The sequence below is a fragment of the Promicromonospora sp. NPDC019610 genome, assembly GCF_044389365.1.
Taxonomy (GTDB): Bacteria; Actinomycetota; Actinomycetes; order Actinomycetales; family Cellulomonadaceae; genus Promicromonospora.
This window is the reverse complement of the sequence record NZ_JBIRXX010000002.1, coordinates 1,645,416-1,702,497: the sequence shown is the minus strand read 5'-3', so window position 1 is coordinate 1,702,497 and position 57,082 is coordinate 1,645,416. Positions and strand designations below refer to the sequence as shown.

47 protein-coding genes (2 of these 47 only partly in view) are annotated in these 57,082 nt (G+C 73.6%); 25 read left to right on the top strand and 22 right to left on the bottom strand.

Features of this window, described 5'->3' with window-relative positions:
• Positions 1-623, bottom strand: partial view of a septation protein SepH gene (gene sepH, locus ACH45N_RS19280; protein WP_397396747.1) — the 5' portion only. 547 nt of this gene lie to the left of the window's left edge; only the first 623 of its 1,170 coding nucleotides appear in the window; the start codon lies at positions 621-623; its stop codon lies beyond the left edge, outside the window.
• A 120-nt stretch (positions 624-743) separates the two neighbouring features.
• Between sepH and ACH45N_RS19275 the strand changes: the two genes are divergently transcribed.
• Together ACH45N_RS19275 and ACH45N_RS19270 are read left to right on the top strand one after the other, a co-directional pair.
• Positions 744-1,607: an inositol monophosphatase family protein gene (locus tag ACH45N_RS19275; RefSeq protein ID WP_397396745.1), complete on the top strand. Its 864-nt coding sequence runs from the start codon at positions 744-746 to the stop codon at positions 1,605-1,607.
• Positions 1,608-1,917: 310 nt separating this feature from the next.
• Positions 1,918-2,217 carry a DUF4193 domain-containing protein gene (locus tag ACH45N_RS19270; protein WP_020014531.1) on the top strand — a complete coding sequence of 100 codons (300 nt, stop codon included), beginning with the start codon at positions 1,918-1,920 and terminating at the stop codon, positions 2,215-2,217.
• 130 nt (positions 2,218-2,347) lie between these two features.
• Here ACH45N_RS19270 and ACH45N_RS19265 read toward each other — a convergent pair whose 3' ends face one another.
• Positions 2,348-2,791 carry a DUF3093 domain-containing protein gene (locus ACH45N_RS19265; protein ID WP_397396743.1) on the bottom strand — a complete coding sequence of 148 codons (444 nt, stop codon included), beginning with the start codon at positions 2,789-2,791 and terminating at the stop codon, positions 2,348-2,350.
• Positions 2,792-2,868: 77 nt separating this feature from the next.
• Here ACH45N_RS19265 and dut point away from each other — a divergent pair, with 77 nt between their 5' ends.
• The 4 genes from dut (at position 2,869) to ACH45N_RS19245 (ending at position 5,383) form a co-directional block, all read left to right on the top strand.
• Positions 2,869-3,345 carry a dUTP diphosphatase gene (gene dut / locus ACH45N_RS19260; protein ID WP_397396741.1) on the top strand — a complete coding sequence of 159 codons (477 nt, stop codon included), beginning with the start codon at positions 2,869-2,871 and terminating at the stop codon, positions 3,343-3,345.
• Positions 3,346-3,470: 125 nt separating this feature from the next.
• Positions 3,471-4,196: a DUF3710 domain-containing protein gene (locus ACH45N_RS19255; RefSeq protein ID WP_397396739.1), complete on the top strand. Its 726-nt coding sequence runs from the start codon at positions 3,471-3,473 to the stop codon at positions 4,194-4,196.
• 15 nt (positions 4,197-4,211) lie between these two features.
• A complete protein-coding gene (locus ACH45N_RS19250) occupies positions 4,212-4,598 on the top strand; it encodes an OB-fold nucleic acid binding domain-containing protein (protein WP_397396737.1) in 387 nt (128 codons plus the stop codon).
• Between the two features lie 5 nt (positions 4,599-4,603).
• Positions 4,604-5,383 carry a DUF3159 domain-containing protein gene (locus ACH45N_RS19245; protein ID WP_397396735.1) on the top strand — a complete coding sequence of 260 codons (780 nt, stop codon included), beginning with the start codon at positions 4,604-4,606 and terminating at the stop codon, positions 5,381-5,383.
• Positions 5,384-5,405: 22 nt separating this feature from the next.
• Here the strand turns inward: ACH45N_RS19245 and ACH45N_RS19240 are convergent, their stop codons facing one another.
• On the bottom strand, positions 5,406-6,071 hold the full coding sequence (locus tag ACH45N_RS19240) for a potassium channel family protein (RefSeq protein WP_397396733.1): 666 nt from the start codon (positions 6,069-6,071) through the stop codon (positions 5,406-5,408).
• Positions 6,071-6,724 (bottom strand): potassium channel family protein, encoded by a 654-nt coding sequence (locus ACH45N_RS19235; protein WP_397397522.1) that lies wholly within the window; start codon positions 6,722-6,724, stop codon positions 6,071-6,073. The genes ACH45N_RS19240 and ACH45N_RS19235 overlap by 1 nt, the downstream gene beginning before the upstream one ends.
• A gap of 96 nt (positions 6,725-6,820) precedes the next feature.
• Here ACH45N_RS19235 and ACH45N_RS19230 point away from each other — a divergent pair, with 96 nt between their 5' ends.
• The 4 genes from ACH45N_RS19230 (at position 6,821) to acnA (ending at position 14,108) form a co-directional block, all read left to right on the top strand.
• Positions 6,821-8,818, top strand: a complete 1,998-nt coding sequence (locus ACH45N_RS19230; RefSeq protein ID WP_397396731.1) for an APC family permease — start codon at positions 6,821-6,823, stop codon at positions 8,816-8,818.
• 102 nt (positions 8,819-8,920) lie between these two features.
• The gene (locus ACH45N_RS19225; protein ID WP_397396729.1) at positions 8,921-10,321 is read left to right on the top strand and encodes a class I SAM-dependent RNA methyltransferase; all 1,401 of its coding nucleotides are present in this window, start codon (positions 8,921-8,923) and stop codon (positions 10,319-10,321) included.
• Between the two features lie 47 nt (positions 10,322-10,368).
• A complete protein-coding gene (locus tag ACH45N_RS19220; RefSeq protein WP_397396727.1) occupies positions 10,369-11,199 on the top strand; it encodes an SGNH/GDSL hydrolase family protein in 831 nt (276 codons plus the stop codon).
• A 131-nt stretch (positions 11,200-11,330) separates the two neighbouring features.
• Positions 11,331-14,108 carry an aconitate hydratase AcnA gene (gene acnA, locus ACH45N_RS19215; RefSeq protein WP_397396725.1) on the top strand — a complete coding sequence of 926 codons (2,778 nt, stop codon included), beginning with the start codon at positions 11,331-11,333 and terminating at the stop codon, positions 14,106-14,108.
• Positions 14,109-14,186: 78 nt separating this feature from the next.
• Here the strand turns inward: acnA and ACH45N_RS19210 are convergent, their stop codons facing one another.
• From ACH45N_RS19210 to ACH45N_RS19185, 6 genes are all read right to left on the bottom strand, one after another.
• Positions 14,187-15,074 carry an arginase family protein gene (locus ACH45N_RS19210; protein WP_397396723.1) on the bottom strand — a complete coding sequence of 296 codons (888 nt, stop codon included), beginning with the start codon at positions 15,072-15,074 and terminating at the stop codon, positions 14,187-14,189.
• Between the two features lie 95 nt (positions 15,075-15,169).
• On the bottom strand, positions 15,170-17,092 hold the full coding sequence (locus tag ACH45N_RS19205; RefSeq protein WP_397396721.1) for an OmpL47-type beta-barrel domain-containing protein: 1,923 nt from the start codon (positions 17,090-17,092) through the stop codon (positions 15,170-15,172).
• Between the two features lie 29 nt (positions 17,093-17,121).
• On the bottom strand, positions 17,122-21,102 hold the full coding sequence (locus tag ACH45N_RS19200) for a ThuA domain-containing protein (protein ID WP_397396719.1): 3,981 nt from the start codon (positions 21,100-21,102) through the stop codon (positions 17,122-17,124).
• A 34-nt stretch (positions 21,103-21,136) separates the two neighbouring features.
• Complete coding sequence (locus ACH45N_RS19195; RefSeq protein ID WP_397396717.1) at positions 21,137-22,216, bottom strand: multicopper oxidase domain-containing protein; 1,080 nt, start codon at positions 22,214-22,216, stop codon at positions 21,137-21,139.
• Between the two features lie 330 nt (positions 22,217-22,546).
• Positions 22,547-23,164: a hypothetical protein gene (locus ACH45N_RS19190; RefSeq protein ID WP_397396715.1), complete on the bottom strand. Its 618-nt coding sequence runs from the start codon at positions 23,162-23,164 to the stop codon at positions 22,547-22,549.
• Positions 23,165-23,280: 116 nt separating this feature from the next.
• The gene (locus tag ACH45N_RS19185) at positions 23,281-24,222 is read right to left on the bottom strand and encodes an alpha/beta fold hydrolase (protein WP_397396713.1); all 942 of its coding nucleotides are present in this window, start codon (positions 24,220-24,222) and stop codon (positions 23,281-23,283) included.
• Positions 24,223-24,303: 81 nt separating this feature from the next.
• Between ACH45N_RS19185 and ACH45N_RS19180 the strand changes: the two genes are divergently transcribed.
• The 4 genes from ACH45N_RS19180 (at position 24,304) to ACH45N_RS19165 (ending at position 27,479) form a co-directional block, all read left to right on the top strand.
• Entirely contained in the window at positions 24,304-24,936 is a 633-nt protein-coding gene (locus ACH45N_RS19180; protein WP_397396711.1) for a TetR/AcrR family transcriptional regulator, read from the top strand.
• Between the two features lie 51 nt (positions 24,937-24,987).
• On the top strand, positions 24,988-25,770 hold the full coding sequence (locus ACH45N_RS19175; RefSeq protein WP_397396709.1) for an alpha/beta fold hydrolase: 783 nt from the start codon (positions 24,988-24,990) through the stop codon (positions 25,768-25,770).
• A 70-nt stretch (positions 25,771-25,840) separates the two neighbouring features.
• A complete protein-coding gene (locus ACH45N_RS19170; RefSeq protein ID WP_397396707.1) occupies positions 25,841-26,527 on the top strand; it encodes an NUDIX hydrolase in 687 nt (228 codons plus the stop codon).
• A gap of 19 nt (positions 26,528-26,546) precedes the next feature.
• Entirely contained in the window at positions 26,547-27,479 is a 933-nt protein-coding gene (locus ACH45N_RS19165) for a threonine/serine dehydratase (protein ID WP_397396705.1), read from the top strand.
• Positions 27,480-27,489: 10 nt separating this feature from the next.
• Here ACH45N_RS19165 and ACH45N_RS19160 read toward each other — a convergent pair whose 3' ends face one another.
• Positions 27,490-28,380, bottom strand: a complete 891-nt coding sequence (locus tag ACH45N_RS19160) for an aminoglycoside phosphotransferase family protein (RefSeq protein WP_397396703.1) — start codon at positions 28,378-28,380, stop codon at positions 27,490-27,492.
• Positions 28,381-28,547: 167 nt separating this feature from the next.
• On the opposite strand from ACH45N_RS19160, the gene ACH45N_RS19155 reads away from it, so the two are divergent.
• Together ACH45N_RS19155 and ACH45N_RS19150 are read left to right on the top strand one after the other, a co-directional pair.
• Positions 28,548-28,979: a DUF1801 domain-containing protein gene (locus tag ACH45N_RS19155; protein WP_397396701.1), complete on the top strand. Its 432-nt coding sequence runs from the start codon at positions 28,548-28,550 to the stop codon at positions 28,977-28,979.
• Positions 28,980-29,069: 90 nt separating this feature from the next.
• Positions 29,070-31,190: a HelD family protein gene (locus tag ACH45N_RS19150; protein WP_397396699.1), complete on the top strand. Its 2,121-nt coding sequence runs from the start codon at positions 29,070-29,072 to the stop codon at positions 31,188-31,190.
• A 1-nt stretch (position 31,191) separates the two neighbouring features.
• Here the strand turns inward: ACH45N_RS19150 and ACH45N_RS19145 are convergent, their stop codons facing one another.
• Positions 31,192-32,643, bottom strand: coding sequence for a GuaB1 family IMP dehydrogenase-related protein (locus tag ACH45N_RS19145; protein WP_397396697.1), 1,452 nt, complete (start codon positions 32,641-32,643; stop codon positions 31,192-31,194).
• Between the two features lie 173 nt (positions 32,644-32,816).
• On the opposite strand from ACH45N_RS19145, the gene dxs reads away from it, so the two are divergent.
• Complete coding sequence (dxs, locus tag ACH45N_RS19140) at positions 32,817-34,712, top strand: 1-deoxy-D-xylulose-5-phosphate synthase (protein WP_397396695.1); 1,896 nt, start codon at positions 32,817-32,819, stop codon at positions 34,710-34,712.
• Positions 34,713-34,744: 32 nt separating this feature from the next.
• Entirely contained in the window at positions 34,745-35,836 is a 1,092-nt protein-coding gene (locus tag ACH45N_RS19135) for a glutamate--cysteine ligase (protein ID WP_397396693.1), read from the top strand.
• A 56-nt stretch (positions 35,837-35,892) separates the two neighbouring features.
• On the opposite strand, the gene ACH45N_RS19130 is transcribed toward ACH45N_RS19135, so the two are convergent.
• Positions 35,893-36,264: a helix-turn-helix domain-containing protein gene (locus tag ACH45N_RS19130; RefSeq protein WP_397396691.1), complete on the bottom strand. Its 372-nt coding sequence runs from the start codon at positions 36,262-36,264 to the stop codon at positions 35,893-35,895.
• A 492-nt stretch (positions 36,265-36,756) separates the two neighbouring features.
• On the opposite strand from ACH45N_RS19130, the gene ACH45N_RS19125 reads away from it, so the two are divergent.
• Positions 36,757-37,416 (top strand): GNAT family N-acetyltransferase, encoded by a 660-nt coding sequence (locus tag ACH45N_RS19125; protein WP_397396689.1) that lies wholly within the window; start codon positions 36,757-36,759, stop codon positions 37,414-37,416.
• Positions 37,417-37,420: 4 nt separating this feature from the next.
• On the opposite strand, the gene ACH45N_RS19120 is transcribed toward ACH45N_RS19125, so the two are convergent.
• Together ACH45N_RS19120 and ACH45N_RS19115 are read right to left on the bottom strand one after the other, a co-directional pair.
• Positions 37,421-38,098: a hypothetical protein gene (locus ACH45N_RS19120; RefSeq protein ID WP_397396687.1), complete on the bottom strand. Its 678-nt coding sequence runs from the start codon at positions 38,096-38,098 to the stop codon at positions 37,421-37,423.
• Between the two features lie 80 nt (positions 38,099-38,178).
• Positions 38,179-38,823, bottom strand: a complete 645-nt coding sequence (locus ACH45N_RS19115; protein WP_397396685.1) for an MSMEG_1061 family FMN-dependent PPOX-type flavoprotein — start codon at positions 38,821-38,823, stop codon at positions 38,179-38,181.
• Between the two features lie 63 nt (positions 38,824-38,886).
• Here ACH45N_RS19115 and ACH45N_RS19110 point away from each other — a divergent pair, with 63 nt between their 5' ends.
• The 4 genes from ACH45N_RS19110 (at position 38,887) to ACH45N_RS19095 (ending at position 45,477) form a co-directional block, all read left to right on the top strand.
• On the top strand, positions 38,887-41,106 hold the full coding sequence (locus ACH45N_RS19110; protein WP_397396683.1) for a DEAD/DEAH box helicase: 2,220 nt from the start codon (positions 38,887-38,889) through the stop codon (positions 41,104-41,106).
• Between the two features lie 78 nt (positions 41,107-41,184).
• Positions 41,185-43,722, top strand: a complete 2,538-nt coding sequence (locus tag ACH45N_RS19105; protein WP_397396681.1) for a tetratricopeptide repeat protein — start codon at positions 41,185-41,187, stop codon at positions 43,720-43,722.
• A 284-nt stretch (positions 43,723-44,006) separates the two neighbouring features.
• Positions 44,007-44,663, top strand: a complete 657-nt coding sequence (locus ACH45N_RS19100; protein ID WP_397396679.1) for a hypothetical protein — start codon at positions 44,007-44,009, stop codon at positions 44,661-44,663.
• A 61-nt stretch (positions 44,664-44,724) separates the two neighbouring features.
• On the top strand, positions 44,725-45,477 hold the full coding sequence (locus tag ACH45N_RS19095) for a metallophosphoesterase family protein (protein WP_397396677.1): 753 nt from the start codon (positions 44,725-44,727) through the stop codon (positions 45,475-45,477).
• A gap of 47 nt (positions 45,478-45,524) precedes the next feature.
• Here ACH45N_RS19095 and ACH45N_RS19090 read toward each other — a convergent pair whose 3' ends face one another.
• The gene (locus tag ACH45N_RS19090) at positions 45,525-46,253 is read right to left on the bottom strand and encodes a class I SAM-dependent methyltransferase (protein WP_397396675.1); all 729 of its coding nucleotides are present in this window, start codon (positions 46,251-46,253) and stop codon (positions 45,525-45,527) included.
• Positions 46,254-46,822: 569 nt separating this feature from the next.
• Here ACH45N_RS19090 and ACH45N_RS19085 point away from each other — a divergent pair.
• Positions 46,823-47,053, top strand: coding sequence for a helix-turn-helix domain-containing protein (locus ACH45N_RS19085; protein ID WP_397396673.1), 231 nt, complete (start codon positions 46,823-46,825; stop codon positions 47,051-47,053).
• Positions 47,054-47,173: 120 nt separating this feature from the next.
• On the opposite strand, the gene ACH45N_RS19080 is transcribed toward ACH45N_RS19085, so the two are convergent.
• Both ACH45N_RS19080 and ACH45N_RS19075 read right to left on the bottom strand, forming a co-directional pair.
• Positions 47,174-47,806 (bottom strand): metallophosphoesterase, encoded by a 633-nt coding sequence (locus ACH45N_RS19080; protein WP_397396671.1) that lies wholly within the window; start codon positions 47,804-47,806, stop codon positions 47,174-47,176.
• A 90-nt stretch (positions 47,807-47,896) separates the two neighbouring features.
• Positions 47,897-49,627, bottom strand: a complete 1,731-nt coding sequence (locus tag ACH45N_RS19075; protein ID WP_397396669.1) for a hypothetical protein — start codon at positions 49,625-49,627, stop codon at positions 47,897-47,899.
• Between the two features lie 104 nt (positions 49,628-49,731).
• Here ACH45N_RS19075 and ACH45N_RS19070 point away from each other — a divergent pair, with 104 nt between their 5' ends.
• A complete protein-coding gene (locus ACH45N_RS19070) occupies positions 49,732-51,162 on the top strand; it encodes a PLP-dependent aminotransferase family protein (protein WP_397396667.1) in 1,431 nt (476 codons plus the stop codon).
• On the opposite strand, the gene ACH45N_RS19065 is transcribed toward ACH45N_RS19070, so the two are convergent.
• From ACH45N_RS19065 to ACH45N_RS19050, 4 genes are all read right to left on the bottom strand, one after another.
• Positions 51,107-52,441: an APC family permease gene (locus ACH45N_RS19065; protein ID WP_397396665.1), complete on the bottom strand. Its 1,335-nt coding sequence runs from the start codon at positions 52,439-52,441 to the stop codon at positions 51,107-51,109. The two genes, ACH45N_RS19070 and ACH45N_RS19065, sit on opposite strands and share 56 nt — an antisense overlap.
• 49 nt (positions 52,442-52,490) lie before the next feature.
• Positions 52,491-54,260: a potassium channel family protein gene (locus tag ACH45N_RS19060; protein WP_397396663.1), complete on the bottom strand. Its 1,770-nt coding sequence runs from the start codon at positions 54,258-54,260 to the stop codon at positions 52,491-52,493.
• Between the two features lie 79 nt (positions 54,261-54,339).
• Positions 54,340-56,502: a 3-hydroxyacyl-CoA dehydrogenase NAD-binding domain-containing protein gene (locus tag ACH45N_RS19055; protein ID WP_397396661.1), complete on the bottom strand. Its 2,163-nt coding sequence runs from the start codon at positions 56,500-56,502 to the stop codon at positions 54,340-54,342.
• Positions 56,503-56,505: 3 nt separating this feature from the next.
• A protein-coding gene (locus ACH45N_RS19050) for a thiolase family protein (protein WP_397396659.1) crosses the window boundary here: on the bottom strand, positions 56,506-57,082 show its 3' end. 674 nt of this gene lie beyond the right edge of the window; 577 of the gene's 1,251 nt are visible here — the last part of the coding sequence; its start codon lies beyond the right edge, outside the window; the stop codon is at positions 56,506-56,508.

Genomic DNA, 57,082 nt, shown 5'->3' with positions numbered 1-57,082 from the left:
GCGCCCAGCCGCTGCGGCGGCAGGGTGGCGACGCCGGCGAGCGCCGGGCCCTCGTCGTCCTCGGGGAGGCCCAGCCAGCGAGCCTCGTCGTCGAGTGCCGTGACGAAGCCGCCGCGCGGCTCCAGCGACCAGCGGCCCTCCCGCGGCCGCTCGCCCGCGGTGAACTCGACCTGGACGATCCAGGGGTGGGTGCCCTCCCGGGTGGCGGTCCACCGCGCGTCGTCGGGCCGCACGCCGCGCGAGCGCAGGCGCTCGTCGGCGACCTCGCCGAGCGTGGTGGCGGTGTCGTCGTCGTTCAGCACGGCCTTGGCGCGTACGCGGGAGATCGCGTGCTCGCGCTCGGAGATGACGGGGTACTCGAAGCGCCGCACGTGCTCCACGGGCAGGCCCGAGGCCTCGGCGAGGGCCTCGCAGGTCTCGCCCGCGCGCAGGCGCGCCTGGATCTCGCGCGGGCGCAGGGTGGACTCCTCCTGGGCGCGGATCGACTCCATGCGCGGACGGTCGCCCCGGAGGGCGGCGCGCAGGGCGTCGGTGATCGGCAGGGTGCTCTGGGTGCCGTCGCGTGCGGCGAGGACGAGGCGTTCACCGTCCTCGTGCAGCCTCACCAGCTCCAGCTCGTCCATGCCAGTCCTCCCGGGGTAGTCCTGTGAGCCGAGCCTGCCACCGAGCGGGGGCGGCGCGGCGCAGGCGCGTCGGTGTGCCGCCGGATCGTAGCCCGCCGACGGGTGCGGCAGGATGGGCGCGTGATCTCACCCGCACCGCACGCGCTGCCCGACGGCGTCACCGTCACCGCCCTCCGCGACCTCGCCGTCCGCCTCGCGACGGCCGCCGGGAGCCTCGTGCGGGAGGGCAGACCGGAGCGGGTCGAGGTGGCCGCGACCAAGTCGAGCGACGTGGACCCCGTCACCGTCATGGACCGTGCCTCGGAGGAGCTGCTGCGCGAGATGATCGCCGCGGAGCGCCCGGACGACGCGATCCTGGGCGAGGAGGGCGACGACGTGGCCGGCACCAGCGGGCTGACCTGGGTGCTCGACCCGATCGACGGCACCGTGAACTACCTGTACGGCGTGGCGTCGTGGGCCGTGTCGGTGGCGGTCGTGGCGGGTCCGCCGGAGCCCGCGTCGTGGACCGTGCTGGCCGGGTGCGTGCACAGCGTCGCCGACGGGCGCACCTGGTCGGCCGGGCTGGGGGAGGGCGCCACGCGCGACGGCGCGCCGATCCGGTCGGGCGCCCCGGCGTCCCTCAGCACGTCCCTGGTGGGCACGGGCTTCGGGTACGACGCCGTGCGCCGGGCCGAGCAGGCCCAGGTCCTGGCGCAGGTGCTGCCCCGGATCCGGGACATCCGGCGGCTCGGCTCCGCCGCGATCGACCTGTGCCTGCTCGCCGACGGCTCGCTCGACCTGTACTACGAGCGCGGCCTGAACCCGTGGGACATGGCGGCGGGCGTGATCGTGGCCACCGAGGCGGGCGCCGTCGTGACCGGTCTGCGCGGCCGGCCCGCCGGCAACGCGATGACCGTCGCGGGCCCGCGCGAGCTCGTGGCGCAGCTCGCCGAGATCCTCGAGGCGGTGGACGCCGACGGCGCCGGGAGCCCCGTCGGCGGGTGATCTTTTTTATGACACACCCGTGCAAGAGCGGTCACCGTTGACCGGGGTCAAAAAGCCGAAAACGGGCCGTCGTCGCAGGTCAGAGCGTACGTGACCGGGGTTACACCGGTAGATGTAGCGCGCCTGACAGAAATGGTGCACAATCCGTGGGCCGACTCGGGAACAAAACCGGGGCCGTGTGCATTATCTGCGCGTACACCCGCTTGCGGTCGCTGTTCGACGGTGCTTGCGGTGTCCCGGCCGGGGCGGCGTCGAACCCCGGAAGTCCCGAACCCTTCCGGCGCGACCACCTACCGACGGAGAACACCACATGGCAACTGACTACGACGCCCCGCGTAAGAACGACGAGGATGTCGAGCAGGACTCGATCCAGGAGCTGCAGGCACGTCGTTCTGACAAGTCCTCGGGCGTTGTGGACGAGGACGAGACAGAAGCGGCCGAGGGCTTCGAGCTCCCGGGCGCCGACCTGTCGGGCGAGGAGCTCGCAGTACGGGTGCTGCCGCGTCAGGCGGACGAGTTCACGTGTTCGAGCTGCTTCCTGGTGCACCACCGCAGCCAGCTGGCCTACGAGAAGGCCGGCCAGATGATCTGCACGGAGTGCGCCGCCTGATCCACCAGGCCTTCGGCACTGACGACACGACCGGGCTGTCATGCGGTGCATGGCAGCCTTCGTCGTACCCGGGCCCGGGGCGGGGCCCGGGTCGGCGCTGCTCTGCTTGTCTGCCGCCCGAGCCTGCGGCTCAGTCGGTGAGGGCTTTGACCAGGAGCTCCGGGCGGCGCGTGGAGACCAGCCAGTAAGGGGTGGGGTCGGCCGGGTCGTCGACCGCGACCCGCACCCCGGTGCGCGCCCACGCGCGCAGGCAGACGTAGGCGCGTGCGTCCAGGCCGGGACCCAGCTCGTGCCGCATTGCGGCCACGTCCAAGGCCTGGGTCGTGCCCAGCAGCGCGACCGGGATGCGGGCGCTCCCGGCGCGCAGGACGCCGTCGGACACCTCGACGACCGGCGACGACACGGCCAGGGCGACCGCCGACCCGACGCACACCAGGAGCCCGACGGTGACCGCCGCGACCGCGTGCACGGGCCACAGCACGATCGCCCCGATGGCGCCCAGACCGACCGTGCCGAGCCAGCCACCGGGACCGGGGAGAAGACGCTCGTGGAAGGTGAGGGTGGTCGCCGTCATGGACACATCATCCCAGCCCCCGGCACCGCCCCGGCACTCTTGCGGCGGCGCGGGCCCAGGTGGCGTACTCTTCCGGCGTGCCCACCCCTGAGCCAGCTCACGACGGCAGCACGGTCGACGTGCTCATCCGCCTCCTGGACGACGTTCCCGTCCCCTCCTACGCCCATCCCGGCGACGCCGGCGCCGACCTGGTGACCACGGTCGACGTCGAGATCCCGCCGCAGGGGCGGGTGCTGGTGCCCACCGGGGTCTCGATCGCGCTGCCGGACGGCTACGCGGCGTTCGTGCACCCGCGCTCGGGCCTCGCGACGAAGCACGGCGTGACCATCGTGAACGCGCCGGGCACCGTGGACGCGGGCTACCGCGGCGAGATCAAGGTCACGCTGCTCAACACCGACACGACGCAGGCCGTGAAGCTGGTCCGGGGCGACCGGGTGGCGCAGCTCGTGATCCAGAAGGTCGAGCGCGCGCGGTTCGTGCCCGCGCAGACCCTGCCCGGTTCGCACCGGGGCGACGGCGGCTTCGGCTCCAGCGGCGGTTTCGCCGGGCGCTGAACGCGTGTCCAGTTCGGCGCCGGACAGGTCTAGGCTGTAAGTAACGAGCGGATAACGCCGCCCGGCGCAGTAATGCGTGCGCGCGGGTGGGGCGAGCAATGGACGAACGACGAAGGAGTGTGGCTGTGGGTCTGTTCAGCCGACGAGGTACGGCGGATGAGCCCGCCTCGGTCGAGTGGGCGTCGGTGGAGGCCGAGCAGCAGAAGCGGCCCCACGGACCCTTCGACCGGTCCCAGGTGGACGAGATGGGCCCCCGGGTCGACCTCGGTGCCATCTGGCTGCCGGTGATGCCCGGTCTCGAGCTCCGCATGGAGATCGACAAGAAGACGCAGAAGGTCACCGGGGTGACGGCCGCGCTGGAGGGGTCCAACCTCCAGATCCAGGCGTTCGCCGCGCCGCGCACCGAGGGCATCTGGGACGAGATCCGGCACGAGATCGCGCAGTCCGTCAGCGGGCAGGGCGGCATCGTGGACGACGTGCCCGGCGTGTTCGGCCGCGAGCTGCTGGTGCGCATGCCCGTGACGGGCCCCGACGGGCAGCCCGGCCAGCGGCCGGCGCGGTTCGTGGGCGTGGACGGCCCCCGCTGGTTCATCCGCGGCGTGCTCGCGGGCCGGGCGGCGCTCGACGCCGAGGCGGCCAAGCCGCTGGAGTCCGTGTTCGCGAACATCGTCGTGGTGCGGGACCAGAGCCCGCGCCCGCCGCGCGACCTGCTGCCCCTGGCGCTGCCGAAGTCGGCGCGCAAGGATGGTGCACAGCCGGCGCAGGAGCCGGCCGGTCCCCAGGGCGCCACGCCGCAGATGTCGGACTTCAACCCGTTGCGTCGCGGCCCTGAGATCACCCAGATCGGCTGACGAGGTGAACCACTGATGGGGCTCCGTTCGGCACTCGCCTCCCGCATCGCGGCGACGCTGGCCTCGAACGAGGAGGTCAGCGACACCGCGGAACGCGTGGACGCCTCCAAGAACATCGGCTGCGCGGCGGTCACGTCCGTGCCCACCCGCTCCCGGGGCAAGGTCGCGGGCGTGCTGCGCTCGGTCGTGCTGCGCCCGCGCGAGGGGGTGCCCACCCTGGAGGCGGAGCTCTTCGACGGCTCCGGGGCGCTGGACCTCGTGTGGCTCGGCCGCCGCACCATCGAGGGCATCGAGCCGGGCCGCCGGATCCGGGTCGAGGGCATGGTCTGCGACGTCGACGGGCGGCGCACCATGTTCAACCCGCGGTACGAGCTGAGGCCCCGGCCGGGCGAGGCACAATAGCCCCCATGAGCGATCCCGCACGTCCTGACGTGCCCCCGCAGCAGCCCGCGACACAGCCCGTAACCCAGTCCGCGGCTCGGCCCGCAGAGACCCCGGCGCGCGGCATGCGCGCCCTGGCCGGCGACGAGTTCTCGGCCGCGCAGGCCGTGGGCGGGTTGCGCGGCCTGGTCGAGGCGGTGCTGCCCGGCCTGGTGTTCGTGGTCGCGTTCGTGATCACCAACGACCTGACCGTCCCGCTGATCGCGTCGGTGGTCGCCGCCCTGGTGCTCGTCGTGGCGCGCCTGGTGCAGCGCACGCCGGTCACCCAGGCGCTGGGTGGCCTGCTCGGCATCGCCGTCGGTGTGGTCTGGGCCTGGACGTCGGGCGACGCGGAGGACTACTACGCGGGCGGCCTGCTGCTCAACGCCGGTTACCTCGTGGTGCTGCTCGGCACGATCCTCGCGCGCCGCCCCGCCGTCGGTTACGTGGTGGAGGCGCTGCGCGCCGGCCTGACGCCGGAGGCCGTGAAGGCCGACGCGGACCGCCCCGACGACCAGCCGTCGGTCTTCGCCGCGCTGACCGCCTGGCGGTCCGACCCGGCCAGGATGCGCATGTACTCGATCGCCACCTGGCTCTGGGTGGGGCTGTTCGCCCTGCGCCTCGCGGTCAAGACGCCGCTCTACTTCGCGGGCGACGTCGCCTGGCTCGGCACGTTCCACCTGCTGCTCGGCGTCCCGCTCTGGGCACTCGTGCTGTACCTGACCTGGTACGTCGTGCGCCGGCCGAAGGCCCCGGCGACCGCCTGAGACGGCGGCCGGCCGGGCCGGTTCAGCCCTTCGGCACCAGCAGCTTCTGCAGCGCGTCCGTGTCGGCGTCCGAGCCGGCGACCAGCAGCAGCTCGTCGCCGGCCTCCAGGGTGTCGTCCGGGCTCGGCACCAGCGGGCGGCCGTCACGCACGATCGTCGAGAGCGTGACGTCCGCCGGCCACACGACCTGGCCCACGCGCGTCCCCGCGACCCGAGAGTCGGCGGGCAGCGTCAGCTCCAGGATGTCGGCGCGCGACTGGCTGAAGCTGAAGATCTTCACGAGGTCGCCCACGGCGACGGCCTCCTCGACCATCGCGGTCATGATGCGCGGCGTCGAGACGGCGACGTCCACGCCCCACGACTGGTCGAACATCCACTCGTTCTTCGGGTTGTTCACGCGCGCGACCGTGCGCGGCACCCCGAACTCCGTCTTGCCCAGCAGCGAGAACACGAGGTTCACCTTGTCGTCGCCGGTGGCGCCCACGACGACGTCGGCCTGCTCCAGCTCGGACGCCTCCAGCGCGGGCAGCTCGCACGCGTCCGCGAGTACCCACTCCGCCTCGGGGACCTGCGAGACGCGCATGGCCGCCGGGTTCTTGTCGATGAGGGTGACCTCGTGCTCGTGGCTCAGCAGCTCGCGGGCGATCGAGCGGCCCACCGAGCCGGCCCCGGCGATGACGACGCGCATCAGTCCTCCTCGGCGGTCGGCGCGGCGGTGAGGATGCGCTCGATCTCGGCGGACCGGTCGGCCGCCATGAGCAGGTGGAGCACGTCGTTCTCCTGGAGCACGATGTCGGGCGTCGGCAGGATCGCCGACGAGTAGCGGGTCACGAAGGCGACGCGCGCCCCCGTGGCGGCCTCGATGTTGAGCACGGGCCGGCCGACCCACCGCCGGTGGTACTCGATCTGCGCGAGCCGCACCGTGCCGGACGGGTCGCGGTACTCGTCGGTGAAGCCCAGCGGCAGCATGCGGCGCAGCACCTGGTCCGCCGTCCAGCGCACCGTGGCGACGGTCGGGATGCCGAGCCGCTGGTAGATCTCGGCCCGGTGCGGGTCGTAGATCCGGGCCACGACGTTGTCCACCCCGTACGTCTCCCGGACCACGCGCGCGGACAGGATGTTGGAGTTGTCGCCGTCGGACACCGCCGCGAACGCGTACGTGTCCTCGATCCCTGCCTGCACGAGCGTGTCGCGGTCGAAGCCCACCCCGGTCACCTTCTTGCCGGAGAAGTCCGCAGGCAGACGCCGGAACGCGTCCGGGTTCTGGTCGATGACGGCGACGGAGTGTCCGCGGCCCTCGATCTCCTGGGCGAGGCTGGAGCCGACGCGGCCGCAGCCCATGATGACGAAGTGCACGGACGGAACGCTACCGCGCCGGGGGTGACGATGGTGCGCCGGGTGCGCCGGAGGCCATCGACGGGCATAGAGTCTTCCAACGTGTCGGACATCGTCGATGCGGCCAAACGACTTCTGGTCGGCCGCCCCATGCGCAGCGAGAGCCTGGGGCACACGCTGCTGCCCAAACGCATCGCGCTGCCGGTGTTCGCCTCGGACGCCCTCTCCTCGGTGGCGTACGCGCCGGACGAGATCCTGCTGACCCTGTCGCTGGCGGGTATCGCGGCCCTGGCGTTCTCCCCATGGGTCGGTCTCGTGGTGGTCGTGGTGCTGCTCATCGTGGTGGCGTCCTACCGGCAGAACGTGCACGCCTACCCCTCGGGCGGCGGCGACTACGAGGTCGCCACCACCAACCTCGGCCCCTCGGCGGGCATCGGCGTCGCCTCCGCGCTGCTGGTGGACTACGTGCTCACCGTGGCCGTGTCGATCTCGTCGGCGGCCCAGTACGCCTCCGCGGCCATCCCCGGGCTGCGGGGCCACGAGGCGCTCGCCGCCGTCATCGCGGTGTCGCTGCTCACCCTGGTCAACCTGCGCGGGGTCAAGGAGTCGGGCACGGCGTTCGCCATCCCGACCTACTGCTACATGGCGATCATCGGGGCCCTCATCGTCACGGGCGCGTTCCGGTTCTTCTCCGGCACGCTGCCCCAGGCGCAGAGCGCGGAGTTCGAGCTGTCCGCCGAGGCCGCGTTCGACCAGGGCCTGGTGGGTATCGCGGGCGCGTTCCTGCTGGCCCGGGCGTTCGCGTCCGGCTGCGCCGCCCTGACCGGCGTCGAGGCGATCAGCAACGGCGTGCCGGCGTTCCGCAAGCCCAAGTCGCGCAACGCCGCGACCACGCTGCTGCTGCTCGGCACCATCTCGGCCACGATGATCATGTCGATCCTCCTGCTGGCCCAGGCCACGGGCGTCCAGTTCGCGGAGGACCCGCACAGCCAGCTCACGCTCGACGGCGAGCCGGTCTCGGACCACTACGTGCAGATCCCGGTCATCGGCCAGCTCGCCGAGGCCGTCTTCTCGGGCTTCCCGCCCGCCTTCTACGCGGTCTCCGCCGTGACGGGCCTCATCCTGGTGCTCGCCGCGAACACGGCGTTCAACGGGTTCCCTGTGCTCGGCTCGATCCTCGGCCGGGACGGCTACCTGCCGCGCCAGCTCCACACCCGCGGCGACCGGCTCGCGTTCTCCAACGGCATCATCACCCTCGCCGTCGCGGCGATCGTGCTGATCGTGGTGTTCGACGCCGAGGTCACCCGGCTCATCCAGCTCTACATCGTGGGCGTGTTCGTGTCGTTCACGCTGTCCCAGCTCGGCATGCTGCGGCACTGGACGCGCGGGCTGCGTACCGAGCCCGACCCGGCGGCGCGCAGCCGGATGAAGCGCTCGCGCCTGGTCAACGGCGTCGGGTTCGGGCTCACCGGCATCGTGCTGATCATCGTGCTGCTCACCAAGTTCACCCACGGCGCCTGGATCACCCTGCTGGCCATGGGCGTGCTGTACGTCCTCATGCGTGCCATCCGCAAGCACTACGACCGCGTGCGCGACGAGCTGGAGCTCGACGACGTCTCCGCGGCGCGGGCGCTGCCGAGCCGCGTGCACGCCGTCGTGCTGGTCTCCAAGGTGCACAAGCCGACCATGCGCGCCCTGGCCTACGCGCGGGCCGCGCGGCCCAGCGTGCTGGAGGCCGTCAGCGTGGGCGTGGACCGCGAGGACGTCGAGAAGCTCACCGCCGAGTGGGAGGCCCTCGACCTGCCCGTCCCGCTGCGCATCCTGGACTCGCCCTTCCGCGAGATCACCCGCCCGGTGGTCAAGTACGTGCGGTCCGTGCACCGCGAGTCGCCGCGCGACCTCGTCATCGTCTACATCCCGGAGTACGTGGTCGGGCACTGGTGGGAGCAGCTCCTGCACAACCAGTCGGCGCTGCGCCTGAAGGGCAGCCTGCTGTTCACGCCCGGCGTCGTGGTGGCCTCCGTGCCGTGGCAGCTCGCCTCGACGCGCGGGCAGACCGGGCTGGAGGGCGACACCTTCCTGCGCGGCCGCAGGATGTGACGCCGCCGGACGTGACGCCGCCGGATGTGACGCCGCAGGGTGTGACGCAGCCGAGCGCCCGACCGGGCGGCTGCGGGCGGCCCGTGGGCGATACTTGAGCACATGCCCCGCAACCCCGACCGTCGCACCGCGCCCGCAGACCCCGAGCAGGGCGGCCGCCCGCGCCGTCGTCCCCAGCGTTCCCCGCGGCCCGGCCGCGCGCGGCGTGTGAGCGACGCCGCCCCGGGGCCGGAGGTGGGGCAGGAGTTCGAGCTCGAGGTCGGCCCCGTGGCCCACGGCGGCCACTGCGTGGCCCGCCTGGACGGCCGCGTCGTGTTCGTGCGCCACACGCTGCCGGGGGAGCGGGTCCGCGCCCGCGTCACCGAGGGCGGCCCGACCTTCTGGCGCGCCGACGCCGTCGAGGTGCTCGAGGCGTCCCCGGACCGCGTGGAGCCGCTGTGGCCCGCGGCCGGCGCCGACGGCGCGGGCGGCGGCGAGCTGTCCCACGTCGCCCTGCCCGCGCAGCGCCGCTGGAAGATGGCCGTGCTCGTCGAGCAGCTCCAGCGCCTGGCACGCCTCGACGCCGACTGGCTCGCCGAGCACGTCGGTGTCGAGGCCGCGCCGGGCGACGACGAGCGCCGCGGCCTGCACTACCGCACCCGGATCGACCTGGTGGCCGACGCCGACGGCCACGCCGGCATGCGCAAGCACCGCTCGCACGACGTCGTCGCGCTGAAGAAGATGCCGCTGGCCTCCGCCGAGCTGGCGGCGTTCGCGGTCGCCGAGGACGTGTTCACCCGCACCTGGACGCCGGGTGCGCGGCTGGAGCTCGTCGCCCCGTCCGAGGGCGACCCGGCGCTGCTGGTCGACGGCGAGCCGTGGCGACGCGGCAAGCCGGACTCCCGGCCCAACGCCCGCCGCGCCGTGACCGAGGTCGTGACCGGCCCGTGGGGCACGCACCGCTACCGCGTGGCCGCCGACGGGTTCTGGCAGGTGCACCGCGAGGCACCCGCCGTGCTGACGGGCGCCGTGCTGGACGCCGCCGGCGCGAGCACGGGGGAGCTGGCCGGGGCGACCGTGCTGGACCTGTACTCCGGCGCGGGCCTGTTCACGCTGCCGCTGGCGGACGCCGTCGGGCCCGAGGGCCGGGTGGTCGCCGTCGAGGGCGACGAGCGCGCCGTGAAGGACGCGCGCCGCAACGCGCACGCGTACGGTCAGGTGGAGCTGCGCCTGGGCGCGGTGGACCGGGTGCTCGCGGGCGGGCCGGGCGAGGCCGACGTGCCCGCCGCGGACGTCGTCGTGCTGGACCCGCCCCGCTCGGGCGCCGGACGCGCCGTGGTGGACGCGATCGCGGCCCGCGAGCCGCGCCGCATCGTCTACGTGGCGTGCGACCCGGCGGCGCTCGCGCGCGACGTCGGCTACCTCGCGGCGCACGGGTACGCGCTGACGGGCGTGCGCGGGTTCGACCTGTTCCCGCACACGCACCACGTCGAGGCGGTCGCGGTGCTGGACCGGCAGGGCTGACCGGACGACGGACGAAGCCCCAGGTCAGTACGCATAGGATGCGCACCGTGAAGCGGTGGCTGGTGAGCGGCGGGATCGCTGTGTCGGTGGTGGCGGCGTTCGCCGTCGCCGTGCTGGTGGGCATGGTCCTGGGGGCCGGCGGCATCGCCGTCGGCGGGACGGGCGGGGCCTCCGTGCCCGCGCCGCGGGGCGCGCCGAAGGTCTGGGCCGACGCGGGGTCGCCGTCCCCGTCCCCGTCCGTGTCGCCGTCCCCGGTGGCCGAGAAGGAGCCGGTGGCCCTCTTCGTCGGCGACTCGTACACGGTGGGGCAGGGCGCGACGTCGCCCGAGCTGCGGTGGAGCACGCTCGTGTCCGAGAAGATGGGCTGGCGCGAGCTCAACGTGGCCGACGGCGGCACCGGGTTCGTCAAGGGCAACCCCGAGCTGGACAAGCTCAACTACCCCGCCCAGCTCCGGTCCGTGCCGCGGGGCAGCGTGGACGTCGTGGTGATCGCCGGCGGGCAGAACGACTTCAAGGACCTGCGGGCCAAGCCCGGGCCGGTCTTCGCGGCTGTCGCGGACACGTACGCCCTGGCCGAGCAGCGGTTCCCGGACGCCGAGATCGTGTCGGTCGGGCCCTCCACGCCCTGGGCGGTCGGCCTGGAGGCGCGCGCCCTGGACAGCGCGGTGCGGGCCGCGGCGGCCGAGGCGGAGGCCACGTACGTGTCGCTGCTGGACCCCAACATCGTCCAGGGCCGCCTGGTGCACGAGGACGGGATCCACACGACCGACGCGGGCAACGCCGCGATCGCCCGGCGGATCGTGCGGACGCTCCAGGCGCCCGCGGCCGAGCAGGAGGAGACGGGCGCCCACCCGGCAGATATCTTGACGTCAAGATAAATGCGTTATGCTGGCTCCAGCAGCCCGGCCTAGGCTGGGTGAAGCCCCCTGGAACCCATGCGGCGGCTCCTTCGCGCGATGACCGCGCCTGTGAGAGCCGACGCACCGTCAGCCCCGCAGAAGGAGCCCGAGTGAGCACCGTGGACACGTTCGGATCAAAGGGAACGCTGGAGGTCTCCGGCACGTCCTACGAGATCTTCCGGCTCAGCGCGGTCGAGGGAGTGGAGCGCCTCCCGTACTCGCTGAAGATCCTCGCCGAGAACCTCCTGCGCACCGAGGACGGCGCGAACATCACCGCCGACCACGTGCGTGCCCTCGCGTCCTGGGACCCGGACGCGCAGCCCGACACCGAGATCCAGTTCACGCCGGCCCGCGTGATCATGCAGGACTTCACCGGCGTGCCCTGCGTCGTGGACCTCGCCACGATGCGTGAGGCCGTGGCCGCGCTCGGCGGCGACGCCACGAAGGTCAACCCGCTGGCCCCCGCCGAGATGGTCATCGACCACTCCGTGCAGATCGACGTCGCCGGCCGCGCCGACGCCTTCCAGCGCAACGTCGAGTTCGAGTACCAGCGCAACCACGAGCGCTACCAGTTCCTGCGCTGGGGCCAGACGGCGTTCGACGACTTCAAGGTCGTCCCGCCGGGCACCGGCATCGTGCACCAGGTCAACATCGAGTACCTGGCGCGCACCGTGATGACCCGCGAGGTCTCCGTGAACGGGGAGGCGCCGGTGCTGCGCGCCTACCCGGACACCTGCGTCGGCACCGACTCGCACACCACCATGGTCAACGGCCTGGGCGTGCTGGGCTGGGGCGTCGGCGGCATCGAGGCCGAGGCCGCGATGCTCGGCCAGCCGGTCTCGATGCTCATCCCGCGCGTCGTGGGCTTCAAGCTGAACGGCTCGATCCCCGCCGGCGTGACCGCCACCGACGTGGTGCTCACGATCACGCAGATGCTGCGCCAGCACGGCGTGGTCGGCAAGTTCGTCGAGTTCTACGGCGAGGGCGTGGCCCAGGTGCCGCTCGCGAACCGCGCCACCATCGGCAACATGTCGCCGGAGTTCGGCTCGACGGCCGCGATCTTCCCGATCGACTCGGTCACGGTCGACTACCTGCGCCTGACGGGCCGCTCCGAGGAGCAGCTCGCCCTGGTCGAGGCGTACGCCAAGGAGCAGGGCCTGTGGCTCGACGCCGACTCGGCCGAGCCGGTCTTCTCCGAGTACCTCGAGCTCGACCTGTCCACGGTCGTGCCCTCGATCGCCGGGCCGAAGCGCCCGCAGGACCGCATCGAGCTGACGAACGCGAAGAGCGCCTTCATGCGCGACCTGCCGACGTACGCGCCCGACGTGCTGGACCAGGTGGACGAGGCCGAGAAGGAGTCGTTCCCCGCCTCCGACTCGCCGGCCATCACGGCCAACGGCCGCAAGCACGTGCACGTCACGAACAGCGACGGCAAGGAGTTCGAGCTGTTCCACGGCGCGGTCGCGATCGCCTCGATCACGTCCTGCACCAACACGTCGAACCCGTCGGTCATGCTCGCCGCGGCGCTGCTCGCGAAGAACGCCGTCGAGAAGGGCCTCGTGTCCAAGCCGTGGGTCAAGACCTCCATGGCGCCGGGCTCGCAGGTCGTGACCAACTACTACGAGAAGGCCGGCCTCTGGCCGTACCTCGAGAAGCTGGGCTTCCACCTGGTGGGCTACGGCTGCGCCACCTGCATCGGCAACTCCGGCCCGCTGGACGAGAAGGTCTCCGAGGCCGTCAACGAGCACGACCTGTCGGTCGTCTCGGTGCTGTCGGGCAACCGCAACTTCGAGGGCCGCATCAACCCGGACGTCAAGATGAACTACCTGGCGTCCCCGCCGCTGGTCATCGCGTACGCCCTGGCCGGCACCATGGAGTTCGACTTCGAGCACGACCCGCTGGGCCGCGACGAGGCCGGCAACCCCGTGTTCCTGCGCGACATCTGGCCCTCGCCCGAGGAGGTCGAGGCGACCATCGCATCCTCGATCGACCGCAAGATGTTCGAGGCGGACTACGCCGACGTCTTCAAGGGCGACGAGCGCTGGGCCGCGCTCGAGACGCCCGAGGGCGACACGTTCGCCTGGGACAGCGAGTCCACCTACGTGCGCAAGCCCCCGTACTTCGACGGCATGGGCATGACGCCGGAGCCCGTCACCGACTTCTCCGGCGCGCGTGTGCTGGCCAAGCTGGGTGACTCGGTCACGACCGACCACATCAGCCCGGCCGGCTCGATCAAGCCGGACAGCCCGGCCGGCAAGTACCTCGCCGACCACGGCGTGGGCCGTCGCGACTTCAACTCCTACGGCTCGCGCCGCGGTAACCACGAGGTCATGATCCGCGGCACGTTCGCGAACATCCGCCTGCGCAACCAGCTCCTGGCCTCCGAGAACAACGGTGCGGGCGTCGAGGGTGGCTTCACCTTCAACTTCGTGAAGAACGCGCAGGACACGATCTACGACGCCGCGCAGGACTACGCCGCGGCCGGCACCCCGCTCGTGGTGCTCGGCGGCAAGGAGTACGGCTCCGGCTCGTCGCGCGACTGGGCCGCCAAGGGCACCGCGCTGCTGGGTGTGAAGGCCGTCATCACCGAGAGCTTCGAGCGGATCCACCGCTCCAACCTCATCGGCATGGGCGTGCTGCCGCTGCAGTTCCCGGCCGGCCAGAACGCCGACTCGCTGGGCCTGGACGGCACCGAGGTCTTCGACGTCACCGGGGTGACCGCCCTGAACGAGGGCGTCACGCCCGAGACCGTCAAGGTGACGGCCACCAAGGCCGACGGCTCGCAGGTCGAGTTCGACGCCGTGGTGCGCATCGACACCCCGGGCGAGGCGGACTACTACCGCAACGGCGGCATCCTGCAGTACGTGCTCCGGTCGCTCGTTTCGTAACACGTCACCGACCGACGGCGCCCCGTCCCTCCTTCGCGGAGGGGTGGGGCGCCGTCGTCGTCCCGGGACCTGGGGAGGTCAGCCGGCGGCCAGCGCCCCCGCCAGCAGCCGGACGACGCCGCGCAGGCCCGCCTCGTCCGCGTGGTCGGGGTTGACCTCCACGCAGGTCATGGCCACCAGGCCGGGGTCGGCGCCGAGGGTGCGCAGCACCCGGTCCAGCGTCGCCGGGACCAGGCCGCGGCCGTACGTCGGCACGTCGGCCACCGGGAGGGTCAGGAAGTCGAGCACGTCGACGTCGAGGTGCAGCACGAACGGGGTGCCGCCCACGGCGGCGAGGGCGCGGCGAGCGGCGTCCTCCGGGTCGGCGAGCACCTGCGCGGCGGGGATCCGGACCGCGGGGACGAGCCCGTGGACGTCCTCCTCGTCGTCGGAGTACCCGAGGTAGACGAGCCGGTCGGCCCTCAGCAGGGGGCGTCGGTGGCCGGCCGCGGCGAGCGGGGGCCAGGCGCCGGGCAGGTCGAGGAGGTGGGCCACGCCCATCGCGTCGAGGACGGGCTCGTCGGGGTGGTCGGGCGGGAGCTGGAGGTCCTGGCCGCCGTCCACGTACACGAGGGCCACGTCGGGGTGCCGTTCGGCGACGGCGTCGACCACCCCGAGGGTGACGGTGCACTCCCCGCCGAGCACGAGGGCCCGCTCGCCCCGGGCGAGGACCGCGTCGACGCGCCGCCGCACGCCGCGCAGGCCGTCGATCACGCGGCCGGCGTCGTTGGGCTCGCCGGGCGCGCGGTGCGCACGCCAGGCCGCGGCGGGCAGGTCGCCGTCGTCCCGGACGTCGACGCCGGCGGCGGCCAGGGCGTCGAGCAGCCCGGCGGCGCGCAGGGCGGCCGGGGCCTTCTCCAGCCCGCGGGAGTGCGCCGCGGCGCTGGACGGCACACCGACAACTGCCCAACCGGCCGTGGACGCCATGCGCCCAGTGTGCCCGAACGACGGAGCGGACCGTCTGCCCGGGGGCAGACGGTCCGCTCCGTCTCGCAGGTCGTGCCGGTCCTGCCGGGCCGGTGCTAGCGCCCGACGTCGGACTGGCGGGCGGCCCGGACCAGCTTCGTCACCTCCTGCGCGGTCAGCACGTCGGCGTCGTCGAGCTGGTCGGCGACCTGCTGCACGTGGCTCACGAACGCGGTGTGGCTGACCCAGCCGCCGTCCGCGTCGACCAGGTCGGCGACCGTGCACCCGTTGCCGGTGTCGTAGTTGGTCACCTTGCTGTCCTTGTTCCCGATGATCACCGTGGGGCGCTCGTCGGAGACGGGGCAGGCGTCGATCGCGCCGCGGGCCACGTCGAACCGCAGGGTGCCGGTCCGGGTCACGTTGCCCGCGTTGTCGGTGGCCCGGTACGCGAACGCGTGCGACCCGGGCTCCGTGACCTCCACGGCGCCGGTGTACTCCCGGAAGGCGGTGTCGTCGAGCGCGTACTCGATGAACGCCACCCCCGACTCGTCGTCCCGGGCGGTGATGGTGACCGTGGCGGACCCGAGGTAGGCGCCCTCGTCGTCCTGGTCGCCGTCCACCTGGGCCGACGCGATGGGCTGCGTGGTGTCCGGCGGGTCCTGCCCGTCCACCACGACCAGCTCCACGCTCCCGGGCTCGGACGTGTTGCCGGCCGCGTCCGTGGCCCGGTAGCGCAGGGTGTGCGCGCCGGTCACGTCCACGACCACGGGCGCCGTGTAGGCCGTCCAGCCGTCGCCGTCCAGGTCGTACTCGACGGACTCGACGCCAGAACCGGCGTCCTCGGCAAGGATCGCGACCGTGGCCGACGCGACGTACGCGCCGTCGTCGTCCTGCTCGCCGGTGACCTGGGTGGTGACGGTGGGCGCCGTCTCGTCGACCGGGGGCGCCTCGACCACGGTGAACGTGGCCGAACCCGGCTCCGAGACGTTGCCGGACCGGTCCGTGGCCCGGTAGGCCACGGTGTGCTCGCCCGGGGTGTCGACGACGACGGGCGCGGTGTACGCCGCCCAGCCGGCCCCGTCGAGGTCGTACTCGATGCCCGCCACACCCGATCCGGGGTCCCGGGCCGTGAGATTCAGGGTCCCGGACCCGACGTACGCGCCGTCGGCGTCGAGGTCGCCGGTCACCTCGGCGGTGACCACCGGCGGCGTGGTGTCCTCGCCGTCGGGGGCGACGACCGTGACGTGCAGCATCTCCGGCTCGGAGACGTTGCCCGCCACGTCGGTGGCCCGGTACTCCAGCATGTAGGTGCCGGGCTCGTCGAGCACGACGGGGGCGGTGTACGGGGTGTACCCGGCCCCGTCCAGGTCGTACTCGACGGACTCGACGCCCGAGCCGTCGCCGTCGTCGGCCGCCAGGCTCACGCTCGCCGAGCCGACATAGGCGCCCTCGTCGTCCTGGTCCCCGGCGACGTCCGCCGTGACCGTGGGGGCGGTGGTGTCGTCACCGCCGCCGCCCTCGGTGACCACGAGCTCGCCCACCATGGTGCTGTGCCCGGGGATCGCGCAGAAGTACCGGTACGTGCCCGGGGTCAGCGTGACCTCGGCCTCGTAGCGGCCCCCGTTGGCGTCCAGCGGGTTGGCCAGGATGTCCAGGGTGACGTCCTGGTTGTAGCCCGGGGTGCCGGTGTCGAACGTCAGGGTGTGGGACATCCCGATGTTGTTGCCGGTCGCGGTGCTGTTCTCGAACACGATGGTGGTCGGCCCGGCGGCCGCCGTCGTGGGGGCGGACGCGTACGCCGAGACGCTCGCGCTCGCGGTGAAGGTCAGCACCTGGTCGGCCGCCTGCGTGGTGGCCTGGCCGGCGGCCCGGTTGGCGGCCCGGTCCGGCGTGACGTCGGCCACGGGCTTGACGGTGCTGGTCCCGACGGTGCTGGTCTCAGCGGTGCCGGTCTCGACGGCGGTGGCGGGTGCCAGCGGCAGCGCCACGAGGGCGCCGACCGCGGCCACCGCCAGCAGGCGGGACAGCCTGTGTCGCATGGGTGTTCCTCTCGTCTTCGCGGGCCTGGTCACAGGTCACGCACCCGGATGTTGCGGAACTCCATGGCGTCCGCGTCGCTGTGGTTCTGCAGGCCGATGTAGCCGCGCAGGAACTGCCGCAGGTCGGTCGGCGGGTCGCCGGCGCGCGAGGACTGCTTGCCCGGCGAGTTCTCGAACTCGTTGATCACCTCGCCGTTGCGGATGATCGTGTACTGCTGGCCGACCACCTGGATCTCGTAGGTGTTCCACTCGCCCTTCGGGGTCACCCCGGCGTCCTGAAGCGTGTTGGGGTCGAAGTTGTACACCGACCCCGTCTTCTGGACCTCGCCCGTCGGACCGTCGTAGAGCTGGATCTCGTGGCCGCAGTAGATCGCCACCCAGGCCTCGTCGTTGGTGCCCTGCCCGCACTCGGGCCGGTCGTCGCGCGCCACCCGGGGGTCGGGGAACCGCGTGAAGACGCCGCTGTTGGCGAACCGTCCCTCCGGCGCGACGTCCTTGAACTCCAGCTTCAGCGAGAAGTCGCCGAGCTCCTCGCCCGGGTGCCAGAGCATGCCGAGCCCGCCGGTGGACAGGATCGACCCGTCGTCCTTCAGGTCGAACTTGCCGCCGGGGGCCTGCCGCCAGTCCGCGAGCTGCTCGGCCGTGCCGTCGAACAGCCACCGGTAGCCGGTGCTGCCCTCCGCCCCGATGCCGGACGACTTCGCCGCGCTGATCAGCTTCTTGCGCTCGGCGACAGTGATCACCTTGTCGGCCCGGAGCTGGTCGGCCACGGCCGTGACGTGGTTGACGAACCGGCCGTTCGTGTCCCACTCCCGCTCGTCCTGGATGATGTCGTTGATCGTGCAGCCACCCAGGTCGTCGTTGGTGACGCCGCTGTTGGTGTCACCGAACCACACGGTGCCCCGGTCGTCCGGGATGGTGCAGGTGGTCTCGGCCGCGACCTCGACCGTGGACGTCTCGCCGTCGGCGTAGGTCACCGTCAGCGTGGCGTCGTAGCTGCCCACGCGGGCGTAGGTGTGCCGCGGGTTGGCCTCGGTCGAGGTGCTCCCGTCCCCGAAGTCCCAGGCGTACGAGACGCCGCCCGAGCGGTCACCGGTGAAGGCGACGGTCAGCGGGGAGCTCTGCACGCTCGTGCCGGACGCGGCCGGCACCGGGGTCGGAGCCCCGCCCTTGTAGCTGATCCGGACGAGCTTCTGGTTGGGGTGCAGCGAGAAGAAGCCGCCCGCGTAGTCCAGCAGGTACAGGGCGCCGTCCGGGCCGAACTTGGCGTCCATCCAGCTCTGCACCTGCTCGTTGCCCGCGCCGCCCTGGATGATCTTGCGCAGGTCCTCGGCGAAGACCGGGGGACCGGCCTCGTCCACCGTGTCCGGGTTCACCGTGACGGCGATCCGGTTGCTGGCGTTCGACTGGTCGCCGATGAACCACTTGTTGTCCCAGTACGCGGGCCAGGCGACGCCGCTGTCGGTGTCCACCTCGGACCGGTGGTAGGTGGGACCGTCCATCACGGCCTGACCGCCGCCCCGCAGGTACGGCTGGGTGTAGGTGGCCTCCTCGTCGACGTACGACGGGATGCCGTCCTCGTTCCTCGGGAAGACCGGGCCGCCGCCGCTCGGGGAGTACCAGATCATGTTGTCGCGCACGGGCGGCAGGTCCACCAGGCCGGTGTTGCGCGGCGAGGTGTTCTTCGGGTGGTCGCAGTCGTACCAGCCGGTGAGCACCGTGGCGTCCTCGTTGCTGCGGTCACGGTAGGGCTGCCGGTTGCCCATGCAGTACGGCCAGCCCTGGTTGCCCGCCGAGGTGATGATGGTCGCGGTCTCGTACTTCGCCGGCCCGAGCTCCGGGTCGGGCGCGCCCGCGTCCGGTCCCACCCAGGCCGCCGTCAGCCAGTCGTTCTTCTTGTCGTAGGCCAGGCGCGAGATGTTCCGCACGCCCATCACGTAGATCTCCGGGCGCGTCTTGTCGCCCGGGTCGTCCGCCTCGGGGAACAGGTTGCCCTCGGGGATCGTGAACGTGCCGTCGTCCTCCGGGTGGATCCGCAGGATCTTGCCGTTCAGGTCGTTCGTGTTGCCGGCCGTGCGGCGCGCGTCCTGGAACGAGAGGCCCGCGAACTCCTGCGTCCAGTTGTTGCCGGAGTAGCCGTTCGACCCGCCCGAGGAGTTGCTGTCACCGGACCCGATGTACAGGTTGCCGTCGTTGTCGAAGTCCATGCCGCCGCCCGCGTGGCAGCAGCTGTGGATCTGCGTCTCCCAGTGCAGCAGGTCCTTGCGGGTGGACTGGTCGATCGTGTCGGCCGCCGCGTCATAGGTGAAGCGCGAGACCGTGCGCTGGCCCACGCGCCGCTCGACGTCGATCGACTCGTGCGGCATCCAGTAGACGTAGATCCACTGGTTCTCCTCGAAGTCGGGGTCCAGCGTGATGCCCAGCAGCCCCTCCTCGTTCTTGACCAGCTCGCTGCCGCTGCCGCGGTTGCCCATCACGTCCAGCGTGGTCAGCAGCGTGGTCTCGCCCGCCTCGGGGTCCCAGCGGTGGATCGTGCCGCAGCCCAGCCCCACGTCCGGGTCGTCCCACGAGACGATCGGGCCGGACGGGCAGGCGCCCTTGCCGACGTAGAAGACGCCGCCGTCGGGTGCGACCGTGAGCCCGTGCGGCTCGCCGATCTGGTCGAGCGTGCCGGCGGTGTTCTGCGCGGTCAGGCGCTCGGCCTCGTAGTTCGCCGCGATGGTCGCCTGGCAGTCACCGCGCACCATGCCGGCCGCCCAGAGCAGGCCGCCCAGCAGGTGGTCACGGAAGCCCTCCTCCGCGTAGCTCTCCGCGGTGCCGCCCATGCCGGTGTAGAACGAGCGGCCGCCGTCGTAGTCACGGCACCACGAGATCGGGTGGAACGCGCCGTTCGCGCCCTCGCCCGGCTCGTAGTCCCACTCCTGGACCTGCGCCACCGTGTGCACGTCACCGGTCGGGTTCGGCGACCAGTTCAGCCACCGGTCCTCACGGGTCCAGTTCAGGGGCAGCCCCTCGTTGGCGGGGTGCGCGCGGTCGACGACGTTCACCGTCGCCTCCTGCACCGGGACCTCGGGGTCCGGCTCCTGGTCGCCCGAGGTGTCGAAGAGCTGGATCTCGGCGAGCTGGGTGAGGTCCTCGCCCGCGTTCGCCGTGATGTCCAGCCGGTAGTGCTGGTAGGCCACGTCGTTGTCGACGTCGTAGTCGTTCGTGGCGAACCGGTCCGGGAAGTCCTCGCCGGCCCGCGTGTCCAGGTCGGTCCAGGTCTCGCCGTCCGTGGAGCCCTGCAGCGTCCAGTCCTGCGGGTCGCGGCCCTCGGAGTCGTTGGCGGAGGTGAGCGCGTACCGGGCGGCCGCGAGCGGCTCGTCCAGCTCCAGCTCGATCCACGCCGTCGGCTCGAACGCCAGCCACTTGGTCCGGGAGTCGCCGTCGATCAGGTTGGCGGCCACCTCGTTCGGCGGGTTCTCGGCGCTCGCGGTGGCGCTCGCCACCGGCAGCGGGTCGGGCAGGTTGCCCGCGGGCCGCGTGCCGATCAGGCCCGTGAACCACTGCGAGCGGGCCTGGGCCCGCGCCGCGTCGCGGACGCCGAGGAACCCGCCGCCGGCCTGCACGTAGGCCTTGAGCGCGTCCTCCTGCGCGGTGCTCAGCTCGACGCCCTCGGCGGACAGGAACACGACCCCGCGGTACTCCGCGAGGTTCTTGGCCGTGAACACCTTCGGGTCGCTGGCCGTGTGCACGGTGAAGCCGTTCTCCGCGCCGAGCTCCCGGATGGTCCGGGTCGCGACGGCGACCGGGTCGGCCTGGTCGGCGGCCGCGCCGTGGAACACGAGCACGGTGGGCTCGGTCGCGGCGGTCGTGGCGGCGGCGACGGGTGCGGCGGCCGCCAGGGCGGTCTCGACGGCGGTGTCGACCGCCGTCGCGCTCCGCTGGGCCGCGGCCGGCGTCGTCGACATCGTGGCGACGAGGGCGGCACCGGCCACCGCGGCGATGATGCCTCTTCGGGTTCGTTCCATCACTGCTCCTTTGCGCGTGAACGGGGAGTAGGGGTCAGTGGCCGGCATGGGCCGCCGCTCCGGACTCGGTCTCGGTGGCGGACATGTCGCTCATCGTGTGGCCGCCGTGCTCGTGGAACCGGTCGATCGCCGCCTGGGCGCCGGCGGGCATGCTGCCGTCGGCGTTGCGCACCAGGAAGATCCCGGCCATGCCGCCGTCCGAGTGGAACTGGACGTGGCAGTGGTACATCCACGCGCCCGCGCCCACGCCCTCGCCCGCCACGACCTGGAACCCGAACGAGGAGCCGGGGTTGAGGTCGCGGGTGTCGATCACCCGGGTGGGGTCGTCGGGTCCGGTCAGCCAGCCGGTGCGGTTGTCCGCCCAGCGGTGGGCGTGCACGTGGAACGTGTGGAGCTGGTCCCCGTGGCCGATCGCGATGAACTCGACCTTCTCGCCCTTGTTCGCCTCCAGCATCGGGGTGTCGGGCGCGACCTTGTTGTTGATGGTCATGTCGTTGAACACCACGGTGTGCTGGCGGTCGGGCAGCGTGTCGCCCTCCCGCCGCACCACGAGCGCGCCGTACAGGCCCGCGCGCAGCCCGGGGGTGCCGTGCTCCCCGCCCATCGCGTGGTCGTGGTAGTGCCAGTAGCCCGCGGAGCCCGCCATCCAGGTGCCGTCGGCGCGCTGCCTGGGCTTGTGGGTCTTCCAGACGTACGTGCGGGTCTCGCCGGGCTCGTTGAACGAGTCGTTGAAGGGGCTGCCGTCCGAGTCGGTCGCGTAGTCCACGCCGTGCGGGTGGATCGACAGGCGCTTGTCGGTGGTGTTGACGAGCTCGACCTGGAGGGTGTCGCCCTCCCACATCTCCAGCACCGGGCCGGGGATGGTGGCCTTCCCCGGCGTGAGCCCGTAGCCGTACTGGCCCCCGGGCAGCGCCTCGGCGTACAGGGTGATGTGCCGCGTGGACGCGAGCGGCCGGACCGCCGACGAGACGGCGGCGGCCGAGTCGGAGCCGAGCGCCAGCGCCGCCGTCGGCGCCATGAGCCCGGCGAGGGTACCGGTCAGGATCGAGCGGCGGGACACACCGCCGGACGGGGTGGGGGCGTCAGTGCTGTTCTCGGGGCTGTTCTCGGGCATGGGTCTCCGTTCGACACCGTCGGGCAGGCGGGAGTGCCGTCCCGGCGAGACATGAGGTGCGGGAGGGGACTGGCTCAGGCGCGCGAGGCCGGTGGCGTCGACGCGGTGAGTGACAGCGTTGTCACGAAGGTGGACCTCATCGTCGTTCCCTCCAGGGGTGCGTCACGTGGTCGTCGGCGACGGCGGCCACGCCCCCGTGGCAGGACGTGCTCCACCGGGTGACTTTGTCGAACATAGGAGGACTTATGCCGACTGTCAAGCAAAAGATGGACAAACAGCGACAGGATTCGTCTATGCGACCAAGCAAAGATCTCGGTGGGTCGGGCCGCCTCAGGCGAGCGCGAGCAGCAGCCACGCCGCCGTGGCGACCAGGGTGGTCCCCGTCAGCAGGCCGGTCAGCGGGTGGGCGAGCGCGGCGGTGGGGCGGTGGCCGCGCGGGCGGGTGACCAGGCGGAGGATCCAGCCGAGCGGCCAGGCGAGGAGCGCGGCCGCGAGCCCGGCCGCGGCGCCGAGGTACAGGTTCGGCACGGCGAGCGTGTTCGCGACGACGCCCACCTGGATCGCCGTGGACACCGCGACGACCGTCGGGATCACGTGCAGCCGGGACTTGCCGGTGGTCACACCGGCCTTGTCCGCGTCCTTGGCGGCGGCGACCGCGCGGCGGTACTTTCCCGCGAGGAACCCGGTGCACAGCCGGGTCAGGCCGGCGTGCACGAGGAGCGCCGCGACGTAGATGCTCACGACCCGCCCGGTCACCACGCTGCCGTCGGGCCAGGCGCGGGCCGCGGTCAGGGCGCCCAGCGCCGCGACGACGACGGCGAGCACCGTGCCCGCCACGGGCAGGAGCCGGGACCACGGCCCGGAGTGCCGCACGGTCCAGGCGAACCAGAGGGCCGCCAGGACGCTGACCACCGTCACTGCGAGGGCGCCGTCGCTCGTGTGCTCCATCGTCCTACCTCCGGGTTGAAATGGGTATAAACCGGACAGCAGGGTACGACGTCGTCGCAGGTCAGGGAAGGTTTCGGGTATCCGACTGGTGATGTCGGCAGGAGTTCACGCGGTGTTCACGCCGCGGGTGGCCGGTGGGCCGGCACCCGGTCGGTGCGGGCCGGCGCCGCGAGGTGGTCGAGGATCCGGGACCGGACCGCCCGGTCGCCGAGGATCTTGTTGTGCCCGAGCCCCGTGGTGGTGAACAGCTCGCTCGAGCCCGCATGTGCCTCGTGGAGCTGGACCGACAGGTGGTGCGGGTTCACGCGGTCGCCGTCGTCGTGCAGCCAGAGGGCCGGCACGGAGTCCGGGACGGTGTGCCGCAGCAGGTCGAAGCGCTCGATGACACCCGGGTGGTCGGGCAGCCCGTACCGCTGGACGGCGCTCGCGAAGGCGTCGCGCAGCGCCCAGGGGAGCCCGGCCTCCCGGACGAAGCCGTCGGTCGTGACCCGGACCGAGGTGAGTCCGGAGATCGCGACGAACCGCTCGGCCCGGACGCCCTCGTGCAGCGCGATCCCCGCGCCGAGCACCCCGAGCGAGTGGCCGACGACGGCGGCCCACGGCGCGTCCTCGGCGTCGGACAGCCGGCGGATGACGGCCAGGTCGTCGAGCCCGGTGCGCCGCTGCCCGCCGGAGGCGCCGTGACCCGGCGCGTCGTAGGCGACGGCCCGGAGGCCGGCTCCGGTGAGGTCCTCGACGATCCGCCCGAACACCGACGCGCGGGAACGCCAGCCGTGGACCAGCAGGACCGCGAGCGCACCGGGGTCGCCCCAGGAGTAGGTGGCCACCGTGGCGGTCCCGCCCGCACCGAGGCGGCCGTCCCGGCCGCGGCGGAACGTGGGGCGGTGCTCGATCGGGGCGCGCCGCGCCGAGTCGTGGACCGCCTGGTCGGCGGGCCGGACCGGGGCGGGCGCGCCGGCCCGCCAGTAGGCGCTCGCGCCGAGCGCCAGGGCGGCCGTCGGCGCGACGCGGCCGAGGGTGCGGAACAGGGCGCGGGCTGCGCGTCGGGTCTGGGGCACGGGGACCTCCGGGAGGCGGGAAGTATCTGTACGAACGTTCGCACACTATCGAATGAGCGAACGGTCGTACACTCTCTTTCTGTGAGCTCGCCGACCGATCTGCGCCGCCTGCGCGGCGACCGCACACGCCGCGCCGTGCTGGACGACGCCGTCCAGGAGGCGTCCGTGCGCGGGCTGGACGCGCTGTCCTTCGGCGCGCTCGCGGCGTCGGCCCCCGTGAACAAGAGCGCGATCGCCGGGCTGTTCGGGTCCAAGGAGCAGCTGCAGCTCGCCGCCGTGGAGCGGGCGGCCGAGATCTACACGGAGCACGTCGTGGTCCCGGCGCGGTCCGCCGCCCGTGGGCTGGACCGGGTCTGGGCGCTCGTGCGGGCGTGGACCGAGTACTCGCGGGCGCGGGTGTTCCGCGGCGGGTGCTTCTTCCGCACCGTCGAGATCGAGTTCGACATGCGCGACGGCGCCGTGCGGGACGCCGTCGTCGCCGCGCAGCGGTCCTGGGAGGCGTACCTGGAGCATCAGGTGCGGCTCGCGGTCGCCGCCGGCGAGCTGGCCCCGGAGACCGATCCGGCCCAGGTCGTCTTCGAGGTCGATGCGCTGCTCTACGCCGCGAACGACCGGTCGCTGCTGTTCGGCGACGACCGCGTCTACGCCCGGACGATCGAGGGGGTGCGCGGCGTGCTGGCGGCGCGCGGCGCTGATCTCGCCGCATTACGGTAGAAACGTTCAATTGTTTCAAACCCGTATACATACCGTCGTTACCCTCTGTTCATGGCGATGTGGCAGGAAGTTCCCGGCGGCACCTCCCAACCACCCGCGGCCGTCGAGCTCGTCACGACCAGATGGGGCGCCGGCCCGGGCCGGGCGCTGCTCCTGCACGGCATCGTGTCCGCCGGGGCCACCTGGTGGCGGCTCGCCGAGACCCTCGCCGACGACGGCTACGAGGTCGTGGCCCCGGACCTGCGCGGGCACGGCGCCAGCCCGCGGGCCGACTCCTACCTGCTCGCCGACCATGTCGCCGACGTCCGCGCGCTGGGCTCCGGCTGGGACCTCGTGGTGGGGCACAGCCTGGGCGGCCTGCTCGGTGCGCTGGCCGCCGACGCCGACCGGCGGTTCACCCGCCGGCTCGTGCTGCTCGACCCGGCGCTCGACGTCGAGGAGGACCGGTTCGAGGCCATCGCCGAGGCGGAGATCCGGGACGCCACGAACCCGCCGTCGGCCCGGTCGGTGCAGGGCGCGCACGCGGCCTGGGACCGGCGGGACGCCGCGGCCGTGGCCGCCGCCGCGAAGGCCGCCGACGCCGCGGCCGTGGCGCACACCCTGCGCGACAACGCGCCCTGGCGGCACACCGCCGTCGTCACCCGGCTGACCGTGCCGACGCTCGTGCTGGGCGCCGACCCGGCGCGCGGCGCGCTGTTCCAGCCCCGGACCGGCGTCGAGCTGATGATCCGCAACCCGAGCGTGCGGGCGCGCGTCGTGGTGGGCGCCGGGCACGCGGTGCACCGGGAGCGGCCCTCGGCCGTGGCGACGGCCGTGCGGTCGTTCCTCTGGTGACGCGTTCCTCCGGTGACCCGTTCCGACGCCGCGCGCCGGGCGGGTCCGCGGCCGGGGTTAAGGTCGGTCGGTGAGCTCCTCCGCATCCGCGCGCAAGCAGCTGGTCGCCCTCGCCGAGCGGGGCTTCGAGGGCCCGTGGCGGCACGCTCGCGGCGACTTCACCGGCGGCGCGCGCCCGGCGTCCGTCCTCGTCCTGTTCGGCGTGCTGGACGACCTGGCGACCGGCCGCGACGACCACGACCTCGCGGTGCCCGCCGACCTCGACGTCCTGCTGCTGGCGCGCGCCGCGACACTGCGCAGCCACGCCGGGCAGGTCGCCTTCCCCGGCGGCCGCGCCGACGACGGCGAGGACGCCGTCGCCGCGGCCCTGCGCGAGGCGGTCGAGGAGACGGGCCTGGACGCCTCCGGGGTCGAGGTGCTCGGCACGTTCGGTGAGCTGCCCATGCCCGTCAGCAACCACGTGGTCACGCCCGTGCTCGGCTGGTGGGCCCGCCCCACGCCCGTGCGCGTGGTCGACGTCGCCGAGTCCGCGCACGTCTTCCGCGCCCCCGTGGCCGACCTGCTCGACCCCGCCAACCGGTTCACCACCGTGCTGCGCCGCGGCAACCAGACCTGGCGCGGCCCCGGCTTCCACGTGCACGACGGCGACCTGACGCACCTCGTGTGGGGGTTCACCGCCGGGATCCTGGACGCCATGTTCGACCAGCTCGGGTGGACCGAGGACTGGGACCGCGACCGGGAGCTGGAAATCTCATGACGCCGAAGGAGCAAGAACGATGACCGAGGTGACCCGGGACGCGATCCGCGCCGCGGAGGCCGTGATCCGCCCCCACGTGCGCCGCACCCCCGTGCTGGAGGTCGACCTGGCCGACCTCGGCCGGCCGGCGCAGCCCGTCGCGCTCAAGCTCGAGTGCCTCCAGCACTCGGGCTCGTTCAAGGCGCGCGGCGCGTTCACGAGCCTGCTGACCCGCCAGGTGCCCGACGCCGGCGTGGTCGCCGCCTCGGGCGGCAACCACGGCGCCGCCGTCGCCTACGCCGCGGCCCGGCTGGGGATCCCCGCGACGATCTTCGTGCCGAGCGTGACGTCGGCGGCCAAGGCCGAGCGCATCCGCGGCTACGGCGCCAAGCTCGTCGTGGGCGGCGACCGGTACGCCGACGCGCTGGCCGCGAGCGAGGAGTTCGTCGCCGGCACCGGGGCCATGACCGTGCACGCCTACGACCAGCCGCAGACGCTCATCGGGCAGGGCACCCTCGGCCTGGAGATCGCCCAGGACCTGCCGGACCTCGACACCCTCCTGGTCGCCGTGGGCGGCGGCGGGCTGATCGGCGGCATCGCCGCCTGGTTCCGCGGCGACGTCAAGGTCGTCGCCGTCGAGCCCGAGGGGGCGCCTACCCTGCACCGCGCGCTCGCGGCGGGCGAGCCGGTCGACGCGCCCACCGAGGGGATCGCCGCCGACTCGCTCGCCCCGAAGCAGGTGGGCGGGCTCATGTTCCCGCTGGCCCAGCAGTTCGTGGCGCAGTCCGTGCTGGTCACCGACGAGGCCATCGCCTCGGCCCAGCTCTCCCTGTGGGAGGCGGCCCGTGTCGTGGCCGAGCCGGGCGGCGCGACGGCGCTCGCCGCGCTGCTGTCCGGCACCTACGTGCCCGAGCCGGGCGAGCGGGTGGCGGTGCTGGTCTGCGGGGCGAACACCACGGCCGTGCGGTTCTGAGCGGCCGCGCTCAGCCGAGGAGCTGCTCCACCGCGTGCTCCCCGACGCCCACCATGACCGGGTGGGTGTCGGGGTACGCGAAGCAGATCGCGGTATAGAGCACGGCCCAGCCCTGCGCGCGGCGCCACATGCCGGCGTCCCAGCCACTGCCGTCGCGCGCCTCGGCGTCCACCACGGCGCGGAAGCGCCTGCGACCCTCCGCGTCGAAGGTGAGCCACGCGGTGCCGAGGTCCGACGCCGGGTCGCCGCTGGTCACGTCCCCGAAGTCGATGACGGCGGAGAGGCGGTCGCCGTCGGCCACGAGGTTGGCCGGGTGCGGGTCGCCGTGCAGCCAGACGGGGACGCCGTCGAACGCCGGCGCCGCCAGGGCCTCGGCCCAGACCTCGCGGGCGCGCGTGCGGAACCGCTCTGGCAGCAGCCCGATCCGCTCCTCGAAGCCCTCGTGCCGCGCCGCGACCGGGACGCCCCGGAAGTCGTTGGCGGGGGCGGCGGCCGGCGCCGGCCGGTGCAGCGCCACGAACACGCGGGCCAGGTGCTCGGCCCAGGGCGCGCGGCGCGCCGCGGGGACGGTCGCGGCGGCGACGCCGTCCGCCCACCGCACCACCCCCCAGGGCCACGGGTAGCCCAGCGTCGCGCTCGGCGCGCCGACGCGGACCGGGTCCGGCACGGCGACCGGCAGCTGCGGGGCGAGCAGGGGGAGCACCCGGTGCTCGTTGCGCAGGAGCTGCGCCCCGAGCTCGCGCCGCGGCAGGCGCAGGGCGAGGTCGTCACCCAGCCGGAGCACCACGTTGTCCCAGCCGTTCGCGACCAGCGTCACGGGGCGGTCGGCGAGGTCGGGGTGCTGCTCCCGCAGGAGGGCCCGGGCGAGGTCGACGGTCACGTCGAGGTCGGCGGCGACCACAGGGGACTCCTTCGCTGGTACGGGGTTCGCTGGTACAAGTTCACTGGTACGCGGCCGTTCACCCTACCGGCGGCGCCGCGCGCCCGTCGCACGCCGTGCCTCCGCCCGCCGCACGCCGTGCCTCCGCCCGCCGCACGCGGGGCGGGACGGAACGCGATACTGGCCGCATGACGACCACCTGGACCGACGGCGACCCCGCCGCCTACCTCGACGCCGTGACGCCCGCCGTCCGGCGCCGCGACGCGCACACGCTGCGCGACCTCATGGAACGGGTCACGGGGCAGACGCCGCGGATGTTCGGCACGTCGATCGTCGGCTTCGGCGAGTACCACTACGAGTACCCCACCGGGCACTCCGGGGACGCGCCCGCCGCGAGCTTTGCGCCGCGCAGGGCGGCCAGCACGATCTACCTGCCGGACGGCGTCGGCGCGCACGCGGACCGGCTGGCCCGGCTCGGGCCGCACACCACCGGCGTCGGCTGCCTGTACCTGAAGGACCTGGAGCAGGTCGACCTCGCGGTGCTGGAGGACATCCTGCGCCGGTCGTGGGCGACGGTCACGTCGGGGACGTTCGGGCAGCGGGCTCGGGAATCGTCCTGAACCGCGTGCCACGTCCGGACGCGGTGCACACCCGGGAACGTTCTGAAGCACGATCGCGTTGACACCAGGTTCCGACAACGAGGAGACCCGGTGCAGCCACGCCAGACCGAGCAGTCCGCCGAGCAGTCCGCCGAGCAGCAGTACGTCGACACCCTGTACGCGCGGCTCGACCGCGAGACCGAGCGCGTGCGCACGGACCTCGACGACGCCGTGCGCGCGTCGTCGACCGACCCGGCCGAGGCCTACACGCGCGAGGTGCGGGTGGCCATGCTGGGCCGGCGCGCCCGCACCCTCGGCGCCGCCGAGCACCACCTCTGCTTCGGCCGGATCGACGGCGCCGACGGGCGCTCGCTGCACATCGGCCGCACCGGGCTGAGCGACGGCGACGACCAGCTCCTCGTCGACTGGCGGGCCGAGGCCGCGCGTCCCTTCTACGCCGCCACGGCCGTCCACCCGATGGGCCTGCGCCGCCGCCGGCACCTGGCGCTGGACGGCCGCCGGGTGTCCCGCGTGAGCGACGAGATCCTGGACGGCACCGAGCCCGGGCCGCACGACGTCGTCGGGGACGGGCCGCTGCTGGAGGCCATCAGCGCCCGCCGCACCGGCCGTATGCGCGACGTCGTGTCGACGCTCCAGGCCGAGCAGGACGCGATCATCCGTTCCGCGCACCGCGGCGTCACCGTCGTCGAGGGCGGCCCGGGCACGGGCAAGACCGTGGTCGCGCTGCACCGCGCCGCGTACGTCCTGGCGGGCTTCGACGAGGCGCGGACCGACGGCGTCCTCGTGCTCGGCCCCGGCACGCGGTTCCTCGACTACATCGCGGAGGTGCTGCCGTCCCTCGGCGAGAACGACGTGGCGATGAGCACCGCCGACCGCCTGGTGGCGGAAGCCCTCGGCCTGGCCGAGCCGGCGGCCGCGGGCCACGAGCTGCGCCGGGCCGCGGGCGACGCCCGGCTGGCCGACGAGCTGGCCGAGATCGTGCGGGGCTACCAGGCGCCGTCCGGCACCCTGACGGTGCTGGTCGACGGCGATCCGGTCACCCTGGACGAGCACGCGCTCGCCGAGGCGCGTGAGACCGCCGGCGGCACCGGCCTGCCGCACAACCAGGCCCGGGCACTGTTCAAGGACCTCGTCGTGGAGTGGGTGGCCGACGAGGTGCAGGCGCGCGCCCGCGTGTTCCTCGCCAAGCTGGACGAGGACATCGAGGTGCTCACCGGCGGGGTGAACGTCGACAAGGCGGCGGCCGGCGACCTGGCGCGGCTGGGCTTCGCCCCCGACGACGGCGGGAAGTTCGGGCACGCCGCGGCCGTGGCCGAGCTGGACCCGGGCGCGCTGCAGGCCGAGCTCGCCGAGGACGTCGCCCTGGAGCGTGCGGTCGAGGGCGCCTGGCCGCACCTCGTGGCCCAGGACGTGGTGCTGGACCTGCTCGACGCGCACCCTGAGCTGACGGGCGCCGGGCTGACGGACCCTGGGCTGACGGGTTCCGGGCTGACGGGTTCCGGGCTCGCGCCGGCCGACGGCGACGCCCCGGTCTGGACGACGGCGCACCTGCCCCTGCTGGACGAGGCCGAGCACCTGCTCGACGGCCCGCCCGCCCGGATCTACGGGCACGTCGTGGTCGACGAGGCGCAGGAGCTCACGGCGATGCAGTGGCGCTCGGTGCTGCGCCGCTGCCCGGGCCGCTCGATGACCGTGGTCGGCGACCTGGCGCAGGCCGGGCCGGCGACCGGGGCGGCCTCGTGGGCCGACGCCCTGGGCGCCGACCTGGCCCGGCGCGCGGACGTGCGCACCCTGACCGTCTGCTACCGCACCACCGCCGAGGTGCTCGACGTGGCGGCGCCGCTGCTCGCGCGGATCGCCCCCGGCCAGGCACCCACCCGCGCGGTGCGGCACGGGGACGTGCCCCGTCGCGTCGCGACGGCGCCCGGCGAGCTGGTCGCCGCCGTCGTGCGGGAGGCGGCGGCGCTCGCGGACGCCGCGCCGGACGAGCTGGTCGCCGTCGTCGCCGCGGATGCGCGGGTCCCCGAGGTCGCCGGAGCGCTGGACGGCACGGGGGTGCGCGTGGTGCCCGTCTCCCAGGTGCGCGGCCTGGAGTTCGACGCCGTCGTGGTCGCCGACCCCGACGGGATCACCGCCGCGCGGCCGGGCGGGGAACGCGACCTCTACGTCGCGCTGACGCGCCCGACGCGCCGGCTCGTGGTGGTCGGGTAGCTCACCAGCTCGTCGCGACCGGCATGCCCTCCTGGTAGCCGGCGGCCGACTGGATGCCGACCACGGCGCGCTCGGAGAACTCGGCGAGCGACCGGGCCCCGGCGTAGGTGCACGAGGACCGCAGACCGGAGGTGATCTCGTCCAGCAGGTCCTCGACGCCGGGCCGGGCCGGGTCGAGGTACATCTTGCCGGTCGAGATGCCCTCCTCGTACAGCGCCTTGCGGGCCCGGGCAAACGCGGTGCCGTTCCCGGCGGTGCGGGCCGCCACGGCCCGCGCCGACGCCATGCCGAACGAGTCCTTGTACAGCCGGCCCGTGCCGTCGTCCTTCAGGTCGCCGGGCGACTCGTACGTGCCGGCGAACCAGGAGCCGACCATCACCTGCGACGCGCCGGCGGCCAGCGCGAGGGCGACGTCGCGGGGGTGGCGTACGCCGCCGTCGGCCCAGACGTGCTTGCCGAGCTCGCGCGCGGCGGCCGCGCACTCCAGGACGGCGGAGAACTGCGGCCGCCCCACGCCGGTCTGCATGCGGGTGGTGCACATGGCGCCCGGGCCCACGCCGACCTTGAGGATGTCGGCGCCGGCCGCCACGAGGTCGCGCACGCCGTCTGCCGTGACCACGTTGCCGGCCACGACGGGCACGTCCGGGTCGACGGACCGCACGGCCTCCAGGGCGGCGAGCATCTTGGTCTGGTGGCCGTGGGCGGTGTCGACCACGAGCACGTCCACGCCCGCGGCCAGCAGGTCCTTCGCCTTGGCGGCGACGTCGCCGTTGATGCCCACGGCGGCGCCGATCCGCAGGCTGCCGGACGCGTCCAGCGCGGGGGAGTAGATCGAGGAGCGCAGCGCGCCCTTGCGGGTCAGCACCCCGGCCAGGAGGCCGTCGCGGACCACGGGCGCGAGGTCGAGCCGGGCGGAGTGCAGCACGTCGAACGCCGCCTCCAGCCCGCCCGGGCCGTCCAGCAGGGCGGCCTGAAGGAGCAGGGGCTCGGCGGACATCACCTCGGACACCCGGGTGAACCTGTCCACGTCGGCGCAGTCGGACTCGGTGACGACGCCCACGGGCCGGCCGTCCTGCACCACGACGGCGGCGCCGTGCGAGCGCTTGCCCAGCAGGGTCAGCACGCTGTGCACGGTGTCCTGCGGGGCGACGACCACGGGCGTCTCGATGACAGGGTCCTTGGCCTTGACGTCCGCGACCACGCCGGCCACGACGTCGGCCGGGACGTCCTGCGGGATGATCGCGATGCCGCCGCGCCGCGCGACCGTCTCGGCCATGCGCCGGCCGGCCACTGCGGTCATGTTCGCGACGACGACGGGGATGGTGGTACCGGTGCCGTCGTCGGACGCGAGGTCGACGTCGAACCGCGACGTGACGTCCGAGCGTGACGGGACGAGGAACACGTCGCCATAGGTGAGGTCGGTTGCCGGAGCCTGCTCGTCGAGGAATCGCACGTTCACCAAGAGTAAAGAGTTTGCCTGCCTGTGCCTATGAGTCCTGCCACATCGTTGTGGAGGTATCGGAGACAGGCACGGGAGGCAGCCCTGTCGTGGCACAGTGGAGTGGTCGGTTCCCCTTAGAGTGGGGCCCCGATTCGCCCCTCACCGGGCACGACGAAAGGACGCGCATGGGCTTGCTGAGCGACATCCGTTCGCCCGAGGACGTCCGGGCGCTGACGCCCGGGCAGATGCCGGAGCTGGCCGAGGAGATCCGCCGGTTCCTGGTGGACAGCGTCTCGCGCACCGGCGGGCACCTCGGCCCCAACCTCGGTGTCGTCGAGCTGACCATCGCCCTGCACCGGGTCTTCGACTCGCCGCGCGACACCCTCGTGTTCGACACGGGCCACCAGTCCTACGTGCACAAGCTCCTGACCGGCCGCCACGACTTCTCCGACCTGCGCAAGCGCGGCGGCATGTCCGGCTACCCGAGCCGCGCGGAGTCCGAGCACGACGTCGTGGAGAACTCCCACGCGTCGACCGCCCTGTCCTGGGCCGACGGCATCGCCAAGGCCAACCAGGTGCGCGGCAAGGACGACCACGTCGTGGCCGTCATCGGCGACGGTGCGCTCACGGGCGGCATGGCCTGGGAGGCGCTGAACAACATCGCCGAGAGCCGGGACCGCAAGCTGGTCGTGGTCGTCAACGACAACGGCCGGTCCTACTCGCCGACCATCGGCGGGCTCGCGAACCACCTCGACACCCTGCGCACCACGCGCGGGTACGAGGCCTTCCTGAGCTGGGGCACGCGTGCCCTGCACCGCTCCGGGGCGCCCGGGCGCTTCGCGTGGCGCTGGCTGCACGGCCTGAAGAAGGGCCTCAAGGACGTCGTCGCCCCGCAGGGCCTGTTCGAGGACCTGGGCATCAAGTACATCGGGCCGGTCGACGGCCACGACACCGAGGCGCTCGAGCGCGCGCTCGGCCGCGCCAAGGCGTACGGCAGCCCCGTGATCGTGCACGCGATCACCGAGAAGGGCCGCGGCTACAAGCCCGCCGAGGACGACATCGCCGACCGGTTCCACGCCGTCGGCGTCATCCACCCCGAGACCGGGCTGCCCGTCGCCGCCAGCCGGTTCGGCTGGACCAAGGTCTTCGCCGACGAGATCGTCAAGATCGGCCGCCGCCGGTCCGACGTCGTCGCGATCACGGCCGCCATGCTGCACCCCGTGGGCCTCGCACCGTTCCAGGAGCAGTTCCCGGAGCGCACCTTCGACGTCGGCATCGCCGAGCAGCACGCCGCGACGTCCGCGGCGGGCATGGCCTTCGCCGGCCTGCACCCCGTCGTCGCCGTCTACGCCACGTTCCTGAACCGCGCGTTCGACCAGGTCCTGATGGACGTCGCCCTGCACAAGGCCGGCGTCACCTTCGTGCTGGACCGCGCCGGCATCACCGGCGACGACGGCGCCAGCCACAACGGCATGTGGGACATGGCCATGCTGCGCATCGTGCCCGGCCTGCGCCTGGCCGCCCCGCGCGACGAGACGACGCTGCGCGCCGCCCTGCGCGCCGCCGTCGACGTCGACGACGCGCCCACCGTGGTCCGCTACCCGAAGGGCGCCGTCGGGGACGACATCCCCGCGGTCGAGGAGCTCGACGGCGTGGACGTCGTGGGCCGGTTCGCCCCGGACGCGAACCGCGCCCAGGCCCCCGTGACCCGCAAGGTGCTCGTGGTCGGCGTGGGCTCCATGGCGGCCTGCGCCATGGAGACCGGCGCCGCGCTCGCGGCGCACGGCGTCGAGGCCACGGTGGCCTCCCCGACGTGGGTGCTGCCCGTGCCGGAGAACCTGGTCAAGCTGTGCGGCGAGCACGACCTCGTGGTCACGGTCGAGGACGGCGTGGTCGACGGCGGCGTGGGCGACATGCTGGCGCAGCGCGCGGGGGAGCAGGGCATCGGCACGCCGCAGGTGCACCTGGGCCTCCCGGTCCAGTTCCTGGACCACGCGAGCCGCGACCACATCGTCCGGGCGCAGCGCATGACCGCGGCGGACGCCACCCGGGACGCCCTCGCGGCGCTCGCACTGCTGTGACGAGCGCTGTGCCGGGCGAGGTGACGGGCGCGGTGACGACCACCAGGCGCACTGTCGGCGTCGAGGAAGAGCTCATGCTCGTGGGGCACGACGGTCGGCCGATCGCGCGCGCCCAGGACGTGCTCGGGACGGCGGAGCCGGACGACGGCCCGCTGGAGCACGAGTTCATGGAGGAGCAGATCGAGACGGCCACGCCGCCGCGCTCGACGCTGGAGGACGTCGCCGCGGCGATCCGCGAGGGCCGGGCCGGTGCGCAGGCGGCCGCCGAGCGGCACGACGCGCGCATCGCGGCCCTCGGCACGTCGCCGCTCGCGTTCGCCGGGACGACCGTCGGCAAGCTCCGCTACCTCCAGGCGCGCGCCGAGTTCGGCCTGACCGCCCGCGAGCAGCTCACCAGCGGCTGCCACGTGCACGTCTCCGTGGCCGACGACGCCGAGGGCGTCGCCGTGCTCGACCGCATCGGGCCGTGGCTCGCGCCGCTCCTGGCGCTGTCGGCGAACTCGCCGTACTGGATGGGCGACGACTCCGGCTACGCGAGCTTCCGCTCGCAGGTCTGGTCGCGCTGGCCCACGGCGGGCCCGACCCGGACCTTCGGGACGCCTGAGGCGTACCACGCGGCCGTCGCGAACCTGGTCGCGACCGGCACCATCCTCGACCAGGGGATGGTCTACTTCGACGCCCGCCTCTCGGCGCGCTACCCGACCGTCGAGATCCGGGTCGCCGACGTGTGCCTCTCGGCGGACACGGCGACGCTGCTGGCCGCGCTGGCCCGCGGCCTCGTCGAGACGGCGGCGCGGGCCGCGGCGTCCGGCGAGCCGCCGCCCGAGGCGCCCGTCGAGCTGCTGCGCACCGCCCTGTGGCGGGCGGGCCGCTCGGGGCTGTCCGGCGATCTCGTGGACCCGCGGACCTGGCGGCCGGCCCCGGCGCACGACGTCGTGGGCGCCCTCGTGGACCACGTCCGCGACGTCCTCGTGGACCTCGGCGACCTCGACACCGTGACCGAGCTGCTCGGCGGGCTCTGGGCCCGGGGCAACGGCGCGTCGCGCCAGCACGCCTGGGCGGCCCAGGCCGACGGCGACCTCGGCGTGGTGGCGCTGCACGCGGCGGACGCCACCCTGGAGTGAGCCCCGCACCTGGTGCGGCGACCGCCGGACTCCGGCCGGTCGTCGCACCGGGCCGCTCACCGGTAGTTGCCGGCCAGCTCCCGGGCCGGCTTGCGCGGCTCGGTGACCAGGACGGCAGGGTCGCAGCCGAAGAGCAGGGCGAGCGTTCCGAGCTGGTCCAGGGTCCAGGCGGTCCGGCCCCGGAACCGCTCGGACACGGCGGCCCGCGACAGCCCGACCTCGGCGGCGATCTGCCGCTGGCTCAGGCCCCGCCGCGCGGCCTCGAACCGGACGGCCCCCGCGCACACCAGCGCCAGGCCGTCGAGGTGCAGGGTCGGCGCCCGTCGCGGGGTGACCACGGGGGCCGTCACGTCGTCGTCGAGGTCGGGGTCGAGGGTGCCGTCGAAGAGCGGGTCCCGGTCCAGCGGGTCGTAGTTGGTGCGTGCCATGCGACCAGCCTGCCCCGCCGCGGGCGCCCGCGGAGCCTGTCCACAGGGTCGCCGTTCCCGGCCGCCGGACCGGGCCTTGTCCGGACCGGTCTGCGCGAGGGCGGACTCGAGCAACGAGTCTGCGGCACGGGGATCTCCGGGATCTCCGGTGTCTGCATCGGAGGCGCACGGTAGCGCCTCGGGGTGACGCACACCCGGGTGAGGGGTGTCGGGCCGGCTGAACTTCGCTCGTCTAGGCCCCGAGGAGTTCGGCCTGGGCGGACTGTTCGGCAGAGGCAGAATCGTCGGGGTCCCGATGGCCGAAGTTCACCGCGGCCGGCACCCCTCGTCCGGGCGTGGCTTGCCTCCGCCCGCGACACGCCGTCGGCTCCCGCGACACGCTGAAGGCCGAGGTACCCGGTCAGCCGTGCGGTCGGTGCCCTCGCGGCCGGCCGGGGACGGGGTCTCGATTTCAGGTTGCCCGCGCCCGGCGAGACCTGGAACGGTCGGGCGATGGACCTCGCCACCGCCTTCCCGCCGTTCGGGCTCCGGGTCACCAGCGGCGACCTCGAGCTGCGCCTGCCCGACGACGCCGACCTCGTCCGCCTGGCCGACGTCGCCGCGGCCGGCATCCACCCGCCGGAACGCAGCCCGTTCGTCGTCCCGTGGAACCTCGGCGCGCCGGACGAGGTGCGTCGCGGCTTCCTGCAGTTCCACTGGGCGTCGCGCGGCAAGGTCTCGCCCGAGGCCTGGGGGTTCGAGCTCGGGGTGTTCCGCGCCGGTGAGCCCGTCGGCGTGCAGGGCGTGGGCGCCAAGGCGTTCGCCGCGACCCGCTCCGCCGGGACCGGCTCGTGGCTCGGCCTGACGCACCACGGCCAGGGCATCGGGAAGCGCATGCGGCTGATGGCGCTGCACCTGCTGTTCGAGGGGTTCGACGCCGCCGTCGCCACGACCGAGGCATTCGACGACAACCCGGAGTCCAACGGCGTGACGCGGTCCCTCGGCTACGCGCCGAACGGCGTCGCGCTCGTGGACCGGCAGGGCACGGCGGCCACGGAGAACCGCTACCGGATGACCCGCGAGATGTGGGCGGCGCGCCCGGACCTGCACCGGCCCGACGTCACGCTCGTGGGCGTGGCGCCGGTCCGCGCGATGCTCGGCCTGGACGCGTAGCACCCTACTTCTTGGCGAGCGCCCACCAGATGATGCCGCCGATCAGGAGCAGGAAACCCAGCCCGCCGATCAGGAGGCCGAGCAGGAGGACGAGCCCGCTGCCGCCGATCCCGGCGACGCTCTCCGCGTTGAACGGGCCGCTCACGGCGATGCTCACGTCGTCGGTCGCCACCCGCGGGTCGACGACGATCGCGTGCGTACCCTCCTCGTCGGGCACCAGCACCCCGACGGGGTGCACCGTCCAGCCGTTGACCTCCAGCGAGCCGGACTGGTCCGGCCGGCTGATGCGCACGGGGCCGCTCGGTCCCTCGGCGCCCACCGACGAGGTGGGCAGGCCGGCCGACGCGTCCTGCGAGACCTCCAGGACGAGGTAGGCGCCCCGCTCCTCGACGTCGAAGGTCACGGGCGTGGTGGACGGCCCCAGGGCGAGCGCGTCGCTGCCGGCCGTCCCCTCGCTGGTGACGAGGTCCGTCGGCACCAGCTCGACGATGCCCCGGGCGGCCCCCGCGAAGCCCACGACGGCCACGATCACGCCCACCAGCAGGACGCCGATCGCGGCGAACGTGAGCACCTTGGGGCCGGTCCGCCGCGGCCGTGGCGCGGGGTACGGCCGGCCCCCGCCGGGTGCGGGCTGCGGCGGGACGGGGCCGGGTGCGGGCTGTTCCGGAGGAGGCGCGGACATGTTCGCATCGTCCCTCGGTGCCCGGGGACTGCAACCAGAGCCGCGAAGTTCACCCCGGCGGCCCGTCCCGGACCGCCTGCTCAGCCGTAGATGGTCTCGGCGTACTTCGGGCCGTAGTACGCGTCGAGCTCCTCGATGCTGGCGTCCTGGCGCTCCAGGGTCCGCGAGATGACCGCGCGGCGCGGCACCGACTCCTGCCCCCACGTCTCGGGGTCCCAGGTCCTCGAGCGCAGGAACGCCTTGGAGCAGTGGTGGAACACCTCGTCGACGTCCACCTCCAGCGCGAGCACGGGCACGTTGCGGCGCACCTGGAGCCCGGCGAGGTAGGGCGCGTCGCGCACGAGCCGGGCCCGGCCGTTGACGCGCAGCGTATCCCCACGGCCGGGGATCACGAAGATCAGGCCGACGTGCGGGTTGGCCAGCACGTTCAGGAACCCGTCGGTACGCCGGTTGCCCGGGCGCTCGGGGATCGCGATCGTGTGGTCGTCCAGCACCCGCACCAGCGACCCGGCCGGGTCGCCCTTGGGCGAGACGTCGAGGTTGCCCGCGGCGTCCGACGTCGCGACCAGGCACAGCGGCGCGGCCTCGAGCCACTGCCGGTCGAGCTCGTGCAGGGCCGGGCGGACCTTGCCCGCCGCCGCGCCGAGCGGCGGCGGGATGATCTCGCGGAGCTCCTCGACCGTCGTGACGGGCGTCCCGCCGAACTTGCTCTGCTCGTGGGTCATGGCCCCAACATAGCCCCGTCGTAAATGGGGCATGTCAGACCATCCGGGTACGCTCGCAGCGCCATGACCGAGCAGACGACCCTCCCCAGCCCTGCACCAGCCCCCGCCGTCGGCCCGCCGCGGCCGTGGAAGGCACGCGCGGCCCGCCGCGTCCTGGAGCAGGCCGAGTCCCTGCTCGACGACGCCCGGCTGCTCACCACCGCCGACCTCGGCCTGCGCGAGCGCGTGCGCGACGCGTACACGGCGACCCGTGAGGTCCGCGTCCACGCCGACCTGCGCACCGTCCCCGTCACGGCGCTGGAGGAGCGGCGCAAGAAGCTGCGCGTCGCCGTCCTGGAGAAGGCCGGCTACCGGCACGTCACGCAGGTGCTCGTCGCGGGGACCGACCGGCTGGTGGAGGCCGGCATCGGCGCGGGCACCGCCAAGCTCGCCACCGCCGCCGCCCGCGAGCTCGCCGACGAGGTCGACGCCGACCTGCGCTTCCGCATCGACGTCGACCCCGACGACCCGTACGCCACCGTGCTCGTCCAGTCCCTGTACGCGTTCGGCCTGGCCACCGACGCCCGGCACCGCCACCTCGACGAGGCACGCCGCGTGGCCGACGTCGTGCCCGCGCACCTCGGACCGGCGCGGCTCGCCACCAGCGTCTGGCGCCGGCTCGTCGCACCCGCCGACCGGAAGGCCGCCGCCCTCGCGGCCGTCGCGGCGCTCGCGGAGCAGGTGGAGGCCGCCCGCCTGACCGACGACGCGCGGGCGGTGCGCACCGCCGTCGGGCAGCCGCCGGAGGGCGGTGAGGTGTGGGCCGACTTCGAGGCGCGGTCCGCCGAGTACTACGGGCTGCTCTCCCAGGTCGTGGACCTCGGCGACGACCACGAGGCCGCGGAGGGCGGCCTGCCCGCCGACGTCGTGCGGCGCGTCGAGGCGCAACCCCTGGACCGGAGCCTGCTGCGGGCCAACCTGCGCGGCTACCAGCAGTTCGGGGCGAAGTACGCGCTGGTGCAGCGGCGCACGATCCTCGGCGACGAGATGGGGCTCGGCAAGACCATGCAGTCCATCGCGGTGGCCGCGCACCTGGTGGCCACGGGCGGCACGCACGTGCTGGTGGTGTGCCCCGCGAGCGTCGTGACCAACTGGAAGCGCGAGGTGGAGCAGCACTCCGACCTGCGGGCCGTGGTGCTGCACGGCACCGACCGGGAGCGGGCGGCGGAGGGCTGGATCGCGGACGGCGGCGTGGGCGTCACGACCTTCGAGGTGCTCGGCCGGCTCGACCTGCCCTACGACCTGCGGCCCGCGCTCATGGTCGTCGACGAGGCGCACTACGTGAAGAACCCCGAGACGCTGCGCGGCCGCGAGGTGCGGCGGTGGGCCGACCGGTCGGACCGCGTCCTGTTCCTGTCCGGCACCCCGATGGAGAACAAGGTCGCCGAGTTCAAGAACATGGTGGGCTACCTGCAGCCGGAGGTGGCGGGTCAGCTCGACCCGAACGCCGGCCTGTCGGGCGCCAAGGCGTTCCGCCGCATCGTCGCGCCCGCCTACCTGCGTCGCAACCAGGAGGACGTGCTCACCGAGCTGCCCGAGATGGTGCAGGTCGAGGAGTGGGAGCAGTTCGGCCCGGTCGACGGCGCCGCCTACCGCGACGCCGTGCTCGCCGGGAACTTCATGAAGATGCGCCGCGCCGCGTTCGCCGTCTCCGCGGCCGACGACTCCGCCAAGCTGGTCCGCCTGCGCGAGCTCGTCACCGAGGCGGTCGACGCCGGCCGCCGCGTCATCGTCTTCTCCTACTTCCTGTCGGTCCTGGAACAGGTGACGGACCTGCTCGGTGATCTCGCGATCGGTCCCCTGACCGGGTCCGTGCCCGTGGCGGAGCGGCAGACCATGGTGGACGCCCTGTCCGCGCCCGGCGGGCCGTCGGTGCTGGTCAGCCAGATCACCGCCGGGGGCGTCGGGCTCAACGTGCAGGCCGCGAGCGTCGTCATCTTCTGCGAGCCGCAGGTCAAGCCCACCATCGAGGCGCAGGCCGTCGCGCGCGCCCACCGCATGGGCCAGACCCGCACCGTCCAGGTGCACCGGCTCCTGGTCGAGCAGTCCGTGGACCAGCGGATGATGGAGATCCTCGGGTCCAAGTCGGCGCTGTTCGAGGAGTTCGCGCGGCAGTCCGAGATCACCGACGCCTCGCCGTCCGCGGTCGACGTGGCGGCGCCGGCAGAGGCCGCGTCGTCCGAGGCCACGCTGTCGCGCACCATCCTCGCCGAGGAGCAGGAGCGGCTGCTCCGCACACCGTGACACACACCATGAGATGACCCGTGGCCGCCCCTTTCGGTGTGATAACCGCTTCGTGTGGGATTGGGGTTCACTGACGGTGTGTCCACGTTGTCGTCACGCCGCCGCACGGCGCTCGCGCACACGATGTCGCCCGGACGGCTGCTGGCCGCGGAACGACACGTCGTGCCGTTCGTCGGCCGGCGCGCCGAGCACGCCTCGCTCGTCGTGTGGTGCACCAGCCCCGAACCGGTGGGGGTCCGGCTGGTCACGGGCCCGGGCGGAGTGGGCAAGACCCGGCTCGCCCGCGAGCTCGCCCAGCACATGGCCCGTGCCGGCTGGACCTGCCTGAACGTGCCCGACGGCGCCGAGCCGCGCGCCCTGGCCGCCGTCCCGGACGGCGCCCCGGCCCTCCTGCTGGTCGACGACGCCGACACGCGCGGGCCAGCGCTGGCCGCCCTGCTGGCCGACGCCGCCCGGGGCCGCAACGGCGCCCTGCGGATCGTGCTGGTCGCGCGGGCCGCGGGCCCGTGGTTCGACCGGGTCGCGGCGACCGGCCTGCCCGTCCGCGTGCTGCTGGAGGCCGGGCGGGCGCGCGAGGACCTCCCCGCCGCGGTGCTGCCCGGGCAGGTCGACGCGCGGGTCGTGGCCGCCTTCGTCGAGCCGTACGCGGACGCCCTGGGGCTGCCCGCGCCGCAGGTCTCGGTGGCCTCGGTCCCGGGCGGCGCCCGGATGCTCGACCTGCACGCGGCCGCGCTGTGCGCCGTCCTGCGCGCACAGGCGCACGGATCGCGAGGGCCCCGGGGTGCGCTGCCCGTCGACGTGTCCGACGCCCTCGACGAGCTGCTGGAGCACGAGCGCTGGACCTGGTACCGCTCCGCGGAGGAGGCCGGGCTGCTGGGCGAGGCGGGCCTGCTGCCGGAGGCCCTGGACGGCCTCGTCGCCGCGGCGACCCTCACCGGCGTGCGGACGGCGGACGCGGCGGAGCGCCTCGTGCGTCGCGTCGCCGCCGTGCTGCCGGGCGTGCGGCCCGGCGCGGAGCACGACGTCGGCCGGTGGCTGCTCGACCTGGACCCGCACCGGGCGCTGCCGGCCCGCCTGGTGGACCCCCACCTGCTGGCGGAGCTCACGGACGTGCCCGAGCTGCTCGGCGCGTGCCTGGCCGGGGCCGGCGCGCCCGCGGTGCGGCGGTCGGCGCTGCGCACGGCCGGGATCGTCGTGGACCGCCTCGACGGACGCACCGGCGACCTGGACGCCGCCCTGGACCTGCTCGGCGCGGCGGTCGCGGCACTCCCCGCGGACGCCGACACGCTGCGCACCGTCACGGGCGTGCTCCCGCGTCCGTCGCTCACGCTCGGCGAGCTGCGCGCCGAGGTCACGCTGCGCACGCTCGCCGCCACCGGGCGCGACGACGTCGCCCGCCGCGCCGAGGCCCTGGCCGACGCCGGGCTCACGCTGGGCGACGTGGGCCGGGCCGCCGACGCCGAACCGTACGAGCGGGAGGCGGTCGGCCTGCTCCGCGAGGCGGCCCAGGCCGACCCGCAGGGGTACCGGCACCGGCTGGCGGCCGTGCTGGCGCACCTCGGCGCGACCTGCGCGGCCCAGGGCCGCCCGGCCGACTCGCTGCCCTGCCAGGAGGAGGCCGGCAGCCTGCTCCGCCTCGTCGCGGCCGCCCACCCGGACGCGGTCGCGTTCGACCTGGCCGCGGCGGAGACGGCCGCGGCGGCGACCCGCGCCGGGCTGGGGCAGCCGCTGGTCGCCCTCGGGCCGGGCCGCGCGGCGGTCGCGCTGTGGCGCGAGCTCGCCCGCCGCGGCCCCGAGCGGTGCGCCGCGCCCCTGGCCCGCGCGCTCACCGAGGTGGCGCGCCGGCTCCTGGAGCTGGGCCGGGGCGCGGAGGCGCAGGCCCCCGCGGAGGAGGCGCTGGAGCTCCGGCGCCGCCTCGTGGCGGCCGCCCCGGACACGCACCTGCCCGGCCTCGGCGACGCGCTGGAGGTGCTCGGGAGCGTGCTGACCGCGCAGGGACGGGCCGAGGAGGCGACGGCACACCTCGTGGACGCCGTCGCCGTCCGCCGGCGGACCGCCCAGGAGAACCCGGGGCGCTACCTGGCGGACCTCGCCCGCTCCCTCCAGGCGCTGGGCGTCCGGCGCTCCGACGCGGGCCGGTGGGAGGAAGGGCGCGAGCTCCAGCAGGAGGCCGTCGAGGTGCTGCGGCGTCTCGCGGCGGAGGACCCGGGACGGTACGTCCCCGAGCTGGCCGAGGCGCTGTCGGCCCTCGGCGTCACCCACTCCCGGCTGCACCGGTCGCAGGAGGCGCTCGACGCGGAGCACGAGGCGACCAGGACGTGGCGCGGCCTGGCGGACGCCGACCCGCACCGGTACCGGGCCCGGCTCGCCCAGTCGCTGAGCAACCTGGGCGCGCTCCTCGCCGTCCTCCGGCTCGGCGACGAGGCGGTCGAGCTGGTGCGCGAGGCCGTCGCCCTGCTGCGGGAGCTCCTGGCCGAGAACGCCGCGAAGTACCGGCCGCGGCTCGTGGAGGCGCTGCGGACGCTGGCGCTCGCGCTCCACGACCAGGAGCGGTTCGACGAGGCCCGGCGGGCGCGGGCCGAGGCGCTGGAGCTCGGGGGACTGGTCGCGGCGTAGGGGTGGCGACCGGACCTCCTTGTCCGAAAACGGCTAGACTTTACTAATTCATTGCCCTATCCTGGCGGCCCTGGCGCCGGGAGCTGTGACGCCAGCAGGTGCGCGGCTCGCGGAGATGCTGGGGTGGTCCACATGCGGCACGGAAAGCCTGGACGGTGAGGGGCGACGGGCGGTTGGCCCAGGGCGGTCTGGTCGTGGTGGCGCTGGGTGTTGCATCCAACCTCGCTCTGACCTTCGTCCCGGACGTCGTTCCTGAGGTTGCAGCGGAAGTCATCGTCTACTGCATGACCGCCGTGGTCATCGTCGTGGCACCGCTCTGGGTCTACCGTGAGCTGGTCGAGTCATCCCGTCGGCTCGAGGCGGACCGGCGCCGCATGCGTGGCATCGAGGCGGTCGGCGGGGACTACAGCCGGGAGTCGGACGTCCACGACGTCTGGAGTGCCGCGAGGGAGCGTGTGGTGTGCTTCGGCGTCGGGCTCACCGCGGTCACGAGGGATGTCGACCTCATCGTCGAGGCGACGCGGCGTGGTGTGCACGTGGACTTCGTGATGGTTGACCCGCACTGGTTGCGTACCCAGCGGCGGTTCCGCGCGCTGATGGACGACTTCTACGACGAGTCCGCCTTCGCCGACCGCGTGGAGAGGGCGTACCTGACGATCAGGTCGCTGGAGCGGCGGCTCGGCGCCGAAGGCGCTGAGGGAGTGGTGCGCCTGCACACCTACCGGGCGTGGGTCCAGCACAGCGCGACGATCGCGGACCCCTGGTCGGACGAACCGAAGGGCTACATGGAGTTCCACGTGTTCCGCCGCCGGTCGGCGTGGATACGCCTCGTCGCCTCCGGGTTCGAGGGGCCGCGGGGCAACCGGCCCTACGTGTCGCACATCTTGGGGGAGCTCGACCGCCTGCTGGGCTACCAGCTCGCAGGCGCCGGAGCGAGGTGAACGCCGCCCGACGCGTCGACGGCGTGCTGTCCCTGCCGGGTTGATGTGGCACGATCCAGTGATGTCTCTGGACCGAGTGGCCCTGATCAGCGACGTCCACGGAAATCTGACCGCGCTCGACGCGGTGCTCGACGACATCGAACGGCGCGGCGTCGACCAGATCATCAATCTTGGCGACTTCGTCGGCAAGGGTCCACGGGGCAGCCAGGTCGTGGATCGGTGCGAGAGTGCCTGTGACGTCAACGTCCGCGGAAACTGGGACGACTTCCTCCCTGTCCTGGTCGACGAGTCGTCGCCGGCGATGGCCTGGTGGCGCGACGAGCTGCGAGCGGACCAGCGCGACTGGCTCCGGGCCCTTCCCCTGAGCCACGACCTGTTGATCAGCGGGCGTCACATCCGGCTGTTCCACGCGTCGGCGACCAGCCCGCACGTACGGGTCCATGCGCATCACACGGTGGACGAGTTCGACGGCATGTTCGCCAACACGCCGATGACGGGGGCTGGACCGGTCCCCTCCATGGTCGGCTACGGCGACATCCACGAGACGTTCGTCGAGGTCGCCGACGGCCGGACCTTGTTCAACGTCGGGAGCGTCGGCAACCCGCTGGACGAGCCGGTGCCGAGCTACGTCGTGCTCGAAGGGTCGATCGCGGAGAGCAGCCCGGCGCCGTTCGGGATGCAGATCGTCCGCGTGCCGTACGACGTCGAGTCGGAGATCTCGACGGCGACCAGGCTCGGCATGCCGGAGCTCGAGCCGTACGCCGTCGAGCTCCGGACGGCGCTCTACCGCGGCAGGCAACCGTCCCGGGCGTGAGGGCGGCACCACGACGGGTCCCGGGATGACCACGAACCGCCGTCGGGTCAGCCGGTCCTGGTCGCCACGAGGTCCGACCAGAGCTTCTCAGGCCGTCCCGGGTCCGGCGACACGTGCTCCTCGATCGCCCATGTCTCGCCTCGACGGCTCCTGGAGACCCGTCGGACCAGGCCGTGGAACGAGTCCTGGGTGTAGTGGTTGCGCCAGCGCACGTCACTGAGCGGCCGGCCGGGGCCTGGACCCTCGTCGTCCTTGGCTCGGGGCCCCTGTGAGTCGTACGCCTCGACCGTCGTGGAGATGACCGCGCACCCCCCGGGCCGCACGTGCGCCAGGAGAGCGTCGGTGATCGCGCCGTCCAGCGGATCTGGGAAGAGATGGACGAAGGCCGTGGCCAGCACGAGGTCGAACAGCGGGTCCTCGGGGACCCAGGTGCAGAAGTCGTGGCGGACGAAGGTGGGCCGGTTGTCGAGGCCGGTGTCTCTCGACGTTGCGCGGGCGGCACTGATCATCAGCGGGCTGAAGTCGAGCCCGGTGACTTCGTAACCCTGCTTGGCGAGATAGAGGGAGTTGGTCCCGACCGCGCAGCCGACGTCGAGCGCCCGCGTGCCGGGACGGTCGCTCAGCGTGGTCAGGATCGGCAGGAGCCACGTGTCGGCGCCGACGAAGCGGTCCGGGGCACGATCCCGGTAGTGGTCGACGTGGACCTCGTACGCGGCTTGGTTCATGGCTTGGACATGGGACTCGTGCTCCGAGAGCAGAATCACTTCGACAGGCATGGGTGCTCCTGACCGCTCTTCCTACCAAAGACTCCGCTGGGGACGGCCTGCTTTCGAAGCTGTTCATAAAGAACGGTCTGTTCGGCGCGGTCCGTTCGGAGCGAGATGGCTGGATCCTGCCATGTGCGGTCCGAGAAGTGCCAGCCCGAGAATGCCATTGAACTGAAGGTATTCTCCGTGTTCACAGGTGAATGCGGTGGAGACCGGCGCGCATGCCTCTGACCTGCATTTTCAAGGGAAGAGGGCGTCGCTGGCGGCGCCGGTGCTACTGATGGATACACAGTGACCACGGGATCCTCACGCGAAGTAATGCGTGTGGCTTGGTCTGTTTCACCAAAAGCCGACAGGGTGAAATTTCGTTACCGGCAATCCCTCACGGCGAGCCTGTAGCGCGGCCGTGGAGCCGCTGAAGTTCGTTCTGCACTTTCAATGACCGGTATGTCCGAAAGGCGAACGTGGCGCGGATTTCCGGACATCTTCCGACTGGGGAGAAAAGAATCACCACCCAATATCGAAACCCGCACCGATTCGACTGGACTCGGGGCCTCGGGACGCGCAAGACTGGTCGTGTGAACGAGATCACATTGGAAACCCAAGCCGACAGTCCGCACGAGGACCTCACCACGCTCGAAGCCGCGCGGTTGCTGGGAGTCTCGAAGCTGCACGTCATCGACCTTCTCGAGGCCGGTGAGATCGACTACCACATGGTCGGTGCAGACCTGATGTTCAGCGCCGCGGAGATCGAGTCGTACAAGTTCGACCGGGAGCACCGCGACACGGAGTCTCTCGTATCCGCATGACCCCCGCGTGGCGGACGACGCCCTGGCGTGTCCGCTGACGCAGTGCGTGCTCCGCGAACCTGCGGCCCCACGCACCTGACGCCTGAGCGCACGTTCATCACCTGCGAACGTGCGCTCTTGTCATGTCCAGGCCAGCGGCTCCAGGTCGCGTGGCCCCTCGGCGATCAGGTCCGCGATCGTGGCGGCCGCGACCGGCCGCCCGCCCCATGCGTCGACGCCGACGTTGATCTGCCGGCCCCGCTGCCGCCAGGTGTCGTGCACGTGGCCGTGCACCACCCAGCCGCCGCGGTCCGCGAGCCGGTACTCGACGAACCGGTCCGCGCCGTGCGAGTCGCCCTCGAAGGGGAAGTGGGACAGCTCGAACGTGTGGCCGTCCGCCGTGACCGGCCCCGGCCGGTCGTGGATCTCGGCGAAGCCGGCCGCCAGGTAGCGCTCGCGTTCCTTGGTCCGACGCCGCTCGCGCGCCTCGGGCTCGCCCGTGCGCAGGGAGCGGTCGCCCGCCCAGCAGCGGTCGTGGTTGCCCGGCACCAGGATCTTGCGTCCCGCGAGCCGCCCGATGTTGGCGAGGGACTCGTCGAGGGCGCCCAGGGCGACGTCGCCCAGCACCCACACGGTGTCGTCGTCGGTGACGGTCTCGTTCCAGAGCTGTACGAGCCGGGCGTCCATGGCGCCCACGCCGGGGAACGGGCGGTCGCAGAACCGGATGATGTTGAGATGTCCGAAGTGCAGGTCGGACGTGTAGTACGTAGTCATGTCGGAACGTATTCAACCGGTCCCGTGCCGCCGAGGGAACTCCTATTCGGCGCCACGGGACCGGCGGGTCCGCTCGTCAGCGGTCAGCGGTCAGTGGTCATACGTCCAGGTGCAGAACCCGCCGCTGGCGGTGAAGCTCACCTTGTCGACCTCGTTGCCGAGCCAGCCCTGCACGATGCCGTCCGAGCGGGTGGCCGTGATGTAGTCGCCCTTCGGGAGGGTGACCGTCGTGCTCGGGTGCGTCAGCGAGTAGGCGCTGCACTCGGGGTCCTCGCCCTCCGGGACGTACTCGCAGTCGTCGCACGCCTCGATCTCGACCACGCCGGTCGCGGGACCGGTGTAGACCATCTCGAACTCGTCGGGGCTGTAGTTGTAGACGGTCAGCGTGATCGTGCCCTCGGGCTCGTCGCGGGCCGGCACCTTGACGCCCGCCCTGGGGTCCACCAGGGCGATGCTCGCGGCGATCTGGACCCGCTCGGCGTAGTCGGCCTCCTTGGCCCTCGGGTACGACTCGAGCAGCCCGGCCAGGTTCTGGGCCGACGCCGCGTACTGCCTGCGCTCGAGCTGCTGCACGCCGCACCTCAGCAGCCCGGCCGGCACCTGCGTGCGCGCCTTGTCCGCCAGGGCGCTGACCTTGCCCGAGTCGAAGCCGGCGAGAAAGCCCGTCGACCCCGTCACGTGGACCGTGTCGTCGCAGCCGTCCTTGCCGGCCAGGTCCTTGAGCAGCCCGTCGCGCCACTTCTCGAGGTCGCCGGGCAGCGCGGCGGCCGGGTCGCTGACCGGGTGGTCGGTCAGGAGCTCGGTGAGGTGCTTCTTCGCGGTGGGGAACTGGCCGAGGTCGGCAGAGCGCAGGCCGCAGTCGTGCAGGGCGCCCGGCATGTCGGCCTCGGCGACGCGCTGCAGCGGCCCGGGGGTGCCCGGCTCGGCGTAGTGCCGCACCACGGTCAGCGCGTTGCACGCGTCCTCGCCCTTGGCCTGCGCGTACAGGTCGTCGACGAGCCCGGGGACCCGGTCGGCGGCGCGGGTGCCGGGGTACTCGTCCGCCGTCCGCACGTACGTCGCATACGCGGCGTCGTACTCGTCCCGGAACGGCCCGAACACCGAGCCGGCCCCCTGCAGGCTCTCGTGGGCCTGGTCGAGGTCGTAGGCGAGGTACTCCTCCAGCACCTCGTGCTGCGTCACCACGTAGCCGGCGAACAGCAGCGGCACGACGGCGAGCGTCGCCCACGCGACCCGGCCGGCGACGCGCGGCGACCAGACGGTCCGGCGTCGGGTCGCGTGCCGTGCCCGCCGTCGGGCGAGGAGGGCGGCGTCCAGCGCGAGCACGGCGAGCGCGCCCACGTAACCCACCGCCCACCAGACGGCGATCGGGTCGCGCCCGATCGGCAGCGCCACCCAGGCGAGCCCCGCGGTCGCCGCCAGCGCGACCACCAGGCGGACCCACGCCCGCAGGTGCAGGTAGCCCAGCCCGAGTCCGCTCAGGTTGAGCAGGGCGGCGGTCAGCGGCCGGGCCGACGGCGGCAGGTCGCCCGGGTCCGCGGACGCGTCGGGCGCCCCGGTCGGGCCGCCGGGCTCGTCCGCCCCGGGCGACCCCTCGGGCGTCCCTTCGGACGTCGTGCCGGAGGGCGTCTCGGACGCCGCGGCGGACGAGGCCGGGGCCGGCGCCGCACCCGGGACGGCAGCCCGCGCCGCCGCCTCGGTCAGCAGCTCGGAGACGGTGTCGTCGGTCGCGTCGGTCGCGTCGGTCGCGTCGGGCTCGTCGGACGTCGCGCCGGACGGTTCCTCGTCCGAGGCCCTCCCCGGTGCGGTATCGGTGCTCATACGCCGGGATGCTAGGGCCGACGGCCGGGCGAAAAGCCCGAAAACGCCTGGTTGGCCGGGTGATTTGTTCGCTGAGTCCGAACTGTGACGAGCAGGCTCGTCGGATGAGCCATGATCGGCAGGTGGACCTCGCCGTCGATCTCAGCAACCGCACCGGACGTACCGACGCGATCTACCGCGCCCTGCACGCCGCGCTCACCACGGGCCGCGTGCCGGCGGGGGAGCGGCTGCCGTCGACCCGCGACCTCGCGCAGGACCTCGGCGTCTCGCGCGCCAGCGTCGCCACGGCGTACGAGCGGCTCGTCGCGGAGGGCTTCCTGGAGACGCGAACGGGCGCCGGGACGTTCGCGACCGCGGCCGCGCGCGACGCGGTGCCCGCCCGGCGGCGCAGCCCCGGTGTGCTGCGGCCGCGCGCGGGCTGGCGGTGGACCGTGCAGCCCGCCAGCGGCGACGTGCCGGCGCCCGCCCACGACTTCCGCGTGGGCATCCCGGACGCGAGCCTCTTCCCGTTCGACACGTGGCGGCGGCTGCTGGCGGCCGAGTCCCGCGCGGGCGGGGCCGCGGCGGGCTCCTACGGCGGCCCGGCGGGCCTGCCCCGGTTCCGCGCGGCCGTGGCCCGCTACGTGTCGGGGGCCCGCGGGGTCAGCGCCGGGCCCGACGACGTCCTCGCCACGACCGGCGCCCAGCAGGCGCTCGACCTGGTGGCGCGGGTGCTGCTCGAACCGGGGGACGTCGTCGCCGTCGAGGACCCGGGGTATCCCGAGGCGCGGGAGCTGTTCGCGCTGCACGGGGCCCGGGTGGTGCCCGTGCCGGTCGACGAAGAGGGCCTGGTCGTCGACAAGATCCCCGCGCGTGCGCGGCTGGTCTACACCACGCCGTCGCACCAGTTCCCGCTCGGCATGCCGCTGTCGCTCGCCCGGCGCCGCGCCCTCCTGGCGCACGCCGCGCGGCACGACGCCGCGGTGGTCGAGGACGACTACGACAGCGAGTTCCGCCGCGCCCGCCGTCCGCTCGAGTCCCTGCAGGCCCTGGACCGGGACGGCCGGGTGATCTACGTGGGCACCTTCTCGAAGTCGCTGCTGCCGGGCCTGCGCGTGGGCTACCTGGTGGCGCCGCCGTCGCTGTGCGAGGCGCTGCTCGCCGCGCGCCAGCTCACCGACGGGCACGGGGCCGTGCACGTTCAGGGCGCGCTCGCGCGCCTCATCGACGACGGCCTGCTCGCCCGGCACGTCCGCAAGGCGTCCGCGGTCTACGCCGAGCGGACCGAGATCCTCCTGGACGCGCTGGCCGGGCTGCCGGTCGAGCCCGTCCCCGCCGCGGCGGGGCTGCACGTCGCGGCCTACCTCGCCGACGCCGCCCCGCTGACCTCGACCGCGCTGGTGACCCGCGTCCGGCGGAAGTCCGTCGCCCTGGACTCGCTGGCCTCCTTCGCGACCGGTCCCCACCGGGACGGCCTCGTGCTCGGCATCGGCGCGGCGGTCACGAGCTCGATCCGGCCAGGCATCCAGGCTCTGGGTCGCCTGCTGGAGCCGTGACGGGCGCGTCGACAGCCGTAGCGGCGGGCACCGGGACGGCCACGGCGGTGCGCGCCCGGCGCCGGCGCCAGGCGGTCCAGGCGAGCCCCCCGAGGGCGGCGACCACGGGCCCGGTCATGTGGGCGCCGGTCATCACGAGCAGGCCGAGCGCGGCCACCAGGGACACGGCCGCGCACCACCAGGCCGCGCCCCAGCGGGGCAGCAGCCGCAGCGCCGCCGCGGTCCCCACCACGTAGAGCAGGGAGAACGTCGCGGTCGCCATGAGCAGGATCGCGTCGGTGGACTGGTGCGTCGCGGCGAGCACCGCCGTCGTGCCGAGCGCGACGACCGTGATGAGGGCCAGGGAACGCCGCGGGGTGCGGCCCGGGGCGCCGGCGAGCCAGCCCGGCAGGGCACCGTCCCGCGCGAGGGCCGCCCCCATCCGGCTGCCGCCCGCGAAGTAGACGTTGATGGCGCCCACGGTCAGCAGCACCGCCACCACCGTGGTGACCGGCCGGGCGTGCTCGCCGAACCCGAGCACCAGCAGGTCGGACAGCGGCGCGGGGCCCGGGGCGGGCCCGAGCACCGCGACCGTGGCGAACGCGACGCCGAGGTACAGCACGCCGACCACGGCCACGGCGACGGCCGTGGCCCGCGGGATGTCCCGGGACGGGTGCCGGTACTCCGCGGAAAGCGAGCCCAGGATCTCCCAGCCGGCGAACGCCCAGACCAGCAGCGCCGCCGCGGAGCCGACCGCGCCCCACCCGTGCGGGGCGAACGGCGTGAGGTTGCCCGGCTGCGCGTGCGGCAGCGCCACCACCACGGCCACGGCCAGCAGCAGCGCCACCGAGCCCGCGATGACGAGCTGCGCCGTGCCGGAGACGCGCAGGTCGAACCAGTTCATGACGGCGCACACCGCGATGATGGCCACCGTCGTGACCAGGGCGGTGCCGGCCCCGCCGCCGGTGGCGTCCGCGACGTAGGCGCCCGCGAAGCCCGCCGCGGCGGGCGCGCCCACGCCGATGGTCGCGTAGAACGCCCAGCCGACCATCGTGGACGCCCGCTCGCCGAACGCGAGCCGGGCGTAGGTGGCCACGCCGCCGCCGTCGGGGTGGCGAGCACCGAGGGCGGCGAACGTCGTGGCGAGCGGGATCGAGAGGAGCACGAGCCCCGCCCACGCCACGAGCGAGGCCGGACCGGCCACGCCGGCGGCGAGGGCCGGGAGCGAGATGACGCCGGTGCCGAGCATGGCGCCGAGGGTGAGCGCCGCGCCCTGGGGGACGCTGAGACCGTTCTGCATGGTCTCGACCCTAGGCGCGCGGTGGACCGGCGAACGGTCCGATATCGGGTCAGTCGTTCAGTCCGCTCGTCGCCGGGGCCAGACCCGCCGGGGCGCGCGCCAGGTCGCGCAGGCGGAGCAGACCCGTCGTGGTCGCGATGACGAACACGCGGTCGCCCGGGTTCAGCGGCCGGCCCTGCGAGGGTTCGAACATGCGCCCGCCGCCGCCGCTCGAGTGGGTCACCGAGTCGAACGCCAGCAGGCGGCTGCGGGTCGCGTCGGCCTCGTCGAAGGTGACGTCGCTGCTGTGCGCCCCGTCGAGGGCGCTGCCCCGCTCGACCAGGATCTCGGCGAGCACGAGCACGCGGTCCCGGTACGGGATGGTGGCCTTGACCTCCTGGCCGATCATCGCGGCCGCGAAGGACGGCGCGGCCAGGAACGACGAGCTGAGCCCCACCGAGTCCGGGATCTCGCGCCGGATCCGCCGGGCCAGGTCCCGGTCGAACACCCGCAGGACGGTGCGCAGGCTCGCCGGCGCGTCCTTCGCCCGGGGGATCGAGCGGGCCGCGAAGCTGATCCCGATGGTCGTGGCGCCGCCGCTCGTGACCACGACGATCGCCTGCGCGGCCCCGACGTACGCGCCGCGCAGGGTCGTGGCCCGCCGGGCGTCGCCGATCACCACCGGCACGTCCCGGGCGCGCGCCACGGCGATGCCGCGAGCCGACTCGTCGACGTCGACCGCGATCACCGGCACGCCGCGCCGGTCCAGGGAGCGCACGATGCGGGTGCCGAGGTCACCCATGCCGACGACGACCACGTGGTCGGACATCGCGTGCAGCGGGGAGCCGGTGTCGAGCAGTCGCTGGGTGCGCACCACGCCGTCGACCACCACACCCGTGACCCAGGGGATGACGGCGACGCTCACGACCGTCAGCGCCACCTGCGTGACCTTCACGACCGGGTGCGCGTCGTGGTCGGGGTCGCTGCCGGCCAGGGAGGGCAGCACCGCCTCGTACAGGGCCCCCAGCAGCGAGGCGCCGGTGGCCAGCTTGATGGTCACGGCCCCGACGAGCACCACCACCAGGAGCACCCCTGCGGCGAGCAGGAGGTTCCGCCCGGACGTGAGCGCCAGGGTCCGCAGGTACTCGCCGAAGCGGCGGCGCCGGTGCGGGTCGACCTCGTCCTCGTCGGGCTCCAGCTCCGCCCGGACCTCCGGCAGCACGTCGTCCTCGCCGGCGTCCGCCAGGAGCACCTTGGGCGTGAGCGCCGCCAGCTCGCCCTCGCTCGGCAGGGCCACCACCGTGTCGGCCCCGTCGGTCGCGAACAGGACCATGCGGGTGGGCAGGGACGGCTCCTCGTCCGAGACGGTGACCAGACGCCGGTGCCGCACCGGCAGCCGCACCTGGCGCCGCAGCGCCGCGCCCACGATCTCGGGCGCGGCGAACGCCGACGACGACAGGACCGTGCAGCGGTCGTGCTCCAGGTGCCGGCCCAGCGACTCGTCGAAGATGCGCACCACGACGTGCAGCGCGGGCCAGGTCTCGCGCAGCAGGAGCGCGAGGGCCACGTTGCCGCCGTCGTCCTGGTCCACGAGAGCGGCCGCGGCGGCCCGGTCGGCGCCCGCCGCCCGGAGGGCCTTCTCGTCGACGCGCTCGGCCCCGAGGACGTCCACGCCGTCGAGCACGGCCATCTCCTGGGCGTACCGCGACGTGCGGTCGGGCACCAGCACGGTGACCGTACCCCGGAAGCGGGTGCTCAGCGCCCGGGTGAGGCGGAAGGCGAGGGGACCGTCGCCGACGACGACGTAGTGCGCGCGCGTGACCGGTCCGGCGGCTGTCATGGTCGCAGAGCGTAGCGGGACCCTCCGACACCGGGCGCACACCGTGCGCGCCGGTACCGGAGGGTCCCGGTGGTCCTGCTCAGCCCTGCGAGGAGAGGGGCACGTTCGCCACGCCGTCCGGCAGGAAGCGCCGGCCCAGGACCTTCTCGCTGTAGCCGGTGCGGTCCAGGTACGGCGTGATGCCGCCCGTGTGGAAGCCCCAGCCGGCGCCGAGGATCATGGCGAGGTCGATCTGCTGCGGCCCGGGCACCACGCCCTCCTCGAGCATGAGGCCGATCTCGGTGGTCAGGGTGGTGAGCACCGCGTCGAGCACGCCGTCGCCGTCGAGCACGACCTCGCCGTGGCGGCCGGTCCCGCCCGCGACGAGGGCCTCGCCGAACACGGCCTGGATGGCCGGGTCGACGGGCTTGGGCAGGCCCTTGGCGGGCGCGTCGAGCACCACGCGGGTGCCGTCGGCCACGAGCTTCTGCAGCCCGGGGGAGGCCGGGATGCGGTCGCCCAGGTCCTCGCGCAGCGAGGTGAGCACGTGCAGGCCGACGGCGGGGCCGACCAGGTCCAGCAGCTCGAACGTCGGCATGGGGAAGCCGAGCGGCGCGAGCGCGCGGTCCGCGACGTCGACGGGCGTGCCGTTCTCGATGGCGTCCATGACCTTGCCCATCACCAGCAGCAGCAGGCGGTTGACGACGAAGCCCGGGCGGTCGCCCGACAGCACCGCGGTCTTGCGCAGCTTCTTGGTGATCGCGAACGCCGTGGCCAGGGCCTCCTGCGACGTCTTGTCGGCGTTGATCACCTCGACCAGCGGCATCTGGGCCACGGGGTTGAAGAAGTGGATGCCGACCACGCGCTCCGGGTGGGCCAGGTCGGCCGCCATCTCGGTGACGGACAGCGCCGAGGTGTTGGTCGCCAGGATGGTCTCGGGGGCGATGACGCCCTCCAGCTCGGCGAACACCTTCTTCTTGAGCCCCATCACCTCGGTGACGGCCTCGATCACGAAGTCGCACGAGGCGAACTCGCCGAGGTCCGTCGTGCCCGAGACCGAGGCGACGATGCGGGTGGCGGCCTCCGGCGTCAGGCGCCCGCGCCCGGCCAGCTTCTCGGCCGTCTCGCGGACGAAGGACAGGCCCTTGTCCACGCGCTCCTGGTCGAGGTCGCGCATGACGACGGGCACGCCGAGGCGCTGGGCGAAGAGGAATGCCATCTGGGCGGCCATCAGGCCGGCGCCCACCACGCCGACCTTGGTGACCGGCCGCGCGAGCTGCGGGTCCGGCGCGCCCACCGGCTTCTTGCCGGCGCCCACCAGGTTGAACGCGTAGATGCTGGCGCGCATCTCGTCGGACATGATCAGGTCCGCGAGGGCCTCGTCCTCGGCCGCGAACGCGTCCGCCTTCGAGGCGTTGCGGGCGGCGGCGATCAGCTCCAGCGCGCGGCCCGGGGCCGGGCGCGAGGTACCGACCACGGCGTCGAGCTGGGCCTTCGCGGCGCCGACGACGGCGTCCCACACGGGCTGGGGGTCGAGCTCCCGGCGGGGCACCTCGATCTCGCCCGTGACCACCTTGGCGGCCCAGATGATGGACTGCTCCAGGAAGTCGGCGGCGTCGAACTGCGCGTCGACCAGGCCGATCTTGAGGGCCTCGGCGGGCTTGAAGGGCTTGTTGGCGGCCGGGCGGGTCAGGATGACCTCGACGGCCTTCTCCACGCCGACCAGGCGCGGCACCAGGTAGGCGCCGCCCCAGCCGGGCACCAGGCCGATGCCGGTCTCCGGCAGGCCGAGCGCGGCGGCGTCGGACGCCACGGTGCGGTAGTCACAGTTCAGGGCGACCTCGAGGCCACCGCCGAGCGCGAGGCCGTTGACGAACGCGAACGTCGGCACGCCCGTGGTGGCCCGCAGGTCGCCCAGGATCGTGTACGCGGCGTGGCCCATGCGGCCCAGCTCGACGGCCTCGGCGTGGCCGTTCAGGGAGGTGACGCCCTTGAGGTCGGCGCCCGCGGCGAGGAAGTACGGCTTGCCGGTGACGCCGACGGCGGCGAGCTCGCCGGCCTCGGCGCGGGTGCGGACGACCTCCAGGGCTGCCCTGAGCTCGGCCATGCCGGCCGGCCCGAGCGTGTTCGGCTTGGTGTGGTCCAGGCCGTTGTCCAGCGTGACCAGCGCGAGGACGCCGGCGCCGCCGGGCAGGGTGACGTCACGGACGAGCGAGTGGGTGACGCGCTCCGCCGGAGCGTTGGGGGTGGTGGTCTCAGGCACGGGTCAGTTCTCCTCGTCCGTGTGGCCGGAGTAGTCGGCGTGGTGCGGGTTCTCCCAGATGACGCTGCCGCCCTGGCCCAGGCCCACACACATGGCGGTCAGCCCGTAGCGGACCTCGGGGTGCTGCTCGAACTCGCGGGCGAGCTGCGTCATGAGGCGCACGCCGGAGCTGGCCAGCGGGTGGCCCATGGCGATCGCGCCGCCGTAGGGGTTCACCCGCGGGTCGTCGTCGGCGATGCCGTAGTGGTCCAGGAAGGACAGCACCTGCACGGCGAACGCCTCGTTCAGCTCGAACAGGCCGATGTCGTCGATGGTCAGGCCCGCGGCCTTCAGCGCCTTCTCGGTCGACGGCACGGGGCCGTAGCCCATGATCTCCGGCGGCACGCCGGCGTACCCGTAGGACACCAGGCGCATCTTGGCGGGCAGGCCCAGCTCGGCGGCGACGTCGCCGGCGGCCAGGATGGCGCCCGTGGCGCCGTCGGTCAGCGGGGAGGACGTCGCGGGGGTGACCCGGCCGCCCGCGCGGAACGGCGTCTTCAGGCCCTGGATGGACTCGAAGGAGGTCTCCGGACGGGGCAGC

Excerpts from the sequence above, each read along its gene's own strand:
- ACH45N_RS19095 (WP_397396677.1), top strand. The coding sequence starts at position 44,725 with ATGTCTCTGGACCGAGTGGCCCTGATCAGCGACGTCCACGGAAATCTG.
- ACH45N_RS19165 (WP_397396705.1), top strand. The coding sequence starts at position 26,547 with ATGACCGAGGTGACCCGGGACGCGATCCGCGCCGCGGAGGCCGTGATC.
- ACH45N_RS19125 (WP_397396689.1), top strand. The coding sequence starts at position 36,757 with ATGGACCTCGCCACCGCCTTCCCGCCGTTCGGGCTCCGGGTCACCAGC.
- ACH45N_RS19115 (WP_397396685.1), bottom strand. The coding sequence starts at position 38,823 with ATGACCCACGAGCAGAGCAAGTTCGGCGGGACGCCCGTCACGACGGTC.
- ACH45N_RS19120 (WP_397396687.1), bottom strand. The coding sequence starts at position 38,098 with ATGTCCGCGCCTCCTCCGGAACAGCCCGCACCCGGCCCCGTCCCGCCG.
- ACH45N_RS19155 (WP_397396701.1), top strand. The coding sequence starts at position 28,548 with ATGACGACCACCTGGACCGACGGCGACCCCGCCGCCTACCTCGACGCC.
- ACH45N_RS19080 (WP_397396671.1), bottom strand. The coding sequence starts at position 47,806 with ATGACTACGTACTACACGTCCGACCTGCACTTCGGACATCTCAACATC.
- ACH45N_RS19060 (WP_397396663.1), bottom strand. The coding sequence starts at position 54,260 with ATGACAGCCGCCGGACCGGTCACGCGCGCGCACTACGTCGTCGTCGGC.
- ACH45N_RS19250 (WP_397396737.1), top strand. The coding sequence starts at position 4,212 with ATGGGGCTCCGTTCGGCACTCGCCTCCCGCATCGCGGCGACGCTGGCC.
- ACH45N_RS19065 (WP_397396665.1), bottom strand. The coding sequence starts at position 52,441 with ATGCAGAACGGTCTCAGCGTCCCCCAGGGCGCGGCGCTCACCCTCGGC.
- ACH45N_RS19265 (WP_397396743.1), bottom strand. The coding sequence starts at position 2,791 with ATGACGGCGACCACCCTCACCTTCCACGAGCGTCTTCTCCCCGGTCCC.
- ACH45N_RS19205 (WP_397396721.1), bottom strand. The coding sequence starts at position 17,092 with ATGCGACACAGGCTGTCCCGCCTGCTGGCGGTGGCCGCGGTCGGCGCC.
- ACH45N_RS19195 (WP_397396717.1), bottom strand. The coding sequence starts at position 22,216 with ATGCCCGAGAACAGCCCCGAGAACAGCACTGACGCCCCCACCCCGTCC.
- ACH45N_RS19175 (WP_397396709.1), top strand. The coding sequence starts at position 24,988 with ATGGCGATGTGGCAGGAAGTTCCCGGCGGCACCTCCCAACCACCCGCG.
- ACH45N_RS19210 (WP_397396723.1), bottom strand. The coding sequence starts at position 15,074 with ATGGCGTCCACGGCCGGTTGGGCAGTTGTCGGTGTGCCGTCCAGCGCC.
- ACH45N_RS19235 (WP_397397522.1), bottom strand. The coding sequence starts at position 6,724 with ATGGGCTGCGGCCGCGTCGGCTCCAGCCTCGCCCAGGAGATCGAGGGC.
- ACH45N_RS19070 (WP_397396667.1), top strand. The coding sequence starts at position 49,732 with ATGAGCCATGATCGGCAGGTGGACCTCGCCGTCGATCTCAGCAACCGC.
- ACH45N_RS19090 (WP_397396675.1), bottom strand. The coding sequence starts at position 46,253 with ATGCCTGTCGAAGTGATTCTGCTCTCGGAGCACGAGTCCCATGTCCAA.
- dxs (WP_397396695.1), top strand. The coding sequence starts at position 32,817 with ATGGGCTTGCTGAGCGACATCCGTTCGCCCGAGGACGTCCGGGCGCTG.
- ACH45N_RS19240 (WP_397396733.1), bottom strand. The coding sequence starts at position 6,071 with ATGCGCGTCGTCATCGCCGGGGCCGGCTCGGTGGGCCGCTCGATCGCC.
- ACH45N_RS19100 (WP_397396679.1), top strand. The coding sequence starts at position 44,007 with ATGACCGCCGTGGTCATCGTCGTGGCACCGCTCTGGGTCTACCGTGAG.
- ACH45N_RS19245 (WP_397396735.1), top strand. The coding sequence starts at position 4,604 with ATGAGCGATCCCGCACGTCCTGACGTGCCCCCGCAGCAGCCCGCGACA.
- ACH45N_RS19190 (WP_397396715.1), bottom strand. The coding sequence starts at position 23,164 with ATGGAGCACACGAGCGACGGCGCCCTCGCAGTGACGGTGGTCAGCGTC.
- ACH45N_RS19110 (WP_397396683.1), top strand. The coding sequence starts at position 38,887 with ATGACCGAGCAGACGACCCTCCCCAGCCCTGCACCAGCCCCCGCCGTC.
- ACH45N_RS19200 (WP_397396719.1), bottom strand. The coding sequence starts at position 21,102 with ATGGAACGAACCCGAAGAGGCATCATCGCCGCGGTGGCCGGTGCCGCC.
- ACH45N_RS19270 (WP_020014531.1), top strand. The coding sequence starts at position 1,918 with ATGGCAACTGACTACGACGCCCCGCGTAAGAACGACGAGGATGTCGAG.
- ACH45N_RS19075 (WP_397396669.1), bottom strand. The coding sequence starts at position 49,627 with ATGAGCACCGATACCGCACCGGGGAGGGCCTCGGACGAGGAACCGTCC.
- ACH45N_RS19225 (WP_397396729.1), top strand. The coding sequence starts at position 8,921 with ATGCCCCGCAACCCCGACCGTCGCACCGCGCCCGCAGACCCCGAGCAG.
- ACH45N_RS19130 (WP_397396691.1), bottom strand. The coding sequence starts at position 36,264 with ATGGCACGCACCAACTACGACCCGCTGGACCGGGACCCGCTCTTCGAC.